Raw genomic sequence first — 57,671 nt, 5'->3', positions numbered from 1 at the left:
CTCGTCCTTGCCCGGTGCGATCACGCCGCGTACTTCCTGCGCCATGGTGCCGGCCCCTTCCCTCGGCTCGTGTCTGTCCCTGACCCCGACCCTACGTCTGACTGATCAGTAACGGGACGACATCACGAGGCGCCGCCAACGGGGAGGCGCCTCGGGTCAGGGCCGACGTAGCCTGAACGCTCCGCCCGCAGGCAGGCCCGAGGGAGCGTCGTGAGCATCGCAGAGACCGAGACCGGACCGCCCGCGTGGCGGCTGATCCTCGGATACGTACGGCCGCACCGGTGGGCGCTGCTGTCAGGCGCCGTGCTCTCGCTCGTCACGGGGGCGACAGGGCTGATGCTGCCGTTGGTGGCGCGGGAGCTGATCGACGACCTGTCGCACGACCGGGCCATCACCGGCTGGTTGGTCCTCATGTCGGCGCTGGTGATCACCAACGCGGCGCTGGGGGCGCTGGGTTCGTTCGTGCTGCGGCGCACGGCCGAGTCGGTGGTGCTCGGCGCGCGGCGCAGTCTGTCGTCGTATCTGCTGCGGTTGCGGATCGCGGCCGTGGACCGCAGTGAACCGGGCGACCTGATGGCCAGGATCACCTCGGACACCACGCTGCTGCGGGAGGTCACCACGGACTCGCTGGTGGGCCTCGGCACCGGCGGGCTCACGCTGGTCGCGACGGTGGTCATGATGGGCCTGGTGGATCCCGTGCTGCTCGGCGTGACGATGGCCGTGATCGCGGGCGCGGGCACGGTCCTCGGGGTGATCGTGCCGCACATCAACAAGGCGAGCCGGCAGGCGCAGGACGCGGTCGGCGTGATGGGGGCCTCGCTGGAGCGGATACTCGGCGCGCTGCGCACGGTGAAGGCGTCCGGCGCCGAGCACCGTGAGGAGCGGACGCTGCACGCGGCGGCCGAGGAGTCGTGGCGGCAGAGCGTGCGGGCCGCCAAATGGTCGGCGGCGGCGGGCAACACGGCGGGACTGGCCATGCAGATCGCGTTCATCACGGTGCTCGCGGCCGGCGGGGCGCGGGTCGCGACCGGCGCGATCGACGTGGGCACGCTGGTGGCGTTCCTGCTGTTCGTGTTCTACCTCATGTCGCCGATCCAGCAGGTCGTCGGCGCGATCACGCAGTACCAGACGGGTGCCGCGGCCCTCACCCGCATCCAGGAGGCGATGCGGCTGCCCGCCGAGCCCGCGGCGGCCCCCGCGCCGCTGCCGTCCGCGGGCGCGCAGCCCGCGTCCGTCGCCTTCGAGGACGTGCGTTTCCGGTACGCGGAGGATCTGCCCTACGTCCATCACGGGGTGACGTTCGCCGTGCCCGCCCAGGGCATGACGGCGTTCGTCGGGCCGTCGGGGGCGGGCAAGACCACCGTCTTCTCGCTCATCGAGCGGTTCTACGACCCGGAGTCCGGGACGGTGACGCTCGACGGCCGGGACCTCGCGGACTGGGATCTGCCCGGGCTCCGTTCCGCCATCGGGTACGTGGAGCAGGACGCCCCCGTCCTGTCGGGTTCGCTGCGGGACAATCTGCTGCTGGGCAACCCGGACGCGGACGAGGAGGCCGTCACCCGGGTGGTGAAGACGACCCGGCTCGACGGCCTGGTCTCCCGCCTGCCCGCCGGCCTCGACACACTGGTCGGACATCGCGGGACCAGGCTGTCGGGCGGTGAGCGGCAGCGGGTCGCCATCGCCCGTGCCCTGCTGCGTCGCCCGCGGCTGCTCCTTCTGGACGAGGCGACGTCGCAGCTGGACGCGGTGAACGAGGCGGCGCTGCGCGACACGGTCGCCGATGTCGCCCGCACGACCACGGTGCTCGTGGTCGCCCACCGGCTGTCGACGGTGACGATGGCCGACCGGATCGTCGTGATGGACGCGGGGCGGGTGCGGGCGGTGGGCACGCATCGGGAGTTGGTCGCCGCGGACCCGCTGTACGCGGAGCTGGCCGCCACGCAGTTCCTCGCCACGGCCGGGTGAGCCGCCCGACCGCTCAGTTCTCCAGTCGGCGCAGCCGTTCCGCGTCGCCGGTGCGGGGGCAGGTCACGCAGGCCTCGGCGGGCCGGATCGCGTAGAACATGCAGCAGCCGGCGCGGGTGCGGGTGACGTGCCGTCGGCCGTCGTCGCCCACCAGGTGCCGGAAGTCGGCGCCGGAGGGGTACGGCGGCACGGGGGCCGGCAGGACCTCGGTGGCGGCCCGCAGGGCGGCGCCCTCCTGTCCGAGCATCCGGCCGAGGTACCAGATGCCGGAGACGAGGTCGTCGGAGACCATGCCCCACAGGGTGCGCGCACCCCGTCGTGCGGTCGGGCCGATCGCGGCCAGCAGCGGACGCATGTGATCGGCGACCGCCATCCGCAACGCGGCCCGCAGCTGCTCCTCCTGAGGCAGTGTCAGCACCCCGGGCAGTGCGGCCACGGAGTCGCCGGGGAGACAGGCGAGATCGGTGCCCGGGGTGATCACGTACGTGGCGGAGGCGAGGTCCAGCCGGAGATCCTCGGGCCGGATCCGGGGCACCCGCCGTTCCAGGTACCAGACGCCGCTCATCAGCAGTCCGACGGTCCAGGCGTAGTCGTGCAGGGCGCGGGAGGCGGCGACGTGGCGGCGGGGGGTGGTCCCGTAGCGCTCCTCGATGCGGGCGGCCTCGGCGTCGACGAAGGCGTCGAGCACCTGCTGATCCGATGTCAGCTCCCGTGCTGTCACGCCCTCTTGAGCCCCCGTGCCGCCCGGCTCCGCGATCCGCACGTCGAGCGCTTCGCAGACTCCGCTCAGGCGCCGGTACACGTCGGCCAGAGCATGGGCGACGGCACCGTCCGGCGAGGTCTTCAGGGCCACGGACATCGGCGCTCCAGAGCAGGCAGATCGGCAGAAGCTAGGTAGGCAAGGCTTACCTTATCTGTAAGATCTTGGAGAGGTGATCAAGGGGGTTCCCATGCACGCCCGAAAAAGCCGCACGTCACAGCGGGGCCACAGCCATTTGGTCACCAAAGCAAGCCTCACCTAAGCTCACGCCCCGTGACCGCGACCAGGCACGGACCTCTCTTCCTCGCCGGACTCGGAGCCCTGCCGCTCTGTGCCGCGCCGAGTCTCGCCCTCGGCGCCCACCCCGCGCCCCTGGCCACGGCGGCCGAGGCGCTCGTCGCCCTCCTCGCGCCGGAGCTCACCGCCACCCCGCTGGTCGTCACGAACGGCAGCGCGATACGGCACTCCGCCACCGCCTGACGCGCCCGCAGCGGGCCGCCACCACGAGCGCGGCCCGCACTTCGACCCCCCGCCCGCTAGCGGAAGTTCCTGCCCAGTCATGCGCCTGTACCTGCTTGCCCTCAATCCGACCGACTCCGTCACCGAGGGCTTCCTGCCCGCCGCCGCCCGGCTGGGCCTGGACCTCACCGTCCTCACCGACCAGCCCGACGCGCACCGGGCCGCGTATCCGGACGTGGAGATCCTGGAGTGCGACGTCCGTGACTTCCGGGCCGTGATCACGCGGATCTCCACGCACCACCGGCCCGACGCCGTCTTCACCAACAGCGACCACCTCCAGACCCAGGCCGCCCTGGCCGCCGCCTACCTCGGCCTGCCCGGCAAGGACTGGCGGGCCACGCTGCGCACCAAGGACAAGGCCGAGATGCGTCGCCGGCTCGCCGCGGCCGGCGTGGACAGCGTGTGGTCGGCCGAACTCACCGCGCCCGCCGCGCTCGACGCGCCCTATCCCTGCGTGCTCAAGCCGCGCGAGGGCGTGGCCAGCGAGGACGTCGTCCTCGTCGAGAGCGCCGAGGAACTGGTGTCGTGCTCCGAGGAGATCTGGGGGCGGCGTCCGGGTGCCGTGCTGGTCGTCGAGGAGTACCTCCCCGGCGAGCTGTACACCCTGGAGACCCTCGGCGACGGCACCGCCCGCCATGTCCTGGGCGGCTTCCGCACCGAGCTGTCGCCGCCGCCGTACTTCATCGAGGAGAGTCTCACCTTCGTCCCGGCACACCCCGAACCGGTGGTCGCGCAGGTCCTGGAGCAACTGGACGCGCTGGGCGTCGGGTTCGGCGCCTGTCACACCGAGTTCGTGGTGCACGCGAGCCGGGCGCGGATCATCGAGGTCAACTACCGTGCCATCGGCGACCAGTGCGACCTGCTGCTGGCCCGGCTGCTCGGGATACCGCTCTTCGAACACATCCTGCGCATTCACCTCGGCGAGCCGCTGCCGGCCGGCCTGGGCGCCCGCCGCGACGGGGCCGCGCGTCTGGAGTACCCGTGCGCCGACCGCGCCGGAACCCTCGTCGGCGCCCCCGCGGCCACCGAAGTGACCGTCGACGGCGTTCACCTGACGTACCGTCCGCTGCGTGCGGTGGGCGAGCGGCACGAGCTGTACCGCACCAACCGCGACTACCTCGGTGTCCTGCGGGCCGCCGGCGCCGACCAGCCCACGGTGGACCGCGTCTCGGCCGAGTTCCTGGCCGCCCGGCGCTGGGAGATCCAGCCGTGACCGCGCCGAGCACCACGGACACCCGCGAGGCGGAGCTGCTGACCCGTGTACTGAGCGCCCTGCTGCGCGAGGACGTGGTGGGACTGCGCACCCGCAGCACGCTCGTGCCCCGGCCGGACGGCGACTGGCTGCGGCTGGCGGCACCGGAGGGTGACGCCCTGCTGCTGCCCGTCGCCGAGGACGGCTACCAGTGCGTGTACGCCGCGCGGCTGCCCCTCCTCGTACGCGAGTCGGACGGCAGCGGGCTGACCTCGTACGAGAGCGTGCTGGGCGCGCTGCGTGCGCTCGCCGAGCCGGAGGACCGGGGCGGTTTCGACGCGTTCACCGAGGAGTGCCGGCAGACGCTGGCCACACTGCGGCTGCACGCGGCGACCCGGTCACAGGTGGCCGGGCGGCTGACCGGCCGGTACGGCGACGACCCGGCGCGCTGGACCGGCCCGACCGCCGGCCTGGCGTACGACACGCTCGCCGCCCGGCTCGACCATCCCGTGTATCCCACCGCGCGCGGACGCGCGGGGCTGGGCGAGGACCAACTACGCCGGTACGCCCCGGAGTTCCATCCGCGGTTCGCGCTGCGCTGGCTCGCCGTGCCGCGGGACGCGGTCGCCCTGACCGGCACCCTCCCGCGGTTCTGGCCGACGCCGAAGGCGCTCGGTCTGCCCGAGGTGGAGCACACGCATGTGGCGCTGCCCGTGCACCCGTTGACCGTCGGCGCCCCGCTCGACGCGGCGCTGCGGGATGCGGGCCTCTCGGACAGCGCCGTGCTCGCCGACCGGGCCCACCTCGACGTCGTGCCGACGCTGTCGATGCGCACGGTGGCGACGGCCGCGGACCCGTCGGTGCACCTGAAACTCCCCTTGGTCACGGCCACGCTGGGCCTGCGCAACAAGCGTTCCATCAAGCCCGGGACGCTCGTGGACGGAGCGGTGGGGCAACGGCTCCTGGAGGCGGTGATCGCCCGTGAACCCCGTTTCCGGGACACCATCCTGCACGCCGACGAGACGACGTACGCGCACGCCGGTCACGAGCTGCTCGCCGTCCTGTGCCGCCGGCACCCGGCCGGGCTCGACGACTCGGCGGTCGTACCGATGGCGGCGCTCCTCGCCGAGGCCCCCGACGGACGGCCGGTCGTCGACCACCTCGCCGACCGATTCCACGACGGGGACCCGCTCGCCCTCCTCGACGCCTGTCTGACCCTGCTGTTCGACTGGCAGACCACCCTGTTCGGGTACGGCATCGCGCTGGAGTCGCACCAGCAGAACATCTCGCTGGTGCTGCGACCGGGCAGTGTGCGGCTGCTGTTCAAGGACAACGACGGCCCCCGGGTCAACACCGAGCGGTTGCGCGCCGCGCTCCCCGGGCCGTGGGCCTTCGACGACGTGCGGACCTTCGTCCGGGACGACGGGCCGGTCGCCGACCTGTTCGCCACCATCACGGTCCATCTGTGCGCGGGCGCCTACGCGTTCGGGCTGGCCCGGCAGGGTCGCGCCCCGCTGCCCGCGCTGCTGGGGCTGGTGCGGGACCGGTTGGCGGAGGCGGTCGGCCGGCTCGGCGGGGAGGCCGGGGCCGTGCTGCGCGCCCGGGTCCTGGACGCGCCGACGTTGCCGGTGAAGGCCATGGTGACCGCCGGGACGCTGCTGACCAAGGAGCGTTCGGGCGCCGTCGACATCAACAAGCACTACACCACCGGCCCCAACTACCTGCGCGGTGCGGGCGGTTCGGCATGAGCGCCGAGGCCCTGCGGATGCCGGGCTCCCCGTTCGGCGGAGGCCGGGTCCACGCGGTGGCGGGCTGCCGCTTCGTCCCGTCCGTCGCGGCGCCCGGACTCGCGGCGCTCGAGGTGCACTCCGCGTTCCGGAACCGCCCCCGCGCCGGCCTCGCGTTCGGCTTCGTCTGCACAGCCGTCGGACTCGCCGGACCCGGTGTCACCCGTTCCCTGCCCGCGCTGATCGCCGTACGGCTGCCGCTCGGCGCCGGACTCGCCCTCGGGCAGGTCTGCCTCCGGGTACTGGCCGCCGACCGCGCCCGCGGCCGGGCACCCGGCGGGCTGTCCGGCGCGCTGGAGTCCCTCTCCGAGGCCGGCGCGGTCGCCGCCGGCACGGCCGCGGCGGCGGGCAGTGCCCGCTTCGGTCCGGCCGCATCCGTACGCACCGGCGGTGCCGCCGCCTTCGCCGTCCTCGCTGTCACCCGCCCCCCGCTGAAGTTCCGCACCCGCTGGAGCCGTTGATGCCCTCCCTGACCCACTCACCCACCCGCACCGCTGCCCCCGCCGAACTGCCGACCGCCGACGAGGTGGTGGCCCACACGCTCCTGAACTGTCTGCTGCGCGAGGTGTCCGGACCCGAGCGCCAGTCCGTCGTCACCGACGGGCGCCTGCTGCTGCGGCTGCCGCGCCGCGGGGTCCTGCTGCGCGTCGCCCTGCGCCGCAGCTCGCTGCTCGGCGCGCACCGGTTCACCGGCCCGGTGAGCGAGCAGAGCGAGGGCGGCTGGGCGGAGATGGACTGGCGACGCCTGGCCGAGTACACGCACGACGAACTGTGGCTGCGCACCGGCGTTCGCAACGAGGAGTTCCTGGAGCAGATCGCCTCCAGCCACCAGGCGGTCCTGACCGCGCTGAGCACCGTACGAGCCGACCCGGCTCCCGACGACCTGCTCTCGGCGTACCTCGTCTCCGAGCAGTCGCTGCTGTTCGGGCACCGCTTCCACCCCACACCCAAGGCCCGCACCGGCGACCCGCGCGCCTGGTCCGCGTACGCCCCGGAGGTGAGGGCCGCGTTCCCGCTGCGGCACCTCGCCGTCCGCACCCACCTGATCGCCGAGGAGTACACCGACCCCACGGCCGTCGCCCCGCTGGACCGGCAGCGCGCGGACGTCCCGGACGGTTACCGGCTGCTGCCCGCCCACCCCTGGCAGTACGAGACGCTCAGGGAGCATCCGGCCCTGCGCGCGGCCCTCGCCGACGGCGACGTCCTCGACCTCGGCCCGGGCGGACAGCCCTTCGCCGCCACCGCGTCCGTGCGCACCCTCTACGACGGCCGGACCTTCCTGAAGTTCAGCCTGAACGTGCGGATCACCAACTGCCTGCGCAAGAACAGCAGTTACGAGCTGTCCGGCGCCGTCGCCCTCACCCGCGCCCTGGCCCCGGCACTCGCCGACCTCGCCCGGCGCTTCCCCGGCAGCGCCGTGCTCCGCGAGCCCGCCTACCGCACTCTCGCCCTGCCCGGCCCCGACGGAACACCGGACCGCGCACTGTTCGAAGGCTTCGGCGTCATCGTCCGCGAGGGGCTGCCGCGCCGGCTCGCTCCGGGCACCACTCCGCTGCTCGCGGGCGCCGTCGCCGACGAGTACCCGACCGGCCCCGCCCACATCTCCCGCCTCCTCGACGGGGCGGACGAACAGCGGACCCTGGAATGGTGGTCGGCCTACCTCGGCCTCCTCCTGCCGCCCGTCCTGGCCGCCTACTTCGACCACGGCCTGGTCCTGGAACCACACCTGCAGAACGTCCTGATCTGCGTCGACGGCGACGGCATGCCCGCCCAGGTCCTCTTCCGCGACCTGGAGGGCACCAAGCTCGTCCCCGAACACCACGCGGAAGCCCTGGCCGCCCTGCCGCCCGAGGTCGCGGGCCCGATGACGTACGACGCACAGCGCGGCTGGGACCGGGTCGTGTACTGCCTGCTGGTCAACCATGTCGCCGAGCTGCTCGCCGCCCTCGCCGACCTCCACCCGCGGGCCGAGGCCGAGCTGTGGGGCCGGGTTCGGGACACCCTGCGGGCGTACGCCGACCGCACCGGCTGTCCGCCGCGCCTGGCCGCGCTGCTCGCCGGGGTGCCGCTGCCCGCCAAGGCCAACCTGCTCACCCGCTGGGAGCGCAAGGCCGACCGCGAGGCCGGATACGTCCGGCTGCCGTCGCCTCTCGTCGAGGACATCCTGCGCGACACGACCGGGAGCATCCGATGACCCGCACGACGGCCGCGGTCCACGATCGCGCCCTCTCCCTTGCTTCCACCGAACTCCCCGCCTACTTGTACGACTTGACGGCACTGCGCGCCCATGCCGCCGCCGTGCGGGACGCCCTCCCCGAGCAGGTCGAGCTGTACTACGCGGCCAAGGCCAACCCCGAGCCGGAGATCCTCGCCGCACTCGGTCCGTACGTCGACGGCTACGAGGTCTCCTCGGGCGGTGAACTCGCCCACGTCACCGGGGCGGTCCCGGGCCGCCCGCTCGCCTTCGGAGGCCCCGGCAAGACGCCGGACGAGGTGACGACCGCGCTGGAACGGGGCGTCGAGCGCTTCCACGTGGAGAGCGAGTACGAGCTGCGCATGCTGGCCGAGTTGGCCCGACGGTACGCGCCGGGGCGGCGGGTGGCGGTGCTGCCGCGCGTCAACCTGCCCGTTCCAGACGGCTCGTTGGCGGGTGGTTCACTGGCCATGGGAGGACGACCCACGCCCTTCGGCATGGACCCCGCGCGGGCTGTCGAATCCGTCCGTGCGCTCGCCGACGGCACCTACCGCCACCTCGAACTGCGGGGGGTGCACGCCCACTTGGCGAGCGGCCTGGAAGCTGGCGAGCAGCTAGCAGTGGCCGAGACCGTCGTCTCGTGGGCGACGGGTCTCGGCGTGCCGCTCGCCGAGGTGAACATCGGCGGCGGCATGACCGTCGACTACGCCCACCCGGAGCGCCGCTTCGACTGGGCCGCCTACGGCAAGGGCCTCGCCCGGCTGACCGAGACGCACCCGGGCCTCACGCTGCGGATAGAGCCGGGGCGGGCGTTGACGGCGTACTGCGGCTGGTACGTCACCGAGGTGCTGGACGTGAAGCACAGCCACGGCGAGGAGTTCGCCGTCGTCCGCGGCGGCACGCACCATCTGCGGACCCCGGCGACGAAGGGGCACGACCAGCCCTGTTCCGTACTGACGGTGGACGCGTGGCCGCACCCGTGGCCCCGGCCGACGGCGGAGGGCGAGCGGATCACCGTGGCCGGACAGCTGTGCACACCGAAGGACGTACTGGCCCGGAACGTGCGCGCCCCCGCGCTGAGGGCCGGGGACCGGGTGGCGTTCGCGCTGGCGGGTGCCTACGCGTGGAACATCTCGCATCACGACTTCCTGATGCACCCGCGGCCCGGCTTCCACTTCCTCGACGCCGAGGACTAGTACCCCGACTCGTGACAGCGGGCAACGGAAAGGGCCGCTCCGGTGGTGCAGTTCGATCAGGTCGTTGAGGCGGTCGAGCCGGCCCGACCGCTGCGAGACGCGGCATCTCCGCCTTGTGCTCAGCGGGCAAGCCGCCCGTGGCGATCGAGGCGAAAGTGGTGATGGGGTTCGGCCGACCGGCACTCGGGGCAGCCGCGTCGACCGCGTTGGTGAGAGGAGCGGCGAGGCCGGTGACCCCGACGGCGAGGCCCACGGCGGCGACGACACGTCGTGTCGAGATCATGCACCCAGCGACGCCGTGGGGGCCCTGACCAACACGGGCGGGGGCCGGTGTCGCTCACCCGTCAGGCGCGCGCGGACTGCGCTTGCCGAGCCCGCCGGGGCGGAGGAGTCTCGAAGGGAGAGGCCCCTCGCGGCCCGCTCCTCGCCGGGCCGCGGCCTTCGAAGGAGGTCACCATGGGCAGTGCGGCACGTTCCGGGTTCGACGCCGAATCCCTGCGCCGGGCCATCGAAGGACACACTGCGGCGAGTCTTCTGTCGCTCTACGCGGACGACGCGGAGATACGCGTCGTGGACCGCAACACCCAACCCAGCAACCCCAAGGTCCTGCACGGCCGGGACGAGATCAGCGAGATGCTCGAGGACGTGTACAGCCGCGACATCAAGGCGCACAAGCTGGAGCAGTGCGTCGTCCAGAACGACCGCGTCGCCTTCACCGAGAGCTGCGAGTACTCCGACGGGGTACGCGTGTTCGCCGAGTCGATGGTGTCGTTGCGGGACGGGAAGATCGTCGACCAGACCATGATCCAGGCCTGGGACGAGTAGTCAGGAGCAGGAGGTTACGCTGGTGGCGGGCCGTGACTGGCGCTGAGGTGGAGCACCACCGGGGAGCGGCCCGCGAGCAGCTGCCGTGCGCCTGGGCGATCCCGTCGACTCGGCTCAGGAGTGGATCATGTCTCAGGCCCGGCTCATGGACGGCACCGCGATTGCCCGGCGCACCCTGGAGGACACCGCCAAGCGGGCGGCCGACCTCACCGGACGCACAGGGCGGGCGCCCTGCCTGGCAACCGTGCTGGTCGGGGAGGACCCCGCTTCCGTCACCTACGTCCGCATGAAGCAGAACCGCTGCCGCAAGGCCGGCATCAAGTCGCGGCACGTGGCGCTGCCCGCAGCCACGACCACCGACGAACTGGTCGCCGCACTGCGGTCCCTGTCGGACGACCCCGCCGTGCACGGCATCCTGCTCCAGCACCCGATGGGTGCCCACGTCGACGAACGGGCCGCGTTCGAGGCGATCGCGCCCGAGAAGGACGTCGACGGCGTCACCTTCGCCTCCTTCGCCACCATGAGCTTCGGCCTGCCGGGCTTCGTGTCCTGCACCCCCGGCGGGATCATGCGCCTGCTCGACGAGTACGACGTCGACCCGGCCGGCAAGCGGGCCGTGGTCGTGGGCCGGAGCGCCATCCTCGGCAAACCGGTCGGCATGCTGCTGCTCGCCCGCGACGCGACCGTCACCTACTGCCACTCCCGCACCCGGGACCTGTCCGCGGCCGTTCGCGAGGCGGACATCGTGGTCGCCGCCGTCGGCCGGCCGCGGCTGATCCGGGGCCAGGACATCAAGCCCGGCGCCGTGGTGATCGACGCCGGGTACAACGCCGGGAACGTCGGCGATGTCGACTTCGACTCCGCCATGGAACGAGCCTCGCTGATCACGCCGGTGCCGGGTGGCGTCGGACCGATGACGATCGCCACGCTGCTGGAACAGACCGTGGACGCGGCCACCCGGCAACTCGGGCGGTGATCAGCGCATCCACGCGCTGTACTCCATGACGTCGCCCGCCCTGACCCCGTACTCGGGCTCGTCGACCGTGAAGGTGGCCTCCATCCCGAGGACGGCGCCGGTGGCCGGGTCCATGATCAGCATCCGGCGGGCGCCGTCACCGTCGTACACGTACGCCTGGCCGCTCCGGCCAAGACGGTCGGTGACCCGACCGACCGGCCGCAGCCCTTCGGTGTCCGCCAGGAGTCGGGCGATCGCCGCGTCCTCGCGGGCGCCGAGGGTCCAGTGGTCGAGCAGTACACCCACGGCGTCGAGCAGTTCGGGCGTGGTCAGCGGGGAGTCGATGTACTGCGCCTCCTGGAGATAGGCGCGCAGCCGCGTCGGGTCGTGCGGCGGCGGCGACTGTGGCGGCGCGTCGCTCCAGCTCGGCCCGAAGGTCTGCCTGCTGACGACGTGGCCGTCCTCGACCAGGCGGGGCTCGCCGTCCTCGTCGGACATGACCGGCCGACCGGGATGCCGCGGGTCGGTCGCCACGACCAGTTCCGTGTGGCTGTCGTCGGCCTTCCAGCGCACGATCCGCTCCTCGGCGAGGGTGACCGGGGGCTTGTCCTCCGACATGCCCATGCTCCACGAGAGGACGTGCGTGCCCTTGCGCAGCCCGGACGAACCCTCGTCCGCGTCCTGCGCGGCCCGCTCGGCCAGCACCCCGAGGGGTACGGGGCTGGAACCGGACTGCACGACCAGCGGGCGGGGGGCGGCGACCGCGGGAGGCGTGTCCGGACCGCCGAGCACGAGGGCCAGCGCGAGGGCGGCGACGACCGCGGTGGCGACGAGGCCCCAGGCCAGCCGGGCGCGGCTCCGGGAGCCCGGGGTCTGCTCGTGCAGCAGCCGGTTGAGATGCCGCTCGGCGTGATGGTCCAGAGGGCCGTCGCCGAAGTGGGCTGCGCCGACCGGGACCGGGTTGGCGCGGCGCAGGAGTTCCAGTTCGTCAGCCATGGCCGTGTTCCTTCGACGAGTGCAACGGGTGCGACGGGGCGGGCCGGTTCGAATAGGGCTCCGCATTCGACGAGGTGGCCCGGTTCGACAGGGGCGTTGCATGCGACGGGGCCACCGCGTCCGACGAGGCCACCGCGTTTGCCGGGGCCGCCACAGTCGACGAGACCGCCGCATCCGACGAGACGGCCGCGTTTGCCGGGGCCGCCACAGTCGACGAGGCCACCGCGTCCGACTTGACCGCCGTATCCCACGAGGCCACCGCGTCCGACGGGGCCACCGCGTCCGACTTGACCGCCGCATCCCACGAGGCCACCGCGTCCGACGGGGCCGCCCGGCTTGACTGGGCACCCGCATCCGACGAGGCCACCGCGTTTGCCGAAGCCGCCGCAGTCGACGAGGCAGCCGCGTCCGACGGGATCGCCCGGCTCGGCGGAGTCGCCCGGCTCGGCGGAGTCGCCCGGCTCGGCTCGTGCGGGTCCGTTGTGGTCGCGGGGCACGTGCGGTCGATCTCGGCTCTCAGTCGGCGGCGGGCGCGGTGCAGCCGCATCGAGGCTGCGCGTCGGCCGCAGCCGAGGGCGACCGCGACCTCGTCGATGCCGAGTTCCTCCCAGGCCGTCAGGCGCAGTACCTCCCGGTCGGCCGGGGAGAGCCGGGCGAGCGCGTCGTGCACCCAGCCGCCCGGTGTCTCGGCGTCGGGGCCTGCCGCGATGTGCCGCCCGTGCGCGGTGTCGTCGTTGCCGAGCCGGTCGACGAGCCGGCGGCGGCGCCCGTGGCCCCGTACCGCGTTGGCCAGGCAGTTGCGTGCCACGCCGTACAGCCAGGGCAGCGGGGACACCGGCAGGTCGGCCCGGCGGCGCCAGGCGACCGTGAACACCTCCGCCACCACTTCCTCCACCTCGCTGGTCCGCCCGTCCAACCGTCGCGCGACGTAGCGGCTGACCGCCCAGTAGTGCTCGCGATAGGCAGCGGCGAAGTTCTCGTCGTTGCTCATGTTCCGTTTGTGTCCGGCACCTTCGTGATCGTCACACCCGTCTTTTTGACGCTCGTCGATCCCGTCGAGTGTGGGCTCCGGGCCGGGCGCGAAGGGACATCGAGGAACACCTCCTCCTCGCCGCCGCCCCCACGGAGGGACGTACCGCCGCACTGGCTGACCGACGCCCAGCGGGGGGAGGTTGAGCACCGGTTCGAGGCGGAGTACCTCGCACTGGCCCGCGCCTCCTGGCGGCGCACGGTCGCGCGGGCCGGGGAGTTGCGGGCCGGGCACGGGGAGGCGTAACGCGGCGTGCGGCGCCGCCTGCTGACTGCTGGGCGGCGCCGCGGTGGCTGTGCTGGTGGGTCTCTCCTAGTGAGCCGGTCCGGAGATGTGTGAGCAGTAGCGGCAGATCCGGTCGAGGATCTGGTCGGCGGTCTTGGTCCATTTGAAGGGCCTGGCCTGGTCGTTCCAGACCTTGATCCAGTCCTCGAGTGCGGCCTTGAGGTCAAAACCGGCTCACCAGGGGGGTGCTACGTCAGCGTCCACTTCTGGTTGTCGCCGCCGTTGCACGACCACAGCACGAGCAGCGAGCCGTTGGCCGTGCCGTTGTTGTTCGCGTCCAGGCAGAGACCGGCGTTGACGTTGGTGAGGGTGCCGTCGCTGTTCACGTTCCACTGCTGGTTGCTCTGGCCGTTGCAGTCCCAGATGACGACCTTGGTGCCGTTGGTGGTGCCGCGGTCGTAGGCGTCCAGGCACTTGTTGCCGTACACCACGAGTTCCTTGCGGGAGGTGGAGGTCCAGGACTGGTTCTGGCCGCCGTTGCAGTCCCACAGCTCGGCCTGGGTGCCGTTGGTGATGGTGTTGTCGTAGATGTCGAGGCAGCGGCCCGACTGCTTGCCGACGGCCAGGGTGCCGTTCGCGCCGGGCAGGGGCCTGACGGTGATCGAGTCGATGCCGGACGCTCCCGAGAAGGCGAGCGTGTTGGCGGAGCCCTTGGACAGGGAGGCCGCGACGGAGATCGTGCCCGGGCTCGATCCGGTCGGCGGGAAGGAGACCTTGGTGGGCGTCTGACCGTTGACCTGGAGGGTGGCCGTGCGGGCGGCGGAGGTGTTGTTGGTGTAGGAGACGTCGACCGTCTTCAGGCCCGTGCTCCCGGCGACCACGCCGGTGAAGCTCGACGTCCCGGTGTACGTGCTGCTCGCCGCCTCGGTGCCGCCGGTGACCGTGAGCATCACCGAGCCACCCGCCGGGACGCTCGTCGTGTAACTCGTGCCGTACGTACCGACGTCGGCGCGTGCCCACAGGTCACGGACGGTGGCATTGGCATTGGTCAGGCCCAGGTCCGACCAGCGCACGGTGATGTTCCTGGCGGCGGAGGTCCGGTTGAGCAGGACGACCGCGCGGTTGCCGGCGCCGGACAGGACCTTGCCGTAGACCTGCGCCCCGGTGGTGTCCTCGGCGACCTCGACGCCCTGGAGGCCGCGCGGGTCCTGGTCGACCGCGATGACCTCGGGGTTCTTCAGGATCGCGGCGGTCTCCGCGGTCATGGTGGCCAGGTTGTTGCCGGCCAGGAGGGGGGCGCCGGAGATCGCCCACAGGTTCATGTGGGTGCGGTTCTGGGCGGCGGTGAAGCCGTCCATGCCGACCATCAGCATGTCCGGGTCGTTGTAGTAGCCGGTGTGCTGGGACGTGGGGTGCAGGTTGGTGTCGTAGTTGGTCAGCAGGCTCGCCATGGAGGGCTTGTTGCCGTAGTAGATGATGTCGGTGTTGGTCCGCCACATCGCGCCCTGGCCCGGAGCCCAGTTCCAGGGGTTCTGGTAGCCCCAGTTGCACAGCGAGAGGGTCAGCGGCCGGCCCGTGGTCGCCGTGGCCTTCGTGATGGCGTCGCTGATGGCCTGGTACGTGGTCTTCGCGTCGAGGCCCTCGACATCGCCCCCGCACCAGTCGACCTTGACGAAGTCGAAGCCCCACTTCGAGAACTGGAGCATGTCCTGGTCGTAGTGGCCCTCACTGCCCGAGCCGGGCGCGGCGGGCCGGCCCGTCGGGAAGTAGTAGCCGCAGCCGTCCTTGCCGGCGTCGGTGTAGATGCCCGCCTTCAGGCCCTTGCTGTGGATGTAGTCGGCGATGGCCTTCATGCCGCCCGGCCACTCGGTCTCGTCGATCGTGATGTTGCCGGCGGCGTCCCGGGTGCCCTGCCACCAGCCTTCGTCGATGTTGATGTACTTGTACCCGGCCGCGGGCAGGCCCGCCGCGACGAACGCGTCCACCTGCTGCTTGATCACGTTGTAGTCGATCTTCGCGACGAAGCTGTTCCAGGAGGCCCAGCCCATCGGGGCGGTGGTCACCGGTATCTGACGGGTCGTCGCCGCCTGCGCCGGGGTCGGCTGGGCGAACAGCAGCGCGGCGGTCGCGGTCAGGGCGAGGACGAGGGCGCGGACGGCGGTGGCTCTGCAGCGCTGTGCGAGACCTCTGAGGGTCGGGCGGGATGATCGCGGCGGGGGGTACATGCGGCTCCTTCATGCGGGAGGAACACCGAGGTTGGTCGATATCTCGAACGAAGATCGATGTTCCGAACACTGTGCGCGCCGAACGTAGGGCCACCGGGGTGTCAAGTCAACGGATGTGACAGGCGTGATCTCGTCTCCCTGCACGGCCGTTGGGCCGGGGCGGCGCGGCCCGCCGCCATACTGGCCCTCGTGCGCGTAGCGATCATGACGGCGGGATCCCGGGGCGACGTGGCCCCCTACACCGGCCTGGGGCACGGTCTGGCCCGTGCCGGACACGAGGTCACCCTGGTCACCCACGCCCGGTTCGAGCCGCTCGCGGCGCGGGCCGGGCTCCGGTTCCATCCACTGCCGGTGGACCCGCGGGCGGAGTTGGAGTCCTCGCGCGGGCGGGGGCTGCACCGCAGCGCGTCCGGTGTGGGCAAGCTGGTGCGGGTGGTGGCGATGGCGCGGGCGCTGGCCGGTCGGATGACCGACGACCTGGTGGCCGCGGCCCGCACGAGCGACGCACTGCTCCTGGCCGCCTCCCTCGGCCCGCTGGGGCACACCATCGCCGAGGGGCTGTCCCTGCCGAGCATCGGCGTCCACCTCCAACCCCTCTCCCCCACCCGGGAGTTCGCGCCGCCGATGCTGGGCGTCGGCTCCTGGGGCTCCCTCGGCAACCGCGTCGCCGGGTTGGGCGTGAGCCTGGCCGTCGAGCAGGTCTTCGCCGCGGCCGTACCGCCCCTGCGTGCCCGGCTGGGGTTGCCCCGGGCCCGCACCACGGCGGCACTGCGGGCCCGGGAGCGGCAGGGCTGGCCGGTGCTGCACGGCTTCAGCCCGCTGGTGGTCGCCCGACCGCGCGACTGGCGGGCGGGACTTGACGTGGCGGGCTACTGGTGGCCGTACGACGGAGCGGACCGGCTCCCGAACCGGCTGGAGGAGTTCGTCGACGCCGGACCGCCGCCGGTCTTCGTCGGGCTGGGCAGCGCGACCGTGCCCGATCCCCGGCGCCTCGGCGCCGAGATCGTCCGCGCGCTTCGGGCGGCCGGGCTGCGGGGCGTGATCCAACGGGGCTGGGCCGGGCTGGAGGCCTCCGGCGACGACATGCTGACCATCGACGAGGTCCCGCATTCGCTGCTCTTCCCCCGGATGGCGGCCGTCGTCCATCACGCCGGCGCGGGCACCACCGCGGCCGGGCTGCGGGCGGGAGTTCCGGCCGTTCCGGTGCCGATCCAGTTCGACGAGGCATTCTGGGCGGCCCGACTGGTCGGTCTGGGCGTGGCCCCACGCGCCGTACCCCTGCGCCACCTGACGACCGACGCGCTGGCCTCGGCACTCGTCCGGGCCACCCGCGATCCCGGGTACGGGGAGCGGGCGCGGGCCCTGGGCGCGCGCATCCGCAGCGAGGACGGGGTCACGCCGGTGCTCGACGCGGTGAACCGGCTGGCCGGCTAGGCAGGCCCTGACAAGAAGCGGACTCCTCGCCTCGGATGGGCCGGCCGCCACGCGTCCACCGCGTACGCGCCGGCCCCCTAGCCGTCCCTCGGCGTCCACCCCGGCGGCCGCAGAATCCCGAGCAACTGTCTGACCAGTTCGTCGACCACCTCGTCCAGCGTGGCCTGGACCCACCCCGCGTTCCAGTCGTGCAGCAGGCCGTTGACGCTGCCGATGAACGCGGTCGCGGCGAGCCGGTAGTCACGGGGCGCCGCCTCCCCCCTCACGGCGAAGGCCTCCGCCTCGGCGCGGACGAGGTCGACCCAGCGGGCGCGGCGGGCCAGGCGCTGTTCCTCCAGGCGCGGGCTGACGCCGATGATCTCGACGAAGGTGATGCGGACGCGGCGCGGGTCGGCGGTGACGTTCGCGGCGTAGGCGCGGAAGATGGCGGCGGTGCGTTCGGCGATGGGCAGGTGCTGCGCGTCGGCGACCGCCGTGAGGACGGCCTCCTCCGCCCAGTCGTTGACCTGGAGGTGGAGGGCGGCGAGGACGTCCTCGAGGGTGCGGAACTCCTCGTAGAACTGGCGTGTGGACAGCCCGGCGGTCTCGCTGAGCGCGGCGACGGTCGTGCCCCGGTATCCGGGTGTGTCACCGAAGAGCTGGAGCGCGGCGTCCAGGAAGCGGCGGCGCCGCTCGGCCTGCCGTTCCTCGGCCGACTTGCCGCCGTAACGGCCGCTCGGCGCCCTGAGTCTGCCCGCCACCGTGCCTCCCCACTGCCTCGCCCCGTCCTGGGACACCAAGTTTGTCGTGTACGCGGTCTTGTCGAGAAGGCCACCCCTTCCTTACTTTCGAGTAAGTCAACTCTGAATGCACCCGTGTTCAGATTCATCGCCGCGCCCCGGCACCCGCCCACCCCAGAGGAGAGAGCACTCATGCCTGCTTTCAGACCCAGGCACCTTTGCTCCATGGCCGCCGCCCTCGTCCTGACCGTCACCGCCCCCGCGACCGTGGCCGGCGCCGCCTCGGACTCCTCGGCCGCGGCCCTGCGCGAGGTGATGTTCGTGGGCAACAACTGGGAGGGCACCGCCGACGTCATCAAGTCGTCCGGGGACTTCGCGAAGGTCGGCCGGATCAACGTGATTCCCGACAAGGACCAGCGGATGGCGGAGATCAACGCCGATCCGATCCGGTGGATCGCCTACATGACCATCCGCAACAGCGTCGGTGAGGGCCACGACCAGTACGTCGACGACATGTACTCCACGCCGGACGGCACGTCGGTGGTGGTCTCGCGGCCGAGCTTCGCCGACGTCGTCTCCATCGACCTGGCCACCGGGAAGATCAACTGGCGCTTCGCCGTGTCGGGTTACCGTTCGGACCACATGGCCGTCTCTCCCGACGGCAAGCGGGTCGCGGTGTCCGCGTCGACCGGGAACACCGTGCACGTGCTGGACATCGTCACCGGCAAGCAGCTCGGCTCGTTCGGCACGGGCGACAAGCCGCACGAGAACATCTTCACCAAGGACGGCAAGTACATCTGGAACATGGCCATCGGCGACGTGACCACGGCGACCGACGCGCCGTGGCTGGACTGGACGAAGGGCAACCGGCGCATCACCGTCGTCGACGCGACCACGTACCAGCAGGTCAAGGTCATCGACATGCGGGAGCGACTGGACGCGATCGGCCTCAAGGACCACTCCGACGCGGTACGGCCCGCCGTCTTCTCGCCGGACGAGTCCAAGCTGTACTTCCAGGTGTCGTTCTTCAACGGGTTCTTCGAGTACGACATCGCCACCGACAAGATCACCCGGACCAAGACCCTGCCGAAGAACCCGGCGACGAGTGACGACCGCACCACCTTCGTCAACGACTCGCGCCACCACGGCATTTCGATGAAGCCGGACGGCTCGAAGCTGTGCGTGGCGGGCACGATGGACGACTACGCGACCGTCGTGGACCGCGCCACCCTTCAGGAGGGCCCGCTCGTGCCCGTCGCCAAGCCATACTGGGCGACCGTCAGCGGTGACGGGAAGAGCTGTGTCGTCTCCGAGAGCGGTGCCGACCAGGTCACGGCCATCGACTTCGCCACCGGGCGGAAGACGGTGTCCGTCCCGGTGGGCGACCACCCGCAGCGCGTACGCGTCGGCCACGTGACGGCGGGCTGGACGGGCGCCACCTCCTGAGCCTCAACCCGTCAGCCGTCAAGGGCCTTGCCCGCCCCGTCCTCGGTCGCCATGTGCTGTGCGGCGACCGAGGACGGGGCGTTGGCCTGGGCCTGCCGCTTCACGACCAGGGCGACGGTGGCGGCGAGCCGTTCGGCGGTGCGGCCGAATCGGCCCCCTTGATGGGCCTCGGTGGCGTAGCTGAGGCCGAAGTCGATCTCGCCGGCGACCTCGAAGCGGTCCTGCGGGGTCAGGGACACGCCGGTCTACCGGACCTCGATGGCCCGCTCGGCGACCTCGGTGGCCCGCTCGGCGACCTCGGTGGCCCGCTCGGCGACCTCGGCCCTCCCCTTGCGTCGGGGTCAGGCTGAACCCCGACGCAAGGGGAGGTCAGGCGCGGTCAGCGGACACGCTGTGCCGCCCATGCGGACAGCTCGGAGCGGGCCGCGCTCAGCAGGGTCGACGGGGGTGCTGTCGTCCCGTTGGTCACCAGCGCGTAGTGCAGGACACCGTTGTCGGGTGCGGTGAGCAGGAGGCGGCGGCTGCCCGTGCCGCCCGGTTCCGCGGCCGCCGCGACCGGGGTCGTCCGGGTGTACGCCGGCGGGGCGTAGGAGGTGCCCAGGTCGGAGACGACCGTGGTGGTGGACGTGGGGAAGGATGCCGGGAGGTGCAGTTCGGTGGGGGCCGAGGTGCCGTCGGAACGCCACAGCAGCAGCCCGTACTGTCCGGAGCCCACCAGCCGGGAGACGTTCGGGAGTGAGCTCGGTACCGGGTTCCAGGTCAGGGTCGTGGAGCCGTCGCGGGAGCGGTCCTCGTAGGTGAAGGCGACGGTGGTACCGGCGGTGGCGCTCGGATAGAGACGGTCGAGGAGCCGGGCGTCCTGGCGCAGTTCGGCCGTCCCCGAGTCGTTCAGGCGTACGGCCGACAGGTCCTCGTCGTTCCAGGCGTCGCCGGTGGTGAGCACCTTGTCGGGGTTGCCGTTCATCAGCTCGCGGTGACGTCCGTTGTAGATGTCCCACTGCCATTGAGAGCCGGAGAGGACCGGGCCGGACGCCGTCGGGTTCGACCACCAGCTCGAGCCGGGAAGGCGGGAGTCGAGCGCCTGGTACATCGCCTTGAGGACCGTCGGGGCCTTGTCGGAGACGCTGCCTGCCAAGGGGTGGCCGAACTCGCTGATGATGCCGGCCGTGTCCGTGGCCGCGGCCCGGTCGCGGACCGTGCCGAAGTCGGTCGAGTACTGACCGTCCCCGGCCTTGCCCGGCATGAAGATCCCGGAGATGGCCTTCTGGTCGTAGAAGTGGGTGTTGAACACGTAGTCCGGACCGAGGGTGCCGGAGTCGAGGAGTCCGCCCTCCTGCTTCTGGAAGCTGATGTTGGCGTTCCAGAACAGGTTCGGCTCGACGAAGGCGGGCTTGTCCTGCCAGCCGGCCGTGTCCATGCGGGCGCGGAACTTCTCGTAGAACGGCCACAGCACGTCGCGCTCCCAGGCGCGGCTGGTCTGCCCGGAGTCGTACACGCCGGCGTGCGGCTCGTTGTAGGGGTCGAAGCCGACGACACCCGCGAACTCGGCGGTGCTGACGTGCTGTTTGACGTAGGCCATGGTCTTCTGGGCAGTGGTGAGGAACGCGTCCTGGAGGCCGTACGCGTTGTGCCAGAAGTCGTACGACGCCTGCTTCACGGCCTCGTTCTGGGTGATGTTCTGGCCCCAGAACAGGCAGATCCCGCAGCTCTCGTCCGGGTAGTTCCCGGCGTCCACGGCCCACTTGGGGGCGCCGTCGCCCGTGTACCAGCTGTCGGGGTCGAAGAGGTGGCGGGAGTAGAGGTCCTGGTGAAAGTCGGGGTAGACGCGGATGCCGGCGCCGAGGAAGGCGCGCATCTGGTCGGTGGCGGCGGCCAGGTAGGCCGTGTCGACCTGGCCGCGCACGGGTTCGGCGTAGGCCCAGGAGAGCAGGAAGCGGACCGTGTTGCCGCCGCCGAGGGCGCGCAGCGCGGTCGCGGACTTCTTCGCGTCGGCGACGGAGGCGAAGGGCAGGCCGTTGTTCTCGGCCAGTTTGGTCTCGCCGGAGACGTTGTAGCCGCGCAGGACGACCTCGCGGCCGAGGCCGTCGGTGAAGCGGCCGTCCTGCACGGTGACGGGGGTGTCGTCGAACCAGAGGGAGTCGGGCAGGGCTTCGGCGGTGGCGGGTCTCACGCCCGTCGCCGTCAGGAATCCGGAGAGGACCACCAGAACAACGAGCAGACGCGCGCGTATATTCGGCATGTCCATTACAGTCCGGTGATTTCCTGACAACGTCAACACCATCTGACTGATGAGTAAGTTTCTACTTCGGTGACCGCGTCGGAGACAGGGGCCTCACCCGCCCACCCGGCGTGTCACGTTCAGCAGGTACTCCTTGCGGTTCAGCGGGTTGTTGTCCGTGCGCGGCCTGCGCGGCAACGTGCCCTGCGTGACGGGCGCGTAGTGGTCGAAGGCGCTCTCCAGCTCCCCCTCACCCCGGGTCAGCCCCGGAAGCCGCTGCTCCAGTTCGTTTACCCGGTCCGCCGGAACGACACCTTCCAGAACGCAGGTCTCGCTCCGCGTCTCGGTGGTCTGCGGGACGGCCCGCACGGCGGCCAGCACCGGAAGCAGCGCGCCCAGGGTGTCCGCCGGGGCCTCGACGCGGAAACGGTGCATCGGCTCGTACACCCGCGTGCCCGCACGCCTGAGCGCCTCCACGAGGACCAGTGGGGTCAGCCCCCGGAAGTCGGCGCCGGTGCTGGACATGCTCTTGTCGAAGCCCTGGTGGGAATGGCTCTGCCGGGGCCAGTAGCCGCGGTGGGTCATCGTGACCGTGCAGTCGGTCACCTGCCAGCCGTGCAGGCCCTGGCCGAGGGTGTCGCGCACGGTGTCCTCGACGGCCTTGAAGAAGGCGTACGGCATGGAGCCGAGCTCCACCTCGAGACGGAAGCCGACCCCCGTGCCCGGCGACGCCGGGTCGACGCGCAGGCCGACGGTCGCGAGGAAGGGGTTGGCGTCCTTCTTGATGAACTCGACCGCCGCCCCGGTGCCGGCCGGCCGCTCGATGCACAGGGGTGTCGTCTCCCGGAAGGTGACGTCGAGTCCGAACTCGTCGGCGAGGGTGGCCTGGATGACCTCCTTCTGCACCTCGCCGTACAGGGACACGGAGGTCTCCCGCCGTACCTCGTCGTGCCGCAGGCCGATCAGCGGGTCCTGTTCGGCGAGCTGGGTGAGCGCGAGGTGAAGGGCTCTGCCGTCCGTGCCCGGGCCGGGAACGACGACGGTTTCGAGGGTCGGCGGGGCGAAGAAGTGGCCGTACGCCTTGCGGGGTTCGCCGAGGGAGTCGCCGATCCTGATGTCGGCGAGGCCTCGGAGCCTGGCGATGCGGCCCGCGGGGACCGTGTCCCGGCGGACGTCGGTGCCGTGGTCGAAGACGCTGATCGCGGTGATCCTGCCGTCCTCGCGGGCGTCGGCGAAGGAGATCCGGTCACGGGTGCGCAGGGTTCCGGAGAACATCCGCGCGTACGCCACCTTCTCCCCCGCCGGGCCCCGTTCGACCTTGAAGACGGTGCCGGAGAGCGGGCCGTCGGGGTCGCCGCCCGCCGCGGGCAACAACTCCTTGATCCCGCCGATCAGTTCACCGACGCCCGCGCCCGTGACGGCGGAGCCGAAGAACACCGGGTGGACCAGGGCCTGCCGGGTCCCGTCGGCGAGGGCGGCGCGCAGCCGGGCGTCGCAGACGGTGCCCTCGACGTAGGCGGACAGCAGGTCGTCGTCGTGGTCGGCGAGGACGTCGAGCGCGGCCGGGCCGAGGCCGGGAACGAAGTGGGCGCCAGGGGTGCCGAGTCCGGCGGCGGTGCCCATCGGTACGGCGGCGGGCGTGAGCCGTTCGGAGATCGCCCGCAGCACGCCCTCGTACCCGGCGCCCCGTCGGTCGATCTTGTTGACGAAGACGAGTGTGGGGATGCGCAGGCGCTGCAGGGTCCGCATCAGGACGCGGGTCTGCGCCTGGACGCCCTCGACCGCCGACACGACGAGCACGGCGCCGTCGAGGACGCCGAGCACCCGTTCCACCTCGGCGATGAAGTCGGGATGGCCGGGAGTGTCGATGAGGTTGACGGTCACGTCGTCGATCGCGAAGGAGACGACGGCGGACTTGATGGTGATGCCGCGCCGGCGCTCCAGCGCGAGGGTGTCGGTCTGCGTGTTGCCGTCGTCGACGCGGCCGATCTCGTCGATCACCCCGACCGAGTGCAGCAGCCGCTCGGTCAGGCTGGTCTTACCTGCGTCGACGTGGGCGAGGATGCCGAGGTTGAGCAAGTGCACGAAGCGTCATGTCCTTCGAAGAGGGGGTCATTCCTTCCGGGGCGGACATGAACGGTGCGCGCATGGGTGCTCCTGAATCGTGCGGTGAGGCGGTGACAAGGTCACCTGAAGTGCAACAGGTCCAGGGCCTCGGCGGCAACGGATTAACGCTCGACCGGTGGCGGCCAGCAGGTGCACGACCGGCGCCCGGCTCACCCGGGTGACAGGGTGAGAGGTGCCGACGTGGCTCGCGTGGAAGGAGCGGATCGTGCGTGACATTCTCCCGGTGCTGAGCGGCTGGTACGCGGCCCGTGCGCCGTTCGGCCTGGCCACGGTGGTGGCGGTCAGCCGCAGCACGCCGCGCGATCCCGGCGCGGCCATGGCCGTGGGTCCGGCCGACGAGGTCGTGGGCAGCGTGTCCGGCGGCTGCGTCGAGGGGGCGGTCTTCGAGCTCGCCCAGGAGGTGGTGGCGAGCGGGGAGGTCCGCCTGGAGACCTTCGGGTACAGCGACGCGGACGCCTTCGCGGTCGGGCTCACCTGCGGCGGCGAGATCACCCTGCTGGTCCGGCCCGTCACCCCGGGGTCGGATCCGTCCTTCGGCGCGGTCGCCGAGTCGGTCGCCGCCGGCCACCCGGTCACCATGGCCACCGTCACCGACGGGCCGGCGCCGCGCGGAGCCACCCTCGCGGTGTGGCCGGACCGGGTCGCCGGCACGCTCGGTACCCCGGGCCTGGACGTGGCGGTCGCGGCCGACGCGCGCGGCGAACTCGCCCTCGGCACCACGGGCCTGCGGCACTACGGCCCCCACGGCGAACGCCGCGAGGACGCGGTCAGCGTCTTCCTGCACTCCTTCGCGCCCCAGCCGCGCATGCTGGTCTTCGGCGCGATCGACTACGCGGCCGCGGTCGCCCGCATCGGCGACTTCCTCGGCTACCGGGTCACCGTGTGCGACGCCCGCCCGGTCTTCGCCACCCCCCAGCGCTTCCCGGAGGGCGCCGAGGTGGTCGTGGACTGGCCGCACCGCTACCTCCGGGGCACCGGCACCGACGACCGCACGGTGATCTGCGTCCTCACGCACGACCCGAAGTTCGACGTGCCGCTGCTGGAGGAGGCGCTGCGCCGGCCGGCCGCGTACATCGGGGCGATGGGCAGCCGACGCACCCACGACGACCGGCTGCGGCGGCTGACGGAGGCCGGCCTCACGGCGGGCGAGCTGTCCCGGCTGCGCTCCCCCGTGGGCCTCGACCTCGGGGCCCGCACCCCCGAAGAGGTCGCCGTGTCCGTCGCCGCGGAGATCGTCGCGCTGCGCTGGGGCGGCAGCGGCGCCCCGCTGACGGCGACGGCGGGAGCGATCCATCCGTCCGGGTCCTAGACCCCGTCCCGCGTCGGTGACTCCTGGCGGGCGCTCCGGTCGTCAGGAACCGTGCCGGCGGTGGTCCTCGACGACCGCGTCGAGGTGACCCAGCGCCGCCGTCACCCGGGCGGGGTCCGCCTGGAAGTACGGGTCGTCCGGCACCGGCAGGGACCCGGCCACCGCCCAGCCCCGACCTCGCGCCCAGGTCGCGTCGTCGAGGTCGACCGCCTCCCGGAAGGCGTCCCGCGCCGGGGCGGGCAGGAACTTCCAGGCGGGCTGCAGGTCCACCGCCGGGTCGGCCACGGCCAGCGTCCCGAAGTCGATGACCGCGCTGAGCGTGCCGTCCACGGTCAACAGGTTCCCCGCGTCGAGGTCGCCGTGGATCCACACCGGCGGCCGGTCCCACGCGGGGGCGGCGAGGGCGGCCTCCCACACCTCCGTCACGGCGTCCGTATCGACCAGTCGCGCCTTCTTCAGGGCTTCGATCTTGACTCGTACGAGTGAATCCTCGGCCACGGAGTCCCGTGGGTCGCCCATTGGCACCCCGCGGAACGCGTTGCTCTGCTCGGGACCCGGCCCGCCCGTGGCGTCGATCGAGCGCAGGGCCTTGATGAACCCGCCGAGGTCACGAGCCGCCCGGACGGGGTCGGCCAGACCCTCCGTCGTCGCCGTGTCTCCCTCCAGCCAGCGGTACACCGACCACGGGTACGGGTAGCCCTCGCCGGGTTCGCCTTTGGCGACCGGCTCGGAGACGGGCAGCGGCAGCTGCGGGGCGAGGTGCGGCAGCCAACGGTGTTCGCGCTCCACCTGGCCCACCCAGTGGGCGTAGCGCGGCAGCCTCACGGACAGGTCGGTGCCGAGCCGGAAGGTGGCGTTGTCCATGCCGGACCGCCCCACCGGGGCTACGGGCAGATGCACCCACTGCGGGAACTGGGCGGCGAGCAGACGGCGTACAAGGGGGGTGTCGATCAGCACGCCGTCCAGTTGATCGGGGCCAGGCCCTGACGTCCAGTGAATTGGCGGGCGGAGCCACTCCGGAAGGCCGGCGCCGCGCAACCGATGGGTGCCCGGTTCCTACCGCGGGGGCAGACGGTGCAGTTGTACGTCCGTGAGGCGGCCGTCGGCCACCGTCGCGGTCATGTAGGTGCAGTGGGGCTGCCTGCGGCGATCGGTCGGCGAGCCCGGGTTCAGCAGGCGCAGGCCGGTGGGCGCGGTGGTGTCCCAGGGGATGTGGCTGTGCCCGAAGACCAGGACGTCGGTGTCGGGGAAGCGGGCGGCGCAGCGTGTCTCACGGCCCTGGGCGGCGCCCGTCTCGTGGACGACGGCGAAACGCAGGCCGCCGAGTTCGGCGTACGCCACCTCGGGGAGCCGGGCGCGCAGATCCGGCCCGTCGTTGTTGCCGTACACGGCGACGAGCCTTTCGCTGCGGGCCTCCAGCAGGTCGAGGGTGGCGGCGTCGACCCAGTCCCCGGCGTGGAACACGACGTCGGCGCGCGGGAGTTCGGCCAGCAGCGGCGCGGGGAGCTCCTTGGCGCGTCGCGGCAGATGGGTGTCGGACATCAACAGGAGGCGCACCGCGCCAGGTTACCCGCGCGAGGACGACCACTTCCGCAGGCCCGCCGAGGCCCGTTCCGGCGGGACACGCCACGCTTGCCCGCCGGTGGGCCGACGATGGACAAAGGGCTCCGTGGCGTTAGCATCTGCCAACGCGTACCAGCGACATCATCACGGCAAGCGAACTGAGGGGGCCCGGAGCCCGATGCCGGTGAAGGTCAGCGTCATCGTTCCCGTCTACAACCCGGGGACCTACATCGAGGACTGCATCGCTTCGTTGCTGAGGCAGTCACTGCCTCCTGACGAATACGAAGTGATCTTCGTCGACGACGGTTCCACCGACGGCACGCCCGCCCGACTCGACGAGGTCGCCTCGGCGAACCCCCGGGTCGCGGTCGTCCACCAGGAGAATTCAGGTTGGTCGGGAAAACCCCGCAACGTGGGGATCGCCGCAGCTGAGGGCGAGTACGTCATGTTCGTCGACAACGACGACTACCTCGGCGACGAAGCCCTCGAGCGGATGTACGACTACGGGGTGGCGAACGGCGCCGACGTCGTCGTCGGCAAGATGGCCGGCAAGGGCCGGCCGGTGCCGGTGGAGCTGTTCCGCCGCAATCACCCGCGCGCGAGCGTGGCGAACGCCCCGCTGATCGACAGCCTCACCCCGCACAAGATGTTCCGCCGCAAGTTCCTCGACGACATCGGGCTGCGCTTCCCGGAGGGCAGACGGCGGCTCGAGGACCACGTCTTCGTCACCGAGGCGTATTTGCGCGCGGAGAACGTCTCCGTGCTCAGCGACTACGTCTGCTACTACCACGTCAGGCGGGACGACGCGTCCAACGCCGGCTTCCAGCGCTTCGATCCGGGCGGGTACTTCAAGAACCTCCGCGAGGCCCTCGACGTCGTCGAGCAGTACACCGAGCCGGGACCGCTGCGTGACCGGCTCCTGCGGCGCTGGCTGCGCAACGAGATGGTCGAGCGCATGCGCGGCCGACGGCTGCTCAAGCTGCCCGCGGACTACCGCAGGGAGATGTTCGACGAGATCCACGGCGTCGTCGTCGAGCGCTTCGGGCCCGGTGTCGCGGCGGGGCTCCAGACGACGCAGCGGATCGTCGCCGCGCTGATCGCCGCCGACCGCTACGACGACGTGGTGGCGTTCGCCGAGTGGGAGGCCTCCGTCGCCCTCAAGGCGGAGCCCGGGGGCGTGCGGTGGGAGGACGGGACGCTGCGCGTCGACTTCGCCGTCGAGTACACGGTCGGCGGTGAACCGATGACGTTCCCGGCCGACCCGGCCGGTACCCCGCCGTCGGGCCCGCCGCAGGACGTCGCCGAGGCGGTCGCCCGGGTGGCCGCCGACAGCGTCGCCCGGTTCGGGACGGCCACGGCGGACCTGCTGCTGCGCGACCGCGCCACCTCCGCACAGTACTTCCAGCCGGGCGAGGTCACCCGGGAGATCATCCCGGTGGAGGAGGGCGAGCGGGTCCGGCTGGTGCTGCGCGTCACGGCCGTCGTCGACCCCGCCACCGGGGCCGACGGCGCTCCGGTGAACGCCGGGCTGTGGGACTTCTTCGTCCGGGTCAAGATGGGCGGCTGGACCAAGGACTGTCGTCTGGGTCCGGTCCGTCCGGTTCCCCGCAGGGACCGGACGGCGGCCTCCGGCGGTGTGGTGGCCGGCCGGGTCGTGCTGCCGTACTGGACCGACCCGCACGCCAACCTCGCCCTGGCCGTCGACAGCGCGGACAAGCGGCTGGGCCTCGGCAGTGTGGCCGCCGGAGACGTCACCGTCACCGACGACCGGCTGCACGCGCCGCTGCCGCTGTACGTGCCCGGCGACGCCGACGTGCTGCTGCGGCTCACGGGCTCGGCGTCCCGCGACATCCCCGGCACGCTGTCGCCGTCCCCGGACGGCTCCGGCGCGCTGTTGGAGGCCGCGCTGCCGGTCGGCGACCTCAAGGGCAGGACCTGGCGGGTCGCGCTGTGCGCGGCCCCGGCCGCCGGCGTGCCCCGTTTCCTCTCGCTGTCACCGGCTCTGCGGGTCGGGGCGGGCGGAGTACAGGTGGTGCGTCCGCCCGGGCCCGGTCTCGTGGAGCGGCTGGTGCGCAGGGCGCGGCCTCTGCTCGGAAGGATCCGGAGGAAGGCCGCCGCCCGGGTCAGGGCCTGGCGGGCGTGAGAAGGGCGATCGCCCGGCTGAGGGCGCCCCGGAGCTGAATCACGGGGCTTTCCGGAGCGGGGCGTCGTGCCCGGCACCGGCGCTCGCGGAGGCGGAGCGGGTCCGGGACCACTGTAGTGGGGGCGGACCCCCACCCGTGGGGGGGCGCCCGGCCTGTTTCCCTGGGGTTTTGGGGGGGGGGGGGGGTGGGCCGGTCCGGGGGGGCGGGGGGGGGGGCGGGGGGGGGCAACCGTGGGGGTGCTGCCCCACCCGCTCCGCCTTCTACGAGGGCCTGAGCGGCTCGGTATCAGCGGCTGCCGGTGACCTTCTCCAGGGCCGTGCGCAGCGGCTCCCAGCCGCGGGAGCGGCTGACGCCGAGGTTGCGGGCCTTGGCGAGCGGGACCCAGAAGGGGGCTTCCACCAGGGCCTTCGGCGGCACCGCCCGGACCCGTTCCAGGATCGCCTCGGGCACCTTCTGCGGGTCCGGCACGTCGAACTCGGCCATGATCTCGTCGTACTTGTCGTCCAGGACCCTGTTGTCCGGGTCGGCGCCGAACACGACGAGCTGACCGGTGGGCTGGGTGTCGACGAAGACGGTGACCAGGTCGGGGCGGTAGCGGCCGAGGATCTCGGCGACCTTGTAGACGTCCCCGGTCCAGGCACCGGTGTGCCGGTCGCGGGCGGCCTCGTCGATGTTGCGGGGCAGCATGTCGTCGAGAACGATCACGCTCGACCAGTCGGAGTGCTTCTCCACGTTCATGAAGTCGCGCAGGGCGAACTCGAACAGGTGCATGCCGTCGATGAACGACAGGTCGAGGGTGGTGCGCCGCCAGTAGCCGATCGGGCTGCGGCCCCGGCGCAGGTTGCGCATCGGGTGACGGCCGCCCTTGAGGTGGCCCAGCGGGTTGTCCCGGGCGAAGAAGTCGTCGCTGGTGGCCTTCACCAGGTGGACGTCGCACCGGATTTCTGTGACCACCTTGAAGGCGGGGTCGATGGCGATGCTGGGGACGCGGGAGAGGGCAAGACTGCGTCCGTCGTTGACCCCGATCTCGAGGTAGTTGCGGTTGGCGCTGACCTTGTGCAGCTCCCGCAGGAACTCATGGCGTTTCACGCAGGGGACTCCTTGCGGATCCGTGGAAGGGCTTCATTCAGGGTGGGGCGGGGTGCGGGCCGGGGAAAGGCCTCGCCGCCGACGGGGCGCACCCGGTCGGGGCCGGCGCCGAGGAGGCGGAACGCCTCGCGGGCCGGGTCGTACCGGGTGGCCTCGCCGGAGCTGGGGGCGGGCGGGGAACCGCCCGCTTCGCGGCGGGATGGGAACGCGGTCGTCGTACGGACGGAGTTGCGGCCGGGGGCACCGCACGCCTTGGTGACCGGCCGCCCGCCCGTGCGGTCGGTGAGGTGGTCGACGTGGTCCCCGTCGGCGCCGCGGGCCTCCGGCAGCAGGCCGGTCGGCTCGCTGTCGTCGGTGGAGAGGTGCACGAAGGTCTCCACGCCCTGGCACAGGGCCGAGTCCAGGAGGGTCTGGGTGCCCACCACGTCGGCGGGGTCGAAGTCGTTCGCACTTGCGATCGAGCGATCGGTGTGCGACTCCGAGGCGACGTGCACGACATGGTCGGCGTCGGCCATCAGTTCGTCGACGAGTGGGGCGTCGCGGATGCCGCCCTGCGCGAACTCCAGCCCGGGACGGGCGAGTTCGAGGTACCCGGCGGCACCGGTGACGAGGAGCTTCATGCGTGGATCTGCACCTTGCTGTGGTTGCCGAGGCGGTGGGCGCTGGGCGCGCTGGGTGCCGGAGTCACCTCGACACGGTGCTGGATGGCGTGGGTGATCTCCAACTCGCCACGCCAGGGCGGCGCGATGGCGCGCATCCGCCGGTGCGCGCGGAACTCGTCGATGAGGTCGGTGATGCCGCCGACGACGAACTTGTCGTCCAGGTACGTCACGAAGTCGTCGTCACCCGGACAGTCCCGTGCGATCAGCACGGCGTGGGCGAGTCCGAAGGGGTGTTCCTGGCGGATGCAGGTGATCTTCAGGCCGAACTTCGAGCCGTCACCGAGCACTTCCCGGATCTCGGCGGCGGTGTCGCCGACGATCATTCCGACGTCGGTGACGCCGGCCGCGGCGATCGATTCCAGGCCATGGAACAGCACTGCTTTGTTGGCAACTGGCACCAGCTGTTCGGCCGACGGGTGCGTGATCGGCCTCAACCGTGTACCGGCGCCGCCGGACGACACGAGAGCCTTCATCTGCGTCACCATAGCCCGGCAGAACGGACCATGGCGAGCGCATGGCCTCGGCGTTACGGCCTGCGCACCGGCGGCTCAGTCCTCGCCCCGGAAGATGTTCCCCTCGCGCTCCGGCTGCGCTGTGCGCTGTGTGCTCTCGTCCGCCACGGCGGGCAAACAGGTCCGCAGGGCGCGTCCCCCGCGCAGGCGGCGGGCCCTCGACCAGCCCGTCTCGGGCCTGCGGGCAACGGGTTTCTCACTGATCTGCGCGGTCACAGCGCTTCATCTTCCTTCTACGTCCGATCCTTCCCCGGACCGCTCCGCGGCCGGGCGCTCCGTCCTTCCGAGCTGTGCCACCGGGTCCCCCGAGACGGTCCGGTGAAACCGGCGCCCCCCTTCCCGGGCGCCGGCTTCGCACTTCCGTGCGGGCTGTCGTCCTCAGGTGTTGGGCCGGGCCGCGCTGATGTCGCCCAGGGCCGAATCGGGGTCGCGTTCCAACGCCAGATCGGCGAGGGCGACGATGCCGACGGGGCGGCCGCCCTCGACGACCGGGAGCCGGCGTACGGCGTGCTCGCGCATGAGCTCGACGGCGCGGTCCACGTCGTCCTCGGGGGTCAGGGTGACCAGGTCGCCGCTGCAGGCGTCGACCACGGTGGTCTGCTCGGGGTCGCCGCCCTCGGCGAGCGAGCGCACCACGAGGTCCCGGTCGGTGACCAGGCCGCGCAGTTCGTCCCCGTCCGTGACGATGACGGCTCCGAGGTCCTGGTCGCGCATGATCCGGGCCACCGCCGTCACAGAGGTCTGCGGTTCCACGGTGACCGGCGCGCTGGTCATGATGTCGCTGACGTGCTGGGTCATGGCATGCCTCTCTGCTCGGGGTTGTGCGCCCCGGGTACCCCCGTGGCCGGAACGTCGTACCCCTCCAGGGGGATCTCGCTCCAGACCTGCTTGCCACCGCTGACCGGCACGGTCCCCCAGGTCGCCGACATGGCCTCGACGAGGAGGATGCCGCGGCCGCCGGTGGCCTCCCAGCCGATGCTGGTGGGCTTGACGGGGGTGCGCGGGGAGGAGTCGGCGACGGCGACGCGCATCCGGTGGTTGACGAGGGTGAGATCGAGACGGACCCGGCCGTCGGTGTGGACCAGGGCGTTGGTGACGAGCTCGGAGACGACGAGCAGGACGGCGTCCATGGCGTCCGCCGGGACGCCCCAGGCACGCAGGGTGCGGCGGGTGAAGCGGCGGGCCTGTCCGACGGCCTGGGGGACGCGCCACACCGTCCAGCCCTCGCGCCGCGGGCGGGAGGCCATGCCGTCGTAGCGCAGCAGGAGCAGGGCGACGTCGTCGCTGCGGCGGGCGTTGCCGAGCAGTGCGTCGGCGACGAGGCCGAGGTGGGCGGGGTCGGAGACGGCCAGCCCGTGGGCGAACCGGTCCATGCCCGCGTCGATGTCGGCCTCGTGGGACTCGACCAGACCGTCCGTGGTCAGGGCCAGGACCGTGCCGGGCTGCAGCCTGAGCGGGCTCATCGGGAAGTCGGCCTGCCTCACCACGCCGAGCGGTGGGCCGCCGTCCGCCTCGGGGATCTCGGTGCTGCCGTCCGGGTGACGCAGCACCGGCGGGAGGTGTCCGGCGCGCACGTACCAGGCGGAGCCCTCCTCCAGGTCGACGTCGACGTAGGCGCAGGTGGCGAAGAGGTCGGTCTCCAGGTCCATCAGGAGGCGGTTGGCGTGCGAGACGACCACGTCCGGGGGGTGGCCCTCGACGGCGTAGGCGCGCAGGGCGGTGCGCATCTGGCCCATGAGGGTGGCGGCGCCCGCGCTGTGCCCCTGGACGTCGCCGATGACGAGGGCGACGTGGTTGTCCGGCAGGGGGATCACGTCGTACCAGTCGCCGCCGAGCTCAAGACCCGCCGTGCTCGGCAGGTAGCGGGCGACGGCCACCGCGCCGGGCAGCTTGGGCAGGCGGCGCGGCAGCAGCTGGCGCTGGAGCATGCCGACGAGTTCGTGCTCGGCGTCGAAGGCGTGGGCGCGCAGCAGGGCCTGCCCGGCGAGGCCCGCGGACGCGGTGAGCAGGGCGCGTTCGTCGGTGCCGAAGTCGTGTGGGCTGTCCCAGCCGATGAGACAGGCGCCCGCCATCCGGCCCGCTCCGGGCAGCGGCAGTACGGCGAGGCCGCCGGGGCCGACCTCGGCGAGGGCGGGTTCCAGGGCGGTGCCGGCGGGCCAGATCTGCGCGCGGCCCTCGCGCAGGGCGGCGGCGAGGGTGGGCATGGCGCGCACGGGCGCGTCGGGCCACTCGGAGCGCCATTCCAGGCGCCACAGCTCGGGCCAGGCCTCTGGTTCGGGCGGGTCGAGGACGGTGACGACGAGCCGGTCGCCCTCCAGTTCGGCGAGGGCGATCCGGTCGGCCCGCAGGGGTGCGCGCAGCGCGGCGACGACGGCCTGACTGACGTCGCGGACCGTGCCCGCCATGGCGAGGGCGGCGGCCAGGCGCTGGACGCGGGCCACGTCGGTGACGTCGGAGCGCAGTTTGGAGGCGTCGCCGACGGTGCCCACGAGCCGTACCGGGCGGCCGTCGCCGCCGGGCACGAGGCGACCGCGCAGCCTGAGCCATTTGGGCGGTCCGGTGGGCTGCAGGACGCGGAACTCCAGCTCGCGGTCGCCGATGGACATGTGGTCGGCCTCCACCACGGACATCAGCGAGGGGAGGTCCTCCGGCACGGTGAGGCCGAGGAGGGTCTCGACCTTGCCGTCGAAGGCGTCGGCGCCGATGCCGAACAGTTCCAGGACCTCGTCGCCGACCTCCACGCGGCCGGTGTCCATGGCGAGGCTGAAGGCGCCGGCGGCCAGTTCGCCGCCCTCGGTCCGCTCGACCGGGGCCGGGCGGACGACCGCGCCGGCGATCAGTTCGAGGCACTTGCGGCCGTCGGTGTCGAAACCGGCCGCGTCCTCGCTGACGGCGAGCAGGCAGGCCCCGCCGTCGTCACCGTGCGCGGGCAGCGCCGCCAGATGGAAATCCCGCGAGAGCGCGCGCCGGGACTCGGGGCAGGCGGCGAGTTCCTCTGGGCCGAGCAGCACCGGCCGGCCGTCGCGCACGGCGGTGGCCGCCGGGGAGCGGCCGGAGCGGGCGTAGGTGTCGCGCAGCCCGTACAGCGTCCTGGGCACGCCGGCGGACTCGATCAGGCACAGCAGGTCGCCGTCCTCGCCCGGGATGTACACGGCGGCGAAGGTCGCGCCCGCGAAGACGAGCGCCAGTTCGAGGACGTAACGGAGGCGTTGCGGTGAGCCCGGTTCGTCCGTGAGCGAGGTGAGGGCAGATTCGGCACGCAGCGTTCTCGCTCCGCGTCCCGCCGCGCCCTCACTGACCACGTCCGCCATTACAACGCTTATGGGGCACCTGCGCAGCCCCTGTGACCGTTCCGTGGAGCCACCGGACGGTCCGCGCTCGAAATTCCCCGAACATGTCTTTACGCATGCGTTCCGCACGGTGATCTCGTGACAGGCGTGACTGTCCGTGGCCGCGGGCCCGCTGGAAGGCTCAGTGCCGGTTCCACGGAGGGGGACGCATGGACAAGCGCTACGAGGTGTACGCACTCGCCGACAGACACTTCTACGAGACACCGGACCGGCTGTCCGCGGAGGGACAGGAGGCGGCGCCGCTGTACGAGACGGCGCGGCGCGCGGTGCCCGACGGCTGGGACGCGGCACGGATCGGCGACTGGCTGACGCTGACGCCGCTCGGTCCGGACGGCTCACCGGTGGCGGGTCCGGCCCAGGGCTGGAAGATCCACGCCTCGGCCGTCCGGGCGAACGCGGAGCAGATCGCCGCGATCGTGTGGGACTACTGCGTGCCGCGCCGCATCCCGTTCAAGTTCGTGCCGGGCCCGCATCTGCTGCACCTGCGCAACACCAAGTACGCGGGCCGCGACACCAGCGGCAAGTTCGTCACCGTCTACCCGGCCGACGAGGAGCAGCTGCACGAGGTGCTGCGCGAGCTGGGCCGGCTCCTGGAGGGCTTCGAGGGGCCGTACATCCTCACCGACCTGCGCTGGTACGACGGTCCGCTGTACGTCCGCTACGGCGCCTTCGCGCGCACCTTCGTCGTCGACGACCGCGGCTCACTCGTGCCGGCGGTGCGCGACGGCGAGGGGCGGCTGGTGCCGGACCGGAGGGCGCCCTCCTTCCAGGTGCCGGAGTGGGTGACGCTGCCGGCCTTCCTGGAGCCGCATCTGGCGGCGCGGAACACCACGACGGTGGGCGAGCTGCCGTACCGGATCGAGAAGGCGCTGCACTTCTCCAACGGCGGCGGGGTGTACGTGGGCACCGACACCCGGGACGGCAGCAAGGTCGTCCTCAAGGAGGGGCGGCCGCACGCGGGGCTGGCCTCCGACGGGGCCGACGCGATCACCCGCCTGGAGCGGGAGAAGTACGCCCTGGAGCAGGTGTCGGGGACGGGTGTGGTGCCGGAGGTGCGGGACTGGTTCACGCTCGGCGACCACCGTTTCCTGGTCATGGACTTCCTGGAGGGGCGGCCGCTCAACTCGTTCTTCGCCGAGCGGCACCCGCTGCTGACCCCGGACCCGGATCCGGAGGCGGTGGCCGCCTACTCGGCGTGGGCGGTGCGCATCCACGGGGCGGTGGAGCGGGCGGTCGCGGCGGTGCACGCGCGCGGGATCGTCTTCAACGACCTGCATGTCTTCAACATCATGGTCGGCCCGGACGAGGAGTCGGTGACCCTGCTCGACTTCGAGGCCGCGGCCCCCGTCCTGGAACAGGGCCGGCAGGTGGTCGCCCACCCGGGCTTCTTCGCCCCGCCGGACCGTACGGGCATCGACGTGGACCGGTATGCGCTGGCCTGCCTGCGCCTGGCTCTCTTCCTGCCCGTCACCACGCTGTTCGTCGTGGACCGCGGCAAGGCGGCCCACCTGGCGGAGGTCATCGCCGGCCAGTTCCCGGACGTACCGAAGGAGTTCCTGCAGGAGGCGGTCACGGAGATCACGCGGGACGTGGCCGTGCGCCCGTCGCCGCCCCCGGTCTCCTTCGTGGAGCCCGGCGACTGGCCCTACAGCCGCGACTCCATGGTCAAGGCGCTCCTCGCCTCGGCCACCCCCGAGCGCGACGACCGGCTCTTCCCCGGCGACATCACCCAGTTCTCCGACGGCGGCGGCCTCGGACTCGCGCACGGCGCGGCCGGGGTGCTGTACGCGCTGGACGCGGTCGGCGCCGAAAGGTACGACGAGGGCGAGCGCTGGCTCCTCGACCACACCGCGCCGCCCCCGGTCGGCACCTCGCTCGGCCTCTACGACGGTCTCGCGGGCGTCGCCCACGTCCTGGACCGGCTCGGCCACCGGCAGCGCGCCCTCGATCTGGTCGACCGGATCCTGAAGGAGCGCTGGCAGAACCTCTCCTCCGACCTGCACGGCGGGCTGGCCGGACTCGGCCTGGCCCTGCGCGGCCTGGCCGACACGACCGGCGAGAAGGAGCTCGCCGAGCGGGCCGCCGAGGCCGCACGGATTCTCCTGCGGCGACTTGCCGAGCCGCCTCCCACGCCACCTCGGCGCAGGGCCGGGCTCCTGCGGGGCTGGACCGGGCCCGCGCTGTTCCTGCTGCGGCAGTACGAGCACACCGGCGAGCCGGAGCTGCTGGCGGCGGCCGGCGCGGCACTGCGCCGGGACCTGGAGTGCTGTGTGACCCGTGAGGGCGGCTCGCTGGAGGTCGACGAGGGCTGGCGGACGCTGCCGTACCTCGGCGAGGGCAGCGCGGGCCTCGGGATGGTCCTCGACGACTACCTCGCCCACGCCGACGACGACACCGGCGAGTGGGAGCGGGCCCGCGCCGGCGTGCTGACCGCCGCCACCTCCCGCTTCTACGCCCAGCCCGGCCTCTTCCAGGGCCGCGCCGGGATGATCCTGCACCTCGCCCGCACCGGCACGCCCGGTGCCGGCGACGAACGGCTCGGCGAGCAGATCGCCGGGCTCGGCTGGTTCGCGATGTCCTACCAGGGCCAACTGGCCTTCCCTGGCCACCAGATGATGCGGCTGTCGATGGACCTGGGCACCGGAACGGCAGGGTGCCTGCTCGCGCTCGGCGCGGCCCTCGACGCCCGGCCGACCGCGCACCTGCCGTTCCTGCCGCCGCTCGGGCGGCCCACAGAACGCGGCTCCGCAACCTGACGGAGTCGTGACCCAACCCGTCCCCACGGTGGACGACCTAGAGGAAGGACACGAGATGGCACTTCTCGACCTGCAGACGATGGAGTCCGACGAGCACACCGGCGGCGGCGGCAACAGCACGCTGAGCCTGCTCTCCTGCGTCAGCGCGGCCAGCATCACGCTCTGTCTCTGACGAGCACCGTGCAACCGCGGCCCCGGGCGGTGCGCTCCCTCGCGGGAGGGCCGCCCGGGGCCCTGTGCACCAGCCCCGGATGTGAGGCCGCATGACCACCTGTGCCGAAAAGGGCCTGACGGCACCGGCCGCCCGGCACAGCACCACCCACTGCGTGGCCCTGTGCCTGGTGAGCACGGCCGCGACCGGCGCCGGTCTGCTGCTGCCGGCCGCACTGGGCCGGGCCCTGGACCTGCTGGTGGCCGACGCCACGGCGACCCGCTGGGTGCTGTACTGCGCCGGGCTGGTCCTGCTGCTCGCCCTGCTCGACGCGGGCCAGACCGTGCTGAGCGGCACGGTCGACGCCCGCACCACGGCCTGGCTGCGCCGGCGCCTGACCGGGCACGTGCTGGACGTGGGTCCGCGGGCCGCCGCCCGCTTCGGGCCGGGAGACCTCGTGGCGCGCCTAGTCGGCAACGCCGCCCAGGCCGGTACGGCACCGGGCGCCCGCGCCACGCTGGTCGCCGCGCTCGCCGGGCCGGTCGGCGCCGTCGTGGCGCTGGCCCTGATCGACCCGTGGCTCGCGGTGGTGTTCCTCGCCGGAGCGCCGGCGCTGGCCTTGCTCCTGCGGACCCTGTCCCGGGACACCTCGCAGTGCGTGACGCAGTACCAGGAGGTACAGGGGAGGATCGCGTCCGCCCTGGCGGAGGCCGTCGGCGGCCACCGCACCATCGCGGCGGCCGGTACGGCGGACCGCGAGACCGCGCGGATCCTGCGACCGCTGCCCGAACTGGCCCGTGCCGGTCACCGTATGTGGCAGGTGCAGGGCCGTGCGGCCGGCCAGGCCGTCGCCGTCGCCCCGCTGCTCCAGCTCGCGGTCGTGGCCGTGGCCGGGGTACTGCTCACCCGGGACCGGCTCTCGGTGGGCGACATGCTCGCCGCCTGGCGGTACGCGGTCCTCGCGGCGGGTGTCGGCGTGCTGGTCGGACAGCTCGCGGGGCTCGCCCGGGCCCGGGCGGCGGCCGGACGCCTCGGTGAAGTCCTCACCGAGCCCGTCCCCGCCTACGGGCCGAGCCGGCTGTCTCCCGGCCCAGGCCGGCTGGAGTTGCGCGGGGTGACCGCCCGGCGCGGCGGGCGGGCCGTGCTCGACGGCGTCGACCTCGTCGTACCCGGCGGGACGACGCTCGCCGTGGTCGGCCGGTCGGGAGCGGGCAAGTCGCTGCTCGCCGCGGTCGCCGGGCGGCTCGCCGACCCGGACGCCGGAGAGGTTCTCCTCGACGGAGTGCCGCTGCGCGAACTGACCCACGACGAGCTGCGCCGCGCCGTCGCCCACGCCTTCGAACGCCCCGCTCTGCTGACCGGCACGGTCGAGGACGCGATCGGCCTCGGCCTGCCGTCCCCCTCCCCCGACCGCATCAGGGCGGCCGCCCGGACGGCCCGCGCGGACGACTTCGTCCGCCGGCTGCCCCACGGCTACGACACGTTGTGCGCCGACGCCCCCCGCTCCGGCGGCGAGTCCCAACGCCTGGGCCTGGCACGGGCATTCGCCCACGGCGGCCGGCTACTGATCCTCGACGACGCCCTCTCCAGCCTCGACACGGTGACGGAGGCGCACATCACCGACGCACTGGTCAGCGGCGGTTCGCGCAGCACCCGGCTACTGATCGCCCACCGGGCAGCCACGGCAGCCCGCGCGGACGCGGTGGCGTGGCTGGACGGCGGCCGGGTGCGGGCGGTGGGCCCCCACGAGGAACTGTGGCGGGATGCGGGGTACCGGGCGGCGCTTGGGGAGTCCGGTGAGCCTGATGGGGCCGGTGAGCCCGGCGGAACTGGTGAGCCCGGTGGTGGATCCGGTGGATCCGGTGGATCCGGTGGATCCGGTGGATCCGGTGGATCCGGTGGATCCGGTGGATCCGGTGGATCCGGCGGACCTGGAGGGCCCGGCGGACCCGGTGAGCCCAGTGGACCCGGTGGACCCCGTGGATCCCGCGGACCTGGAGGGCCCGGCGGACTCGGTGGACCCAGTGGACCCGGTGGACCCCGTGGATCCCGCGGACCTGGAGGGCCCGGCGGACCCGGTGAGCCCAGTGGACCCAGTGGACCCGGTGGATCCCGTGGTGGATCCGGTGGATCCGATAGGCCCGGTGGCCCTGATGGACCGGGTGGCGGGTTAGTGGATCCGGCCCGCCCGGTCCCGGTGGCCCGGGCGGACCCGGCGGCACACCCGGTGGACTTGGCCCACCCGGTAGGCCCGGTAGGCCCCGGAGGGCCCGGCGGCACATCCGGTGGACCCGGCGAGCCCGGTAGGCCCGGTAGGCCCGATGGCCCGGGAGAACCCGGCCAGCCCGGAGGCACACCCGGACCCGGCGAGCCCGGTAGGCCCGATGGCCCCAAGGAGCCGGTGGACCTGGTGGGGCCCGGGAGCCCGGGAGCCCGGGAGCCCGGGAGCCCGGTGAACCCGATGGTGGATCCGGTAGGCCCGCCCTGCCCGGAGGGCGCAAAGCAGCCACCTGGAAGGAGGGGCGGTCGTGACCGAGGGGGTCGGTGACGTGGGCGGGGGGATCGGTCGGCTCGGGATTCGTTTTCTGCGGGGCCGGTGGCGGGTCCTGGTGCGGCTCGGCGGCTGGTCTGTGCTGGAGACCGGGCAGACCTTCCTCACCGGGTACGCGCCCGCCCGCGCCCTGGACGAGGGGTTCCTGGCCGGGCGGCCGGAGGTCGGGCTCGGGTGGCTCGGGGTGGCCGGGCTGGGGGTCGTCGTCGGCGCGTACGGCACCGCCCGCGTGTACGCCGCCGTGGCCGCGCTGGTGGAACCGCTCAGGGACCGGCTCGTCGCCAAGGTCGTCGCGCGCGGGGTGCGGGAGGCGGACGGCGGGGCGCTGTCCGGGCTCACCCAGCAGGTGGAGATCGCACGGGACACGTTCGCCGGACTGGTGATGGTGTCGCGCTCGTTCCTGTTCACCGCCGTCGGCGCCCTGGTCGGCCTGTTCTCGCTGGACCCGCTGCTCCTGCTCGTCGTCGGTCCCCCACTGCTCGCCGGGGTGGCCCTGTTCGCGGCGACGCTGCGCCCGCTGGCCCGCCGGCAGGAGGCGTTCCTCGTCGCCGACGAGGCCCTGGCCGACGACTTCGGCGCCGTCTGCCCGGGGCTGCGGGACATCACCGCCGCCGGCGCGGAGGAACGGGTCGCCGCAGGCACCGGGCACCGGATCGACGCGGGGTTCCGGACCGCCCGCGCCCTCGCCCGCTGGAGCGTCCTGCGGGTGGTCTCCCTCGCCGTCGGCGGCCGGCTCCCGATCGTGCTGCTGCTCGCCGCCGCGCCCTGGCTCCTCGCCCACGGCGTCAGCACGGGCGCCCTGGTCGGAGCCCTCGCCTACGTCACCCAGTCCCTGCTCCCCGCCCTGCACAACCTGGTCCACGGACTGGGCACGAGCGGCTCACGCCTGCTCGTGGTGCTGCGGCGCCTGGTACGCGAGCCGACCGACTCCCCGGACACCGCGCCTCTCACGCAGCCCGGCCCGGAACCGACCGCCGATTCCCCTGCCCTCTCCCTCACCTCCGTCACCTTCGCCTACGGCCCCACCGCCGCCCCCGTCATCGACCACCTCGACCTCACCCTCCCGGCCGGCACCCACCTCGCCGTCGTGGGCCCCAGCGGCATCGGGAAGTCCACGCTCACCGCGCTGGTCGCCGGGCTGCTTCGGCCGCGGAGCGGCACGATCAGGGTGTGCGGGATGCCGGTGGCCAAGGCCGCCGCCCGGCGCGTGGTCATCCCGCAGGAGGCGTACGTCTTCACGGGCACGCTCGCCGAGAACCTCGGGCACCTTCGGCCGGACCCGGTGCCCGAGCCGGAGTTGCTCGCCGCGGCGGAGGCGGTCGGGCTCACCCCGCTGCTTCGAGCGCTGGGCGGACCCGCGGCCCGGGTGGATCCGGTGGCGCTCTCCGCGGGCGAGCGGCAGCTGATCGCGCTGACGCGGGCCTATCTGTCCCACGCCCCGCTCGCCCTGCTCGACGAGGCGACCTGCCACCTGGACCCGGCGGCGGAGGAACGCGCCGAGCGGGCCTTCGCGACCCGCCCGGGCGGCACGCTGGTCGTCGTCGCCCACCGGATCAGCTCGGCGCGGCGGGCCGACCGGGTGCTGGTCATGGACGGCAGGCGTACGGCGTACGGGACGCACGGGGAGCTGGTGCGGGGCTTCGCGCCGTACCGCGATCTCGTCGGCGGCTGGACGCCCGTACCGTCCGGGCGCTCAGAGCCAGCCCTCGCCCTGCGAGATGCGGATCGCGTCGACGCGGTTGCGGGCCCCGGTCTTGCGGGTGATGGCCGCCATGTAGTTGCGCACGGTCCCGTGGGACAGGTGCAGGCTCATGGCGATCTCGGCGACGGAGGCCCCCTCGGCGGCCAGGGATAACACGCTGAGCTCTCTGCGGGTCAGCGGCATCTGCGCGGCCTTGAGGAAACCGAAGCCGAGCGAGTCGTCGACGAAACGTTCCCCCTCGGCGACGCGGCGGATTCCGCGCACCAGGTTCTGCGGCGAGCCCTCCTTGGCGACATAGCCGAGGGCCCCCGCCTCGACGGCCCGTTTCAGCAGGCCTGGCCTGTTCGCGCCGGCAAGCACCAGCAGCCGGGGCCGTACCGGGTCCGGGCCTCGCGCGCAGAGTTCGCCGAGCGGTGGGATGCCGTAGGTGTCCGCGCACTCCAGGTCGGCCGCGCAGACGTCCGGCCGTACGGACCTCACGCGTCCCGGCGCGCCGCGCCAGGAGGTGTCGTCCACCAGCAGGTCGGGTTCCCGGCGGAGCCACTCCGCCAGGACCGATCGGACCAGACACTCGTCGTGGACCAGAAGCACCCGGATCACTGCCACCCCTTCAGCTCGCCGTACGCCGGTTCCGTGTGTTGAGCGCGTGCCCCATTGTTCGCGTCCGTGACCGTTCGCGGGCGCGGAGAACCAGCCATCGGGGGGCGCGGGGGCGCACGCACGGCGCCTGTACACCGCCGCGCGCTTCGGCATGGGTGGCATGGTCCGCAGCGCACGGGGTACTCGGCCGCCCTCACCGTGGCGCGGGCATTCGTGTGTCCGCACGCGAGCCGGCGCCGATGCCGCCCGGGCGCTCGCCGTGCGCGGTGAGCCGCCAAGAGAGAGATTTGACCCCTGGGACCCGTCCCACGGTCGGGCGAGGAGGTGGTCGGCGTGTCCGACGGACAGAGGTCCGCACATGCGCCGGTGACCGCCAGGACCCGCGTCGGCCGACCGCTGCTGTCGCTCGCGCTGGCGTCGATGATGGAGGAGGTGCACGCGCACGCCGGTGCCGTCTACCTGCTGGCGGACGACGCGTCAGTGCTGGAGATGGCGGTGATGGCGGGGCTGCCCCGGGCGTTCGCGGCGCCCTGGGAGCGGGTGGGTCTGAGCGCACCGATCCCGGTGGCCGAGGCGGTGCGCGAACGGCGGCTGGTCTGGGTGGGCGGCGAGGAGGACATGGCGCGCCGCTATCCACGGATCGCGGTCGTGCTGCCCTACCCCTTCGCGATGGCGGCGGTGCCCGTCGCCACCGAATCCACCGAGTACGGCTCGGTCTTCCTGACCTGGCCCGGATCGCATCCGCCGGAACTGTCCGACCGGGAGCGCGACCATCTCACCGCGGCCTGCGACCGGCTGGCGCTGCGACTGGAGCGGGCGGTCGAGGAGAGTGTCCCGCTGCACGCCGAACCCGATCTGCTCGCCGCGCCGACGGTGGGCGGTGTGGCCGGCACGCTCGGCACGGTGGAGGCGGCGCGGATGGTGGCGCGACTGCCGTACGGGCTGTGCTCGCTGGATCTGCACGGGCGGATCGGCTTCGCCAACGCGGCCGCGGCCGAGCTGATGGGAGTGCCCGTGAGCGAGTTGCTCGGCTCCCAGCTGTGGGCGGCGGTTCCCTGGCTCAACGACCCGGCGTACGAGGACCGCTACCGGGCAGCGCTGCTCAGCCAGCACACCACGTCGTTCGTGGCGATGCGCCCGCCGGGCGACTGGCTCTCCTTCCGCCTGTATCCGAGCACGACCGGGTTGAGTGTGCGAGTCAGCCGGGCGCGGGCGGTGGCGGAGATGAGCCGGGCCGGGCCGCAGCCCGGTGACGCCCCCTCCCGGCTCGTGACCATCTCCCAGGTGCTGAGTCTGGCCGGTGCGCTCACCGAGGCGGCGAGCGTGCAGGACGTGGTCCAGCTGGTAGCGGACGAGATCGCCCCGGCCGTGGGCAGTCAGGCCCTGGTCGTCCTCGGTTCCCGGGCCGGCCGCCTGCATGTCCTGGGCCACCGCGGATACCCGGACCCGCACGTCGTGGAGCGCTTCGACGGGCTTCCGCTGACCGAACAGACCGCGGGCACGCACGGCCTGACCAGCGGAGTGCCCGCGTTCTTCGACTCCCGGGAGCAGCTGGAACGGCTGTATCCGGCGCGGCACTCGACACCCGACGGCTTCGCGTCCTGGGCGTATCTGCCGCTGATCGCCTCCGGCCGCCCGGTGGGCACGTGTGTGCTCGCCTACGCCGAACCGCATCCCTTCCCCGCGGACGAGCGGGCGGTGCTGACGAGCCTGGGCAGCCTGATCGCCCAGGCCCTGGAGCGGGCGGTGCTCTACGACGCCAAACACCAGCTGGCGCACGGCCTGCAGGAAGCCCTGCTGCCGCACTCGCTGCCGACGCTGCCCGGTATCGAGGCGGCCGCGCGCTACCTGCCCGCCACCCAGGGCATGGAGATCGGCGGCGACTTCTACGACCTGGTGCCGATGCGGGGACCTGCGGCGGCGGTCATCGGGGACGTGCAGGGGCACAACGTGACCGCGGCCGGGCTGATGGGGCAGATCCGTACCGCCGTCCGCGCGTACACGACCGTCGGGCAGCCGCCCGGGGAGGTCATGCGCAGCACCAACCGGCTGCTGATCGATCTCGGTTCGGACCTCTTCGCGAGCTGTCTGTATCTGCGGCTCGATCCGGACCGGGGGCGGGCCGTGATGGCCCGGGCGGGGCACCCGCCGCCGCTGCTGCGCCGGCCCGACGGGCGGGTGCGGGTGCTGGACCTGGCCGGCGGCCCGCTGCTGGGCATCACCGACTCGGCCACGTATCCGACGACGGAGGTGGACCTCGCTCCCGGCTCCGTGCTCGTCCTCTACACCGACGGGTTGATCGAGTCGCCCGGCGTCGACATCGAGGACGCGCTCGCCGCGCTCGGGCGGCGGCTGGCCGAGGCCGGGGAGCTGCCCCTGGACGAGCTGGCCGACGAACTCGTCCGGCACAGCGTGGCCACGCGGGAGCGGATCGACGACGTGGCGCTGCTGCTGCTGAGGGCGCGGGCCGAGGGCTGACGCGGGGCCGGCGGGACAGAACGGACCGGCCCGGCCCTCCCGCCGGGGGGCCGAACCGGTCCGTGTCGTTCCGCGTCGAGAGCGGCTCAGTGGGGGCGAACCGCTCTCGACGCGGAGATCAGTGGGTCTCTGTCAGGCCGGCGCCGTCCTCGGCGCCCGTGCCGGTCTCCTCACCGGCACCGGCTTCCTCACCGCCGACCTCTTCGCCCGCACCGACCTCTTCGCCCGCACCGGCCTCTTCGCCGCCGACTTCCTCACCGGCGCCGGCTTCCTCGCCCCCGACTTCACCGGCTCCGGCCTCTTCGCCCGCGCCGGCCTCTTCGCCCGCACCGGCCTCTTCACCGGCTCCGGCCTCCTCGCCCGCGCCGGCTTCCTCGCCGCCCGCCGCGTCGCCCGCGCCGAGAGTCGCGCCGACCGCCGCCAGTGCGGTGGTGACCGGCTGGAAGAAGGTCTCGCCGCCGACCGTGCAGTCGCCGCTGCCGCCCGAGGTCAGACCGATCGCGAGACCGTCCTGGGTGAACAGCGAGCCACCGCTGTCACCGGGTTCGGCGCAGACGTTTGTCTGGATGAGCCCGGTGACCGTGCCCTCCGGGTAGTTCACGGTGGCGTCCAGTCCGAGGACCTGGCCGTCGTTCAGCCCGGTGGTGCTGCCCATCCGGACCACCTCCAGGCCGACCGTGGCGTCCGCGGCCTGGGAGATCGCGACGGTCTGGCCGCCGCCGACATTGACGTCGCTGGGCGCCTCGGTCGCGGGGTCGTCGTACTTGACGAGTGCGAAGTCGCCGTCGCCCGGGAAGGTCGCCTGGTCGACGGTGGCGATCGGCTCGCCGTCCTGCGCGTCGGACCACGCGGCCTCGGCGACCCCGCAGTGACCGGCGGTCAGGAAGGCGGGACTGCCGTCGCCCGCGGTGACGTTGAAGCCGGCCGAGCAGCGTGCGCCGCCGCCGAAGATGGCGTCGCCGCCGGAGAGGAACGTCTTGAAGGTGCCGGCGGACTTCTTGATGGTGGCCATGCCGGAGCCGAGGCTGTCGACCGTCGACTCCAGGGTGTCCCACTTGGCGCCGGTGACCGTGCTGTCGGCGGTGACCAGGATCTTGTTGGTCCGGGGATCGACCGCCCACGCGGTGCCCGGGATGGTCGCCTCGGTCTTGAGGGTCTGGGCGCCGGCCTCGAGTTCGCGGATGCTGTTCTCGACCTCGCGGACCTCCGCGCCCGCCTTCTTCGCCTGGACGATCACGTTGTTGTTGTCGCCGGAGATGACGTTGACGACCAGTTGCTGGCTGTCGGAGTCGTAATAGGAACCGGCGAACGCGTCACCGAGCAGCCCGGCCAGTTGCGAGGCGAGATCCGAGGCGTCCCCCGCCTTGAGAGTTCTGGGCGCGGCGGCGGTGTCGTTCGACGAGCCGTCCTGGGAGGCGTTGGCGTTCGGCAAGAGGATCGCCGCCGCTCCGAGCGCGACCACACTGCCCGCCGCTATCGCGGCCTTGCGCTTCGGAATTCGCTTGTGACTCAAACTTCTCGACCTCCTGAGGGACCGGAGTCTGCTGCCTGTCCGGCAGTTGTTAAGGGCGCCTGGATGGCAGTGGGTACGCACGGTGCGCACGGGGCGTTCAATTCCGTTTCCGTGCGCCCCGCGTGGAACTCCGAATCGGCCACGGCCCGCACGCGGCGGCCCGGTGCGGGGAACAATCCCCCATATGACGATGACCACCGCCGAAGCCGACAAGATCCTCACCGACAACTTCGCCCCTTGGGTTCTCGAACTGGGCCTGCGGGTGGAGGCCTTGGGAGACGACCGGGCGACACTGCGTCTTCCCTGGTCGGACCGCCTGTCCCGGGAGGGCGGCGGGCTCTCCGGGCAGGCTCTGATGGCCGCCGCCGACACGGCGACCGTGATCGCACTGTCGGCTGCCCGGGGCGCCTACGGACCGATGACGACGGTGCAGCAGTCCACGTCGTTCCAGCGTGCGGTGACCGGTTCGGATGTCCTGATCGAAGCGGTCGTCACCAAGCTGGGCCGCCGGACGGCGTTCGCCGACATCACGATGACCGACGAGGAGTCCGGACAGATCGCGGCACGGGCCGGCACGGTCTACGCCCTTCTGGGCTGACACGTGCAGCAACCGATCGACAACGTTCTGTTGTGAACACCGGGCCGAATCCTTGCTCCAGGGAATCTGCACATCGAATACCCAACGAGGTCACCGCTCGCGAAGGATCTGCACAAGTCGGGGTGCGCCTCACGTCATTGGCGCGGAGTGTCGGATTCGCGACGGCGAGCGCAAGGGTCCGTACCGGCACACCACCGTGCCACGTGTGAAGAAGTCGCCACCAAGCAGTGCGCAGTCCTGCACCGACGGGTACTCCTAAGGCACAAATGCCCTGGTGAGACAGGTGGTTGATTGGAAGCCCGGACCCGCCGCGTGCTTTGATCCATCGCACCGCAGGGGCCGCTACGGGCTTTCCGGAAACGGGCACCCGGCGCCTGCGGTCGCGGCCGTCCGTCTGTCCCCCAGAGGGGGCCGCTCCCCCCTTGTGAATACCCATATGAAGGGAAGTTCCATCATGAACTCCACCCCCCAGGTTGCGACCGTCGAGATCTCCGACGCCGAGCTCGACAACGTCTCCGGCGGTCTGTCCGTGAACGCTCTGGGCACCGTCACCGGCCTGGTGGACGGCATTGCCCCGGTTTCCGGCCTGGTCAACACGGCCGTCGGCACCGTCGAGGGTGCGACCGGCCTGAACACCGCCCCGGTCACCAGCCTGGTCGCCGGTATCTGATCGCACTTCTGTGATCTTCGAGTCCCGGAGCCGGATGCCGGCTCCGGGATTCTCGGGTGCCGTAAAAGATCTCTCCCACAGGTGAGGGAAGTTCCGTGCAGTTCCGCCAACAGGCCCTCGCCAAGCTCCAGTCGCCGGAGGAGCTCGACCTTCCGGTGCGTTTCGCCCGCCCCCAGGGCTGGCTCGTCCTCTCCGTGACCGTGGTCGTGATGGCCGCCGCGTCCGTGTGGGCGGTGACCGGCTCGGTGGCCTCCACGGTCGGTGCGCCCGCGATCCTCACCCACGGCGAGGGCAGTTACATCCTGCAGAGCCCGGTCGCGGGCCAGGTCACCGCGGTCGTCGCCAAGGAGGGCACGCGGCTGCCCGCGAACTCCCCCGTCCTGAAGGTCCGTACGGCCGAGGGCGACTCCGTCGTCCGTACCGTCGCCGCGGGCCGGATCACCGCGCTCGCCGCCACCATCGGCCAGATCGTCCAGACCGGCGCGAACGTCGCCGCCGTCGAGAAGGTCGCCCGCGCGACGGACCCGCTGTACGCGACGGTGTACGTCCCCGCCGAGAACGCCGCCTCCATCCCCGCGAACGCCGCCGTGGACCTGACCGTGCAGTCGGTGCCCACGCAGGAGTACGGCGTGCTGCGCGGCCATGTGAAGTCGGTGGACCGCTCCGCCCAGTCGGCCCAGCAGATCTCCGCCTTCCTCGGGGACAGCCAGCTCGGCGAGCAGTTCACCAAGGACGGCCGGCCGGTGGCGGTGCTGGTGAGGCTGGACAAGTCGTCCGGTACGAAGAGCGGCTACACGTGGTCGTCCGCGGACGGACCGCCGTTCTCCCTCACCTCCATGACGATGGCCGACGCTTCGATCCGGCTGGCGGATGAGCGTCCCGTCGACTGGCTGCTGCCATGAGTGCCGCCCAGGACACCAGAAGCAGGCGCCGGGCCGCCCCGCCCAAGCGACCGGTCCCCACGGGCAGGGTCAAGACGGTCCGTACGCCCACCGTGCTCCAGATGGAGGCCGTCGAGTGCGGCGCCGCCTCCCTGGCGATGGTGCTCGGCCACTACGGCCGGCATGTGCCGCTGGAGGAGCTGCGCATCGCCTGCGGTGTCTCCAGGGACGGCTCGCGGGCCAGCAACCTGCTGAAGGCGGCCCGCAGTTACGGGTTGACCGCCAAGGGCATGCAGATGGACACGGCCGCCCTCGCCGGGGTGAAGACGCCGGCCGTGCTGTTCTGGGAGTTCAACCACTACGTCGTCTACGACGGCATGGGGCGCCGCTTCGGCCGCCGCGGGGTGTACATCAACGACCCGGGCAAGGGCCGCCGTTTCGTGCCGATGGAGGACTTCGACGGCAGCTTCACCGGCGTCGTCCTGGTCATGGAGCCCGGCGAGGGCTTCACCAAGGGCGGACGCAAGCCCGGTGTGCTGGGCGCGATGCCGGCCCGGCTGCGCGGTACCGCGGGCACCATGCCCGCCGCCGTGCTGGCGAGCCTGCTGCTGGTGGTGGTCGGCGCCACGGTGCCCGCGCTGAGCCGCCAGTACATCGACATGTTCCTGATCGGGGGTCAGACGTCCCTGCTCGGCGTGCTGTTCGCGTCGATGGGCGCCTCCGTGCTGCTCACCCTCGTACTGACCTGGCTGCAGCAGACGAACCTGCTCCACGGCCGGATCATCTCCTCCACCCTCTCCAGCGCCCGCTTCCTGCGCCACCTGCTGCGGCTGCCGGTCACCTTCTTCTCCCAGCGCAGCCCGGCCGACCTGGTGCAGCGCCTCCAGTCCAACGACCAGGTGGCCGAGACGCTGGCCCGCGACCTCGCGGCGGCGGGCGTGGACGCCGTGGTCGTCGTCCTGTACGCGGTGCTGCTGTACACGTACGACCCACAGCTCACCTACGTCGGCATCGGCGTGGCGCTGCTGAACGTGGTGGCCATGCGGGTGGTGATCCGGCTGCGTGCCACCCGTACGGCGAAGCTGCGTGCCGACAGCGCCCGGCTCACCAACACGGCGTACACCGGCCTGCAGTTGATCGAGACGATGAAGGCGACCGGCGGCGAGGACGGCTACTTCCGCAAGTGGGCCGGGCAGCACGCCACCACGCTGGAGGAGCAGCAGCGGCTCGGTGTGCCGAGCGCCTGGCTGGGCGTGGTCGCGCCGACTCTCGCCTCGTTGAACAGCGCGCTGATCCTGTGGATCGGCGGGATGCGGGCCGTGGAGGGCGGCATATCGGTCGGCCTGCTGGTCGCCTTCCAGGCGCTGGTCACCCGCTTCACCGCCCCGATCACCCGCCTCAACGGCGTCGCGAGCCGCATCCAGGACTTCGCGGCCGACGTGGCCCGGCTGAAGGACGTGGAGAACTTCCAGGCCGACCCGCTCTACGGCCGTCCTGGCGCCGGCGAGTCGACGCGCCGTCTGCAGGGCCACGTGGAGCTGCAGAACATCTCCTTCGGCTACAACCCGCTCGACAAGCCCCTGCTCTCCGGCTTCGACCTGACCGTCGGCCCCGGCCAGCAGGTCGCCCTGGTCGGCGGCTCGGGAAGCGGCAAGTCCACGGTGTCCCGGCTGATCTCCGGTCTGTACGCGCCCTGGGAGGGCGTGATCCGCATCGACGGGCAGCGCATCGACGACATAGCGCGCGGGGCCCTCGCGGCCTCCGTCTCCTTCGTCGACCAGGACGTGTTCCTCTTCGAGGGTTCGGTCCGCGACAACGTGGCGCTGTGGGACCCCTCGATCCCCGACGACGCCGTGGTGGACGCGCTGCGCGACTCCGCCCTCCACGACGTGGTGATGCGCCGCCCGGGCGGCATCCACAGCAAGGTCGAGCAGGACGGCCGCAACTTCTCCGGCGGGCAGCGCCAGCGTCTGGAGATCGCCCGGGCCTTGGTGCGCAGGCCCAGCATCCTGGTCCTCGACGAGGTCACCAGCGCGCTGGACGCGGAGACCGAGCTGACGGTGATGGACAACCTGCGCAAGCGCGGCTGCGCCTGCGTGGTGATCGCACACCGGCTCAGCACCGTGCGCGACAGCGACGAGATCGTCGTACTCCAGCACGGCACGATCGTGGAGCGCGGGCGGCACGAGGAGCTGGTGGCGCGCGGTGGCGCGTACGCCGAGCTGGTCAGGGAGCGGTGAGATGACGACCGCACACGAGCCGGACCTCGTCCTGGGCGCGCTCGGGGCCATGGGCACGCCGATCGACTGCACCGGCCTGAGCCGCATCGACCTGGAAGGGCCGCAGGTGCTGTGGCTGGTCGCGGCGGGCGCCGTGGACCTGTTCGCGGTGGACGCCGAGGCGCAGGGCCACTGGCACCACCTGGGCCGCCTGGAAGCGGGCTCGCTGCTGCTCGGCCCCGTCCCGGGGCCCCAGCACACCCTGGTCGCCCGCCCGCTCAGGGACTGCGTGGTGCACCGCATCAACCTGCGCGAGCTGTACCAGCCGGCGGACACCCAGACGTGGTCCTACGACGAGTACGGCAACCCCCAGTACGTGCCGCCGACGACGAGCCCGCTGGAGTACGCCCTCGCCCTGGGCGTCGGCCGCAGTCTGTCCATCCTCTTCCAGGCGCCGATGGCCACCGAGCGGGCCGCCGCGCCCACCGACGACGACGTCTTCTGGATGCAGGTGCCGCCGGGCAGCGTGCAGTACGGCTCGCTGTACGGCGCGGAGGCGGCGGCCGACCTGCTGATGGACCCGGCCGTGTGGCAGAGCATGGTCGACCAGGAGTACCGGCTGCTGACCACGCTGGACCGGTGGATCGAGCAGCTGGAGCAGACGCACGAGACGCGGACGGCCGCCGGTATCAAGGCCGGTGAGGCGGTCCGCGCCCAGGCCGACCGGACGCTGCTGGCGTCCATCGGCAGGTCGTCGAAGCGTGCGACGGCCGCCGACGCGGACGCCAGTTACGCGGCGTGCAAGCTGGTCGCCCAGGCAGCCGGGATCCCGCTCGCCGAGCCCGCGCAGTCGGGCACCGAGAGCGACCGCCTCGACCCGGTCGAGCAGATCGCCCTCGCCTCCCGGGTGCGCATCAGGTCCGTACGCCTCGACGGCCGCTGGTGGCGGGACGACGTGGGCCCGCTGGTGGGCCACCGGGCCCTGTCCGGCGCGCCGGTCGCACTGCTGTGGCGGCGCGGCGGCTATGTGTCCGTGCACCCGGCGACCGGTCGTGAGACGCCGATCGAGAAGGCCAACGCGGAGGAGTTCGAGCCGCGCGCGGTGATGTTCTACCGCCCGCTGCCCGACCGGCCGCTCACTCCGCTCGGGCTGCTCCGCTTCAGCATGCGCGGCACCGGCGGCGACCTGACGAACCTGCTGACCAGCGGCCTGGTGACGGTCGCCATCGGGGCGCTGGTGCCGATCGCGACCGGCAAGGTGCTCGGCGAGTTCGTACCGAAGGCGCAGACCGGCCTGATCGTGCAGTTCTGTCTGGCGGTGATGATCAGCAGTGTGGTGGCGGCGGCCTTCATGCTGATGCAGAACCTGACCATGCTCCGCCTGGAGGGCCGTATCGAGTCGACTCTCCAGCCGGCGGTCTGGGACCGGCTGCTCCGGCTGCCGACCAAGTTCTTCACCGAACGCTCGACCGGCGAGCTGGCGAGCGCGGCGATGGGCATCAGCGCGATCCGCCGGATGATGGCGGGCATCGGCCCGGTGATCGCCCAGTCGGTGACCGTGGGCGCGATGAACCTGGGCCTGCTGTTCTGGTACAGCGCCTCCATGGCGCTGGCGGCGATCGCGATGCTCGTCGTCATCGCCGCCGTGTTCCTGGGGCTCGGGCTGTGGCAGGTGCGCTGGCAGCGGCGCCTCGTGGTGCTCGGCAACAAGCTGAACAACCAGGCGTTCCAGACCCTGCGCGGCCTGCCGAAGCTGAGGGTGGCGGCGGCCGAGAACTACGCCTACGCGGCCTGGGCGTCGGAGTTCGCGCGCAGCCGCGAGCTGCAGCAGAAGGTCGGCCGCATCAAGAACCTCACCACGGTGATGGGCGCGGTCTACCTGCCGCTGTGCACCCTTTTGATGTTCATGCTGCTGGCGGGTCCGGCGCGCGGGGCGATGTCGGCGGCCGCGTTCCTCACCTTCAACACCTCGGTGACGATGCTGCTGACGGCCGTCACCCAGCTGACCGGCTCCTTCGTCTCGGTGGTGGCCGCGCTGCCGCTGTTCGAGGAGATCAAGCCGGTGCTCGATGCCGCGCCGGAGGTGCGCACGGCCAGCACCCGCCCCGGCCCGCTGTCCGGCGGGATCGAGGCCCGCCGGCTCTCCTTCCGGTACTCGGACGACGGTCCGCTGGTCCTCGACGACGTGTCGTTCGACGTACGGCCGGGCGAGTTCGTGGCGATCGTCGGCCCGAGCGGCTGCGGCAAGTCGACCCTGCTCAGGCTGCTGATCGGCTTCGACCGGCCGGTCTCGGGCAGTGTCCTGTACGACGGTCAGGACCTGGCCGCCCTCGACCAGTCCGCCGTACGCCGGCAGTGCGGGGTGGTGCTCCAGCACGCGCAGCCGTTCACCGGTTCCATCCTGGACGTCATCTGCGGCACCGAGCCCTACACGCCGGAGGAGGCCCTCGCCGCGGCCGCGATGGCGGGGCTCGCCGAGGACATCGAGCGGATGCCGATGGGCCTGCACACGATCGTCTCGGGCAGCGGTGCGATCTCCGGCGGCCAGCGCCAACGGCTCATGATCGCCCAGGCGTTGATCCGCCGTCCGCGCATCCTCTTCTTCGACGAGGCGACCAGTGCCCTCGACAACGAGACACAGCGCACGGTCATCGAGAGCACCAAGGCCCTCAACGCCACCCGGATCGTCATCGCGCACCGCCTGTCGACCGTGCTGGACGCGGACCGGGTGATCGTCATGGAGGACGGCAAGGTCGCCCAGCAGGGCCCGCCCGCGCAGCTCCTCGCGGACACGGGCGGCCGGCTGCACGAACTGGTGCGGCGCCAGATGACCTGAGCGGTCGAGAGGTCAGGCGTCGAGGCCGGGGACGGGCGCCCCGAAGGGGACGCCGGCCCGGACGTACCCGTCGTAGAACCCCTTCCAGGCCGCATCGGCCCCTGCGTGCGCCTCGGGCTCCTCGCCTCGGGTCCAGGCGTCAAGTGCGGCCAGGCACACCTCCCAGCCGGCGGCGTTGCGGGCGGCGGTGTCCTCGGCGGCCAGGACGTTCGTGAGCGTGAAGCGGGTACGGCGGTCGTCCAGCGCCTCCAGGTCGAAGTGCAGTTCGTCGCCGCCCCACTCGAAGGACAGGTGCCGGGGCGGATCCACGGCGATCACCCGGCCCGTCGAGTCCTCCAGGTCCGGGTCGCCGCTGAACGTGATCACGCCGCCGGGGCGCGGTTCGATCTCGGCGCGGGAGGGGAACCAGTGGGCGAGTTCCCCGGCGTCGGTGACGAACTGCCAGACGCGGTCGACGGGATGGCCGTGGACACGGCTGAAGCGGACCGCCGGGCGGCCGTCCTCCAGGGTCGCAAAGGTTCCGGTGAGGTCGGCGGACATGGTGCATCAGTCCTTCGGTGAGGGGTCCTGGGGCGTCAGGGGTCGTCTCGTCGCGCCGCCTCGTCGAGGCGGCCGCCCGGCGTGCCGGCTTCCGCGAGCGGCTGGAGGTGCTCGGACGTACCGGGCCGGCTCGGACCGCACTCCTCCACGATCTCGCCGATCGACCGCGGTCGCTCGAGGAGCAGCGCGACGACGGTCCGTCGCCCTCCAGCGAAACTTTGCCGTTTCGCTGAAAGTGGTCTAGCCTTATGTGTACGAAACCGTTTCGTTTACCTCCTTGTTACCTTCGGACGACTTCCCTGGAGTTCCCCGATGTCCCAGAAGACCCTGACCGAGAGCGGCCCGGAAGGCACCCAGGCGCCCTCCGGATCCGCCTCCAAGCGGTGGTGGATCCTCGCCGTCGTCGCCCTCGCCCAGCTGATGGTGGTTCTGGACGCCACCATCGTGAACATCGCCCTGCCGTCGGCCCAGGCCGACCTCGGGTTCTCCGACGGCAACCGGCAGTGGATCGTCACCGCGTACGCCCTGGCGTTCGCCTCCCTGCTCCTGCTGGGCGGCCGGATAGCCGACCTGTTCGGCCGCAAGCCCGCCTTCCTCGTCGGTGTCGTCGGCTTCGCGGCCGTGTCCGCCCTCGGCGGTGCCGCCACCAACTTCGAAATGCTGGTCACCGCGCGTGCCCTCCAGGGCGCCTTCGGCGCGCTCCTCGCGCCCGCCGCGCTCTCCCTGCTCAACACGACGTTCACCGACCCCCGCGAGAAGGCCAAGGCGTTCAGCGTGTACGGCGCCATCGCCGGCGCGGGCGGTGCGGTGGGTCTGCTGCTCGGCGGCATCCTGACCGACGCCCTCGACTGGCGCTGGACCCTGTACGTCAACGTCGCCATCGCCGTCGTCGCCTTCATCGGTGGCTGGATGCTGCTGTCCAACCAGCGGGACGCCGCGAACTCCAAGCTGGACGTACCGGGTACCGTCCTGGTCGCCGCCGGTCTGTTCTCCCTGGTCTACGGCTTCTCCAACGCGGAGACGCACGACTGGAACTCCCCCGCGACCTGGGGCTTCCTGATCGCGGGCGGTGTCCTGCTGGCCGCGTTCACCTGGTGGCAGACCCGCGCCGAGCACCCCCTGCTGCCGCTGCGGATCCTGCTGGACCGCAACCGCTCGGCCTCCTACCTGGCCGTGCTGATCTCCGGTGCGGGCATGTTCGGCGTGTTCCTCTTCCTCACCTACTACCTCCAGCTGAACCTGGCCTTCAGCCCGACCAAGACCGGCGTGGCGTTCCTGCCGATGGTCGCCGCACTGATGGTGGCGGCACAGCTCGGCACCACGGCGCTGGTCCCGCGGCTGGGCCCGAAGGCGGTCATCCCGCTGGGCTTCGGGATCGCCGCGGTCGGCATGGCCTGGCTGACCGGTATCGATGTCGGCTCCGACTACGTGACCGCGGTGCTCCCGCAGCTGATCGTGATCGGCGTCGGGCTCGGCCTGGTCATGCCGCCGGCCATGCAGCTGGCCACCGGCGGGGTCGCGGCCGAGGACGCGGGCGTCGCCTCCGCCACCGTCAACGCCATGCAGCAGGTGGGCGGGTCGATCGGTACGGCCCTGCTGAACACGCTGGCCGCGAGCGCCGCCACCGACTATCTGGCCGGCAAGGACGCCACCAGCAAGCTGGTCCAGGCCCGGGCGACGATCGAGAGCTACACCACCGCCTTCTGGTGGTCGGCCGGCTTCTTCGCGGCCGGCGCGCTGATCGCCTTCCTGCTCTACCGTCGCGGGGTGCCCGAGCAGGACCCGGACGCCGCCCCGGTCGTCCACATGTGATCCGGCCCGACCGAGCCGCACAGGTCCGAGGGGCCGCCGTCCGCAGGGAGACGGCGGCCCCTCTTCGCCGTCCGGGTCGCGGGGCGGGGCGGGCATGTGGATGAGCTGTCACCGCGACCGTGCGCGCGAACCGGTCGCGCCGCTCGACACACGCCCTCCTCGCGCCCCGGCACCGCTGCCGTCCCGGCGCGCCGGCGAGCCTGCCGTCGTCGCCCCCACCGAGCGCCTCGTGGTCGGCGAGCGGTAGCGGTGTGGGCGAGCCGCCGGCCGGCGCTCGTGAAGTCGTGCGCCCTCGCCCGCCCGTGCCGGCATGCGGTGCCGGACTGGTGACGGCGACCGAGAGCGTCCGCACGGCGGCGGACGTTGGACGGCCCGGCGAGCGGGTACTCACGGGCCATGCGAATCAGCGTGGTTGACGTGGGATCGAACACGGTCAGACTCGTCGTCGCGGACGCGGAGGGCGGGGTGCCGCTGCCGGTCCACACCGCCAAGTGGCGGCTGCGACTGTCCGATCACGTGAAACCGGGCGGCCCGGTGCCGGAGGAGGCGATCGAACGGCTGGTCGATGCGGTCACCGAGGCGAGCAGGACCGCGACCCGGTGGGGCGCGGCGGAGCCGTTGGCCTTCGCGACCGCGGTGGTGCGCAGCGCCCGGAACCGGCAGGAGGTGCTGCGTACGGTGCGGGCCCGGACGGGAGTCGGGCTGTGCACCCTGCCGGGCGAGGTGGAGGCCGAGCTCACGTTCCTCGGGGCGCGGCGCTGGATGGGCTGGCGGTCGGGGCCGCTCGCCCTGCTGGACATCGGCGGCGGCTCGCTCGAAGTGGCGTTCGGCCGCGGCCGGTTACCGGACTTCGTGGCCTCGCTGCCACTCGGCGCGAGCCGGCTGACCCACGAGCACTTCGAGGGCCAGGACCCGCCGTCGCCGGAGCTGGTGCGGGCGCTGCGCCGCAAGGTCCGGCACCAGCTGCGGGACGTGGCGGCCCGGATCCGCTGGGAGGGACCGCACACCGCGGTGGCCACCTCGCGCACCTTCCAGCAGCTGGGCCGCCTGTGCGGGGCCCCGCCCGGACGGTACGGCCCGTTCGAGGAACGCCGGTTGCGGCGAGAGGACCTGCGGGCCGCGGTCGACCGCCTGGCCGTCCTGCCCGCCGCCCAACGCGCCCTGCTCCCCGGCATCTCGGCCCCCCCGCGCGATGCAGAGCCTGGCCGGCGCGGTGGTGGGGCACACGGCCATGAAGCTGACCGGGATCACGACGCTCACCCTCTGCCCGTGGGCGATCCGCGAAGGCGTGCTGCTGCGTCACATCGAGAACGGTGCGTCATGGTGGGCGGAGATCGTCCACCGCAACGAGGAGGAGGCTCCCCTGGATCCGGTGCCGCTGCGCATCGCGACGGCGGCCAACTGAGCCCGGGAAGCCGGAGCAAGCCAGAAGAACCGGAGGAAGGAGACAGCCGTGTCCGACGCCAAGAAGAACGCCAGGAGCGACGGCCGGACCGATGAGCCCGGGACCGCGCTCGAAGAGGTCCTGCGTGAGATCGAGGACGCCGAGACCTCTACCCGGAACTCCGCCGAGCAGCGGCGGCACCGGGGTGAGGCCTCGGAGGCCATCACTCCGAACACCCGAGCCCAGGAGCAGTCCGAGGGCGACTGACCACCCTGGCCGCGTGCCCAGGGGCGCGCCGCCAGGGCGCTCGCCGCCCGGCACAGGTTGGCGGCCGTGGCCCGGCCCGGCCCGTGCGGCCCCCGTCGCGGCCTGCTCGTCGGCGAGGTAGTCGGGGCCGGGGCCCGGCCCGGGGTGCCGGTAGGTCCACCCTGTGCAGGCATGGTCGAGCCTGTGCCGGCGGGGCCCGCCCAAGATCTCGCTGATGACGGGTTGGCCGTGCGCCGCCATCCACCGGCGTGGAGTCGCCCCGAAGGGCGAC

Annotated in this window: 42 protein-coding genes, 6 pseudogenes and 1 riboswitch (1 of these 49 running past the window's edge); of the genes and pseudogenes, 27 read left to right on the top strand and 21 right to left on the bottom strand. The window is 72.4% G+C overall.

Going from position 1 to position 57,671, the window contains the following annotated elements; translation table 11 throughout:
* On the bottom strand, window positions 1-45 hold the 5' portion of the coding sequence (locus ACFWWR_RS05975; RefSeq protein WP_383868145.1) for an S-(hydroxymethyl)mycothiol dehydrogenase. Its footprint begins 1,044 nt before the window's first position; only the first 45 of its 1,089 coding nucleotides appear in the window; it begins with the start codon at window positions 43-45; the stop codon falls past the left edge of the window.
* Window positions 46-210: 165 nt separating this feature from the next.
* Between ACFWWR_RS05975 and ACFWWR_RS05970 the strand changes: the two genes are divergently transcribed.
* A complete protein-coding gene (locus tag ACFWWR_RS05970) occupies window positions 211-1,965 on the top strand; it encodes an ABC transporter ATP-binding protein (RefSeq protein WP_383868147.1) in 1,755 nt (584 codons plus the stop codon).
* Window positions 1,966-1,978: 13 nt separating this feature from the next.
* Here ACFWWR_RS05970 and ACFWWR_RS05965 read toward each other — a convergent pair whose 3' ends face one another.
* Complete coding sequence (locus ACFWWR_RS05965) at window positions 1,979-2,824, bottom strand: (2Fe-2S)-binding protein (RefSeq protein WP_384302170.1); 846 nt, start codon at window positions 2,822-2,824, stop codon at window positions 1,979-1,981.
* A gap of 174 nt (window positions 2,825-2,998) precedes the next feature.
* On the opposite strand from ACFWWR_RS05965, the gene ACFWWR_RS05960 reads away from it, so the two are divergent.
* The 8 genes from ACFWWR_RS05960 (at window position 2,999) to ACFWWR_RS05925 (ending at window position 11,414) form a co-directional block, all read left to right on the top strand.
* Window positions 2,999-3,205: a hypothetical protein gene (locus ACFWWR_RS05960; protein WP_383868151.1), complete on the top strand. Its 207-nt coding sequence runs from the start codon at window positions 2,999-3,001 to the stop codon at window positions 3,203-3,205.
* Window positions 3,206-3,284: 79 nt separating this feature from the next.
* Entirely contained in the window at window positions 3,285-4,457 is a 1,173-nt protein-coding gene (locus ACFWWR_RS05955) for an acetyl-CoA carboxylase biotin carboxylase subunit family protein (RefSeq protein ID WP_384302168.1), read from the top strand.
* Entirely contained in the window at window positions 4,454-6,184 is a 1,731-nt protein-coding gene (locus ACFWWR_RS05950; protein ID WP_384302166.1) for an IucA/IucC family protein, read from the top strand. The genes ACFWWR_RS05955 and ACFWWR_RS05950 overlap by 4 nt, the downstream gene beginning before the upstream one ends.
* The gene (locus ACFWWR_RS05945) at window positions 6,181-6,684 is read left to right on the top strand and encodes a hypothetical protein (RefSeq protein WP_383868157.1); all 504 of its coding nucleotides are present in this window, start codon (window positions 6,181-6,183) and stop codon (window positions 6,682-6,684) included. The genes ACFWWR_RS05950 and ACFWWR_RS05945 overlap by 4 nt, the downstream gene beginning before the upstream one ends.
* On the top strand, window positions 6,684-8,417 hold the full coding sequence (locus ACFWWR_RS05940) for an IucA/IucC family protein (protein ID WP_384302164.1): 1,734 nt from the start codon (window positions 6,684-6,686) through the stop codon (window positions 8,415-8,417). Before ACFWWR_RS05945 ends, ACFWWR_RS05940 begins: the two co-directional genes overlap by 1 nt.
* Window positions 8,414-9,613: a type III PLP-dependent enzyme gene (locus tag ACFWWR_RS05935; RefSeq protein ID WP_384302162.1), complete on the top strand. Its 1,200-nt coding sequence runs from the start codon at window positions 8,414-8,416 to the stop codon at window positions 9,611-9,613. The genes ACFWWR_RS05940 and ACFWWR_RS05935 overlap by 4 nt, the downstream gene beginning before the upstream one ends.
* Before the next feature lie 456 nt (window positions 9,614-10,069).
* Entirely contained in the window at window positions 10,070-10,438 is a 369-nt protein-coding gene (locus ACFWWR_RS05930; RefSeq protein ID WP_383868163.1) for a nuclear transport factor 2 family protein, read from the top strand.
* A 22-nt stretch (window positions 10,439-10,460) separates the two neighbouring features.
* Window positions 10,461-10,542, top strand: a riboswitch (ZMP/ZTP riboswitch).
* Between the two features lie 23 nt (window positions 10,543-10,565).
* Window positions 10,566-11,414 (top strand): bifunctional 5,10-methylenetetrahydrofolate dehydrogenase/5,10-methenyltetrahydrofolate cyclohydrolase, encoded by an 849-nt coding sequence (locus ACFWWR_RS05925; protein WP_383868165.1) that lies wholly within the window; start codon window positions 10,566-10,568, stop codon window positions 11,412-11,414.
* Here ACFWWR_RS05925 and ACFWWR_RS05920 read toward each other — a convergent pair whose 3' ends face one another.
* Window positions 11,415-12,389 (bottom strand): CU044_5270 family protein, encoded by a 975-nt coding sequence (locus tag ACFWWR_RS05920; protein WP_384302160.1) that lies wholly within the window; start codon window positions 12,387-12,389, stop codon window positions 11,415-11,417.
* A 484-nt stretch (window positions 12,390-12,873) separates the two neighbouring features.
* Window positions 12,874-13,380 (bottom strand): annotated as a pseudogene (locus tag ACFWWR_RS05915) (RNA polymerase sigma factor); the annotation flags it as partial.
* A gap of 9 nt (window positions 13,381-13,389) precedes the next feature.
* Here ACFWWR_RS05915 and ACFWWR_RS05910 point away from each other — a divergent pair.
* Entirely contained in the window at window positions 13,390-13,665 is a 276-nt protein-coding gene (locus ACFWWR_RS05910; RefSeq protein ID WP_384302158.1) for a hypothetical protein, read from the top strand.
* 227 nt (window positions 13,666-13,892) lie between these two features.
* On the opposite strand, the gene ACFWWR_RS05905 is transcribed toward ACFWWR_RS05910, so the two are convergent.
* Window positions 13,893-15,869, bottom strand: a complete 1,977-nt coding sequence (locus ACFWWR_RS05905) for a ricin-type beta-trefoil lectin domain protein (RefSeq protein WP_383868170.1) — start codon at window positions 15,867-15,869, stop codon at window positions 13,893-13,895.
* Window positions 15,870-16,073: 204 nt separating this feature from the next.
* Between ACFWWR_RS05905 and ACFWWR_RS05900 the strand changes: the two genes are divergently transcribed.
* Window positions 16,074-17,303 (top strand): glycosyltransferase, encoded by a 1,230-nt coding sequence (locus ACFWWR_RS05900; RefSeq protein ID WP_384302312.1) that lies wholly within the window; start codon window positions 16,074-16,076, stop codon window positions 17,301-17,303.
* A gap of 77 nt (window positions 17,304-17,380) precedes the next feature.
* Here ACFWWR_RS05900 and ACFWWR_RS05895 read toward each other — a convergent pair whose 3' ends face one another.
* On the bottom strand, window positions 17,381-18,043 hold the full coding sequence (locus ACFWWR_RS05895) for a TetR/AcrR family transcriptional regulator (protein ID WP_384302156.1): 663 nt from the start codon (window positions 18,041-18,043) through the stop codon (window positions 17,381-17,383).
* 171 nt (window positions 18,044-18,214) lie between these two features.
* Here ACFWWR_RS05895 and ACFWWR_RS05890 point away from each other — a divergent pair, with 171 nt between their 5' ends.
* Complete coding sequence (locus tag ACFWWR_RS05890; RefSeq protein WP_384302154.1) at window positions 18,215-19,468, top strand: YncE family protein; 1,254 nt, start codon at window positions 18,215-18,217, stop codon at window positions 19,466-19,468.
* An 11-nt stretch (window positions 19,469-19,479) separates the two neighbouring features.
* Here ACFWWR_RS05890 and ACFWWR_RS05885 read toward each other — a convergent pair whose 3' ends face one another.
* The 3 genes from ACFWWR_RS05885 to ACFWWR_RS05875 form a co-directional block, all read right to left on the bottom strand.
* On the bottom strand, window positions 19,480-19,707 hold the full coding sequence (locus ACFWWR_RS05885; RefSeq protein WP_384302152.1) for a hypothetical protein: 228 nt from the start codon (window positions 19,705-19,707) through the stop codon (window positions 19,480-19,482).
* Between the two features lie 140 nt (window positions 19,708-19,847).
* Window positions 19,848-21,713, bottom strand: a complete 1,866-nt coding sequence (locus ACFWWR_RS05880; RefSeq protein ID WP_384302150.1) for a cellulase family glycosylhydrolase — start codon at window positions 21,711-21,713, stop codon at window positions 19,848-19,850.
* Between the two features lie 87 nt (window positions 21,714-21,800).
* Window positions 21,801-23,771 (bottom strand): GTP-binding protein, encoded by a 1,971-nt coding sequence (locus ACFWWR_RS05875; RefSeq protein WP_384302148.1) that lies wholly within the window; start codon window positions 23,769-23,771, stop codon window positions 21,801-21,803.
* A 247-nt stretch (window positions 23,772-24,018) separates the two neighbouring features.
* Between ACFWWR_RS05875 and ACFWWR_RS05870 the strand changes: the two genes are divergently transcribed.
* Window positions 24,019-25,122, top strand: a complete 1,104-nt coding sequence (locus ACFWWR_RS05870) for an XdhC family protein (protein WP_383868186.1) — start codon at window positions 24,019-24,021, stop codon at window positions 25,120-25,122.
* A gap of 42 nt (window positions 25,123-25,164) precedes the next feature.
* Here the strand turns inward: ACFWWR_RS05870 and ACFWWR_RS05865 are convergent, their stop codons facing one another.
* A complete protein-coding gene (locus tag ACFWWR_RS05865; protein ID WP_384302146.1) occupies window positions 25,165-26,079 on the bottom strand; it encodes an aminoglycoside phosphotransferase family protein in 915 nt (304 codons plus the stop codon).
* 99 nt (window positions 26,080-26,178) lie between these two features.
* Entirely contained in the window at window positions 26,179-26,679 is a 501-nt protein-coding gene (locus ACFWWR_RS05860; RefSeq protein WP_384302144.1) for a metallophosphoesterase family protein, read from the bottom strand.
* 184 nt (window positions 26,680-26,863) lie between these two features.
* Between ACFWWR_RS05860 and ACFWWR_RS05855 the strand changes: the two genes are divergently transcribed.
* A complete protein-coding gene (locus tag ACFWWR_RS05855) occupies window positions 26,864-28,828 on the top strand; it encodes a glycosyltransferase family 2 protein (protein ID WP_384302142.1) in 1,965 nt (654 codons plus the stop codon).
* Between the two features lie 286 nt (window positions 28,829-29,114).
* Here ACFWWR_RS05855 and ACFWWR_RS05850 read toward each other — a convergent pair whose 3' ends face one another.
* From ACFWWR_RS05850 to ACFWWR_RS05825, 6 genes and pseudogenes are all read right to left on the bottom strand, one after another.
* Window positions 29,115-29,918 (bottom strand): class I SAM-dependent methyltransferase, encoded by an 804-nt coding sequence (locus ACFWWR_RS05850; RefSeq protein WP_383862893.1) that lies wholly within the window; start codon window positions 29,916-29,918, stop codon window positions 29,115-29,117.
* Window positions 29,915-30,538, bottom strand: a complete 624-nt coding sequence (locus tag ACFWWR_RS05845) for an NAD-dependent epimerase/dehydratase family protein (protein ID WP_383862896.1) — start codon at window positions 30,536-30,538, stop codon at window positions 29,915-29,917. The genes ACFWWR_RS05850 and ACFWWR_RS05845 overlap by 4 nt, the downstream gene beginning before the upstream one ends.
* 68 nt (window positions 30,539-30,606) lie before the next feature.
* Window positions 30,607-31,053 (bottom strand): annotated as a pseudogene (locus ACFWWR_RS05840) (sugar phosphate nucleotidyltransferase); the annotation flags it as partial.
* Window positions 31,054-31,128: 75 nt separating this feature from the next.
* Window positions 31,129-31,308: a hypothetical protein gene (locus ACFWWR_RS05835; protein ID WP_383862898.1), complete on the bottom strand. Its 180-nt coding sequence runs from the start codon at window positions 31,306-31,308 to the stop codon at window positions 31,129-31,131.
* Window positions 31,309-31,470: 162 nt separating this feature from the next.
* Complete coding sequence (locus ACFWWR_RS05830) at window positions 31,471-31,890, bottom strand: CBS domain-containing protein (RefSeq protein WP_384302140.1); 420 nt, start codon at window positions 31,888-31,890, stop codon at window positions 31,471-31,473.
* Complete coding sequence (locus tag ACFWWR_RS05825; RefSeq protein ID WP_384302138.1) at window positions 31,887-34,403, bottom strand: SpoIIE family protein phosphatase; 2,517 nt, start codon at window positions 34,401-34,403, stop codon at window positions 31,887-31,889. The genes ACFWWR_RS05830 and ACFWWR_RS05825 overlap by 4 nt, the downstream gene beginning before the upstream one ends.
* A 188-nt stretch (window positions 34,404-34,591) precedes the next feature.
* Between ACFWWR_RS05825 and lanKC the strand changes: the two genes are divergently transcribed.
* The 4 genes and pseudogenes from lanKC to ACFWWR_RS05805 all read left to right on the top strand — a co-directional run bounded on the left by lanKC (window position 34,592) and on the right by ACFWWR_RS05805 (window position 41,755).
* The gene (gene lanKC / locus ACFWWR_RS05820) at window positions 34,592-37,198 is read left to right on the top strand and encodes a class III lanthionine synthetase LanKC (protein WP_384302135.1); all 2,607 of its coding nucleotides are present in this window, start codon (window positions 34,592-34,594) and stop codon (window positions 37,196-37,198) included.
* A 55-nt stretch (window positions 37,199-37,253) separates the two neighbouring features.
* Window positions 37,254-37,370, top strand: a complete 117-nt coding sequence (locus tag ACFWWR_RS05815) for a SapB/AmfS family lanthipeptide (protein ID WP_383862910.1) — start codon at window positions 37,254-37,256, stop codon at window positions 37,368-37,370.
* 91 nt (window positions 37,371-37,461) lie between these two features.
* Window positions 37,462-39,177 (top strand): annotated as a pseudogene (locus ACFWWR_RS05810) (ABC transporter transmembrane domain-containing protein); the annotation flags it as partial.
* Window positions 39,178-39,877: 700 nt separating this feature from the next.
* On the top strand, window positions 39,878-41,755 hold the full coding sequence (locus ACFWWR_RS05805; protein ID WP_384302133.1) for an ATP-binding cassette domain-containing protein: 1,878 nt from the start codon (window positions 39,878-39,880) through the stop codon (window positions 41,753-41,755).
* Here the strand turns inward: ACFWWR_RS05805 and ACFWWR_RS05800 are convergent.
* Window positions 41,678-42,355: pseudogene (locus tag ACFWWR_RS05800) on the bottom strand (LuxR C-terminal-related transcriptional regulator); the annotation flags it as partial. The gene ACFWWR_RS05805 and the pseudogene ACFWWR_RS05800 overlap by 78 nt on opposite strands.
* 171 nt (window positions 42,356-42,526) lie before the next feature.
* Here ACFWWR_RS05800 and ACFWWR_RS05795 point away from each other — a divergent pair.
* Entirely contained in the window at window positions 42,527-44,680 is a 2,154-nt protein-coding gene (locus ACFWWR_RS05795; protein ID WP_384302131.1) for a SpoIIE family protein phosphatase, read from the top strand.
* A 118-nt stretch (window positions 44,681-44,798) separates the two neighbouring features.
* Here the strand turns inward: ACFWWR_RS05795 and ACFWWR_RS05790 are convergent, their stop codons facing one another.
* Window positions 44,799-46,193 (bottom strand): S1 family peptidase, encoded by a 1,395-nt coding sequence (locus ACFWWR_RS05790; RefSeq protein ID WP_384302129.1) that lies wholly within the window; start codon window positions 46,191-46,193, stop codon window positions 44,799-44,801.
* Between the two features lie 184 nt (window positions 46,194-46,377).
* Here ACFWWR_RS05790 and ACFWWR_RS05785 point away from each other — a divergent pair, with 184 nt between their 5' ends.
* The 5 genes from ACFWWR_RS05785 to ACFWWR_RS05765 all read left to right on the top strand — a co-directional run bounded on the left by ACFWWR_RS05785 (window position 46,378) and on the right by ACFWWR_RS05765 (window position 53,397).
* Window positions 46,378-46,791 carry a PaaI family thioesterase gene (locus ACFWWR_RS05785; protein ID WP_383862920.1) on the top strand — a complete coding sequence of 138 codons (414 nt, stop codon included), beginning with the start codon at window positions 46,378-46,380 and terminating at the stop codon, window positions 46,789-46,791.
* A gap of 454 nt (window positions 46,792-47,245) precedes the next feature.
* Window positions 47,246-47,461: a type A2 lantipeptide gene (locus ACFWWR_RS05780; protein WP_383862922.1), complete on the top strand. Its 216-nt coding sequence runs from the start codon at window positions 47,246-47,248 to the stop codon at window positions 47,459-47,461.
* A 95-nt stretch (window positions 47,462-47,556) separates the two neighbouring features.
* On the top strand, window positions 47,557-48,363 hold the full coding sequence (locus tag ACFWWR_RS05775; protein WP_384302127.1) for an HlyD family efflux transporter periplasmic adaptor subunit: 807 nt from the start codon (window positions 47,557-47,559) through the stop codon (window positions 48,361-48,363).
* Window positions 48,360-50,582 (top strand): NHLP family bacteriocin export ABC transporter peptidase/permease/ATPase subunit, encoded by a 2,223-nt coding sequence (locus ACFWWR_RS05770; RefSeq protein WP_383862928.1) that lies wholly within the window; start codon window positions 48,360-48,362, stop codon window positions 50,580-50,582. Before ACFWWR_RS05775 ends, ACFWWR_RS05770 begins: the two co-directional genes overlap by 4 nt.
* 1 nt (window position 50,583) lies before the next feature.
* Window positions 50,584-53,397, top strand: a complete 2,814-nt coding sequence (locus ACFWWR_RS05765) for an NHLP bacteriocin export ABC transporter permease/ATPase subunit (RefSeq protein WP_383862931.1) — start codon at window positions 50,584-50,586, stop codon at window positions 53,395-53,397.
* 12 nt (window positions 53,398-53,409) lie between these two features.
* On the opposite strand, the gene ACFWWR_RS05760 is transcribed toward ACFWWR_RS05765, so the two are convergent.
* Both ACFWWR_RS05760 and ACFWWR_RS05755 read right to left on the bottom strand, forming a co-directional pair.
* Window positions 53,410-53,937, bottom strand: a complete 528-nt coding sequence (locus ACFWWR_RS05760) for an SRPBCC family protein (protein ID WP_384302125.1) — start codon at window positions 53,935-53,937, stop codon at window positions 53,410-53,412.
* 35 nt (window positions 53,938-53,972) lie between these two features.
* Window positions 53,973-54,131 (bottom strand): annotated as a pseudogene (locus tag ACFWWR_RS05755) (winged helix-turn-helix domain-containing protein); the annotation flags it as partial.
* Window positions 54,132-54,249: 118 nt separating this feature from the next.
* On the opposite strand from ACFWWR_RS05755, the gene ACFWWR_RS05750 reads away from it, so the two are divergent.
* From ACFWWR_RS05750 to ACFWWR_RS05740, 3 genes and pseudogenes are all read left to right on the top strand, one after another.
* A complete protein-coding gene (locus tag ACFWWR_RS05750) occupies window positions 54,250-55,749 on the top strand; it encodes an MFS transporter (RefSeq protein WP_383862937.1) in 1,500 nt (499 codons plus the stop codon).
* Between the two features lie 396 nt (window positions 55,750-56,145).
* Window positions 56,146-57,154: pseudogene (locus ACFWWR_RS05745) on the top strand (Ppx/GppA family phosphatase).
* 48 nt (window positions 57,155-57,202) lie between these two features.
* Window positions 57,203-57,400, top strand: coding sequence for a hypothetical protein (locus ACFWWR_RS05740; RefSeq protein ID WP_383862941.1), 198 nt, complete (start codon window positions 57,203-57,205; stop codon window positions 57,398-57,400).
* Window positions 57,401-57,671 lie beyond the last annotated feature (271 nt).

It is taken from the genome of Streptomyces sp. NPDC058678 (assembly GCF_042714835.1).
In the GTDB taxonomy this organism is placed as follows: domain Bacteria; phylum Actinomycetota; class Actinomycetes; order Streptomycetales; family Streptomycetaceae; genus Streptomyces.
The sequence above is the reverse complement of the archived record's forward strand: the minus strand, read 5'-3'. Positions and strand labels throughout refer to the sequence as shown.

Coding starts and splice junctions, on each gene's coding strand:
- ACFWWR_RS05965 (WP_384302170.1), bottom strand. CDS start 2,824: ATGTCCGTGGCCCTGAAGACCTCGCCGGACGGTGCCGTCGCCCATGCT.
- ACFWWR_RS05955 (WP_384302168.1), top strand. CDS start 3,285: ATGCGCCTGTACCTGCTTGCCCTCAATCCGACCGACTCCGTCACCGAG.
- ACFWWR_RS05945 (WP_383868157.1), top strand. CDS start 6,181: ATGAGCGCCGAGGCCCTGCGGATGCCGGGCTCCCCGTTCGGCGGAGGC.
- ACFWWR_RS05940 (WP_384302164.1), top strand. CDS start 6,684: ATGCCCTCCCTGACCCACTCACCCACCCGCACCGCTGCCCCCGCCGAA.
- ACFWWR_RS05935 (WP_384302162.1), top strand. CDS start 8,414: ATGACCCGCACGACGGCCGCGGTCCACGATCGCGCCCTCTCCCTTGCT.
- ACFWWR_RS05930 (WP_383868163.1), top strand. CDS start 10,070: ATGGGCAGTGCGGCACGTTCCGGGTTCGACGCCGAATCCCTGCGCCGG.
- ACFWWR_RS05925 (WP_383868165.1), top strand. CDS start 10,566: ATGTCTCAGGCCCGGCTCATGGACGGCACCGCGATTGCCCGGCGCACC.
- ACFWWR_RS05920 (WP_384302160.1), bottom strand. CDS start 12,389: ATGGCTGACGAACTGGAACTCCTGCGCCGCGCCAACCCGGTCCCGGTC.
- ACFWWR_RS05905 (WP_383868170.1), bottom strand. CDS start 15,869: ATGTACCCCCCGCCGCGATCATCCCGCCCGACCCTCAGAGGTCTCGCA.
- ACFWWR_RS05900 (WP_384302312.1), top strand. CDS start 16,074: ATGACGGCGGGATCCCGGGGCGACGTGGCCCCCTACACCGGCCTGGGG.
- ACFWWR_RS05890 (WP_384302154.1), top strand. CDS start 18,215: ATGCCTGCTTTCAGACCCAGGCACCTTTGCTCCATGGCCGCCGCCCTC.
- ACFWWR_RS05880 (WP_384302150.1), bottom strand. CDS start 21,713: ATGGACATGCCGAATATACGCGCGCGTCTGCTCGTTGTTCTGGTGGTC.
- ACFWWR_RS05855 (WP_384302142.1), top strand. CDS start 26,864: ATGCCGGTGAAGGTCAGCGTCATCGTTCCCGTCTACAACCCGGGGACC.
- ACFWWR_RS05845 (WP_383862896.1), bottom strand. CDS start 30,538: ATGAAGCTCCTCGTCACCGGTGCCGCCGGGTACCTCGAACTCGCCCGT.
- ACFWWR_RS05830 (WP_384302140.1), bottom strand. CDS start 31,890: ATGACCCAGCACGTCAGCGACATCATGACCAGCGCGCCGGTCACCGTG.
- ACFWWR_RS05825 (WP_384302138.1), bottom strand. CDS start 34,403: ATGGCGGACGTGGTCAGTGAGGGCGCGGCGGGACGCGGAGCGAGAACG.
- lanKC (WP_384302135.1), top strand. CDS start 34,592: ATGGACAAGCGCTACGAGGTGTACGCACTCGCCGACAGACACTTCTAC.
- ACFWWR_RS05815 (WP_383862910.1), top strand. CDS start 37,254: ATGGCACTTCTCGACCTGCAGACGATGGAGTCCGACGAGCACACCGGC.
- ACFWWR_RS05785 (WP_383862920.1), top strand. CDS start 46,378: ATGACGATGACCACCGCCGAAGCCGACAAGATCCTCACCGACAACTTC.
- ACFWWR_RS05780 (WP_383862922.1), top strand. CDS start 47,246: ATGAACTCCACCCCCCAGGTTGCGACCGTCGAGATCTCCGACGCCGAG.
- ACFWWR_RS05770 (WP_383862928.1), top strand. CDS start 48,360: ATGAGTGCCGCCCAGGACACCAGAAGCAGGCGCCGGGCCGCCCCGCCC.
- ACFWWR_RS05765 (WP_383862931.1), top strand. CDS start 50,584: ATGACGACCGCACACGAGCCGGACCTCGTCCTGGGCGCGCTCGGGGCC.
- ACFWWR_RS05760 (WP_384302125.1), bottom strand. CDS start 53,937: ATGTCCGCCGACCTCACCGGAACCTTTGCGACCCTGGAGGACGGCCGC.
- ACFWWR_RS05750 (WP_383862937.1), top strand. CDS start 54,250: ATGTCCCAGAAGACCCTGACCGAGAGCGGCCCGGAAGGCACCCAGGCG.